This window comes from Streptomyces sp. NPDC050625 (assembly GCF_040654755.1).
In the GTDB taxonomy this organism is placed as follows: domain Bacteria; phylum Actinomycetota; class Actinomycetes; order Streptomycetales; family Streptomycetaceae; genus Streptomyces.
Genome location: NZ_JBFAIQ010000001.1, coordinates 650,667 through 707,343, shown reverse-complemented (window position 1 = coordinate 707,343; position 56,677 = coordinate 650,667). Strand labels below are relative to the sequence as shown.

At 70.6% G+C, this 56,677-nt stretch carries 50 protein-coding genes, 2 tRNA genes and 1 riboswitch (2 of these 53 only partly in view); of the genes, 21 read left to right on the top strand and 31 right to left on the bottom strand.

Going from position 1 to position 56,677, the window contains the following annotated elements; genetic code table 11:
- A protein-coding gene (locus AB0I54_RS03290) for a glucose 1-dehydrogenase (protein WP_363294140.1) crosses the window boundary here: on the top strand, nt 1-521 show its 3' portion. Its footprint begins 232 nt before the window's first position; 521 of the gene's 753 nt are visible here — the last part of the coding sequence; its start codon lies off the left edge, out of view; the stop codon is at nt 519-521.
- A gap of 32 nt (nt 522-553) precedes the next feature.
- Here AB0I54_RS03290 and AB0I54_RS03285 read toward each other — a convergent pair whose 3' ends face one another.
- Complete coding sequence (locus AB0I54_RS03285) at nt 554-1,624, bottom strand: SIS domain-containing protein (RefSeq protein ID WP_363294139.1); 1,071 nt, start codon at nt 1,622-1,624, stop codon at nt 554-556.
- Between the two features lie 172 nt (nt 1,625-1,796).
- Between AB0I54_RS03285 and nagB the strand changes: the two genes are divergently transcribed.
- Nucleotides 1,797-2,582 carry a glucosamine-6-phosphate deaminase gene (gene nagB, locus AB0I54_RS03280; RefSeq protein WP_363294138.1) on the top strand — a complete coding sequence of 262 codons (786 nt, stop codon included), beginning with the start codon at nt 1,797-1,799 and terminating at the stop codon, nt 2,580-2,582.
- An 83-nt stretch (nt 2,583-2,665) separates the two neighbouring features.
- Here nagB and AB0I54_RS03275 read toward each other — a convergent pair whose 3' ends face one another.
- The 4 genes from AB0I54_RS03275 to AB0I54_RS03260 all read right to left on the bottom strand — a co-directional run bounded on the left by AB0I54_RS03275 (nt 2,666) and on the right by AB0I54_RS03260 (nt 7,364).
- Complete coding sequence (locus AB0I54_RS03275; protein ID WP_363294137.1) at nt 2,666-4,171, bottom strand: glycoside hydrolase family 3 protein; 1,506 nt, start codon at nt 4,169-4,171, stop codon at nt 2,666-2,668.
- A gap of 9 nt (nt 4,172-4,180) precedes the next feature.
- Entirely contained in the window at nt 4,181-5,023 is an 843-nt protein-coding gene (locus AB0I54_RS03270; RefSeq protein ID WP_363294136.1) for a carbohydrate ABC transporter permease, read from the bottom strand.
- Nucleotides 5,020-6,006 (bottom strand): sugar ABC transporter permease, encoded by a 987-nt coding sequence (locus tag AB0I54_RS03265; RefSeq protein ID WP_363294135.1) that lies wholly within the window; start codon nt 6,004-6,006, stop codon nt 5,020-5,022. The genes AB0I54_RS03270 and AB0I54_RS03265 overlap by 4 nt, the downstream gene beginning before the upstream one ends.
- A 74-nt stretch (nt 6,007-6,080) precedes the next feature.
- Nucleotides 6,081-7,364 (bottom strand): extracellular solute-binding protein, encoded by a 1,284-nt coding sequence (locus AB0I54_RS03260; protein WP_363294134.1) that lies wholly within the window; start codon nt 7,362-7,364, stop codon nt 6,081-6,083.
- A gap of 408 nt (nt 7,365-7,772) precedes the next feature.
- On the opposite strand from AB0I54_RS03260, the gene AB0I54_RS03255 reads away from it, so the two are divergent.
- The 7 genes from AB0I54_RS03255 (at nt 7,773) to AB0I54_RS03225 (ending at nt 16,172) form a co-directional block, all read left to right on the top strand.
- Nucleotides 7,773-8,537 carry a GntR family transcriptional regulator gene (locus tag AB0I54_RS03255; protein WP_263212408.1) on the top strand — a complete coding sequence of 255 codons (765 nt, stop codon included), beginning with the start codon at nt 7,773-7,775 and terminating at the stop codon, nt 8,535-8,537.
- Nucleotides 8,538-8,759: 222 nt separating this feature from the next.
- Entirely contained in the window at nt 8,760-9,032 is a 273-nt protein-coding gene (locus tag AB0I54_RS03250; protein ID WP_363294133.1) for a DUF3311 domain-containing protein, read from the top strand.
- A complete protein-coding gene (gene mctP, locus AB0I54_RS03245; protein WP_363294132.1) occupies nt 9,029-10,657 on the top strand; it encodes a monocarboxylate uptake permease MctP in 1,629 nt (542 codons plus the stop codon). Before AB0I54_RS03250 ends, mctP begins: the two co-directional genes overlap by 4 nt.
- 102 nt (nt 10,658-10,759) lie before the next feature.
- Nucleotides 10,760-11,266 carry a GNAT family N-acetyltransferase gene (locus AB0I54_RS03240; protein ID WP_363294131.1) on the top strand — a complete coding sequence of 169 codons (507 nt, stop codon included), beginning with the start codon at nt 10,760-10,762 and terminating at the stop codon, nt 11,264-11,266.
- A 77-nt stretch (nt 11,267-11,343) separates the two neighbouring features.
- A riboswitch (cobalamin riboswitch) is annotated at nt 11,344-11,437 on the top strand.
- A 145-nt stretch (nt 11,438-11,582) separates the two neighbouring features.
- Entirely contained in the window at nt 11,583-13,946 is a 2,364-nt protein-coding gene (locus AB0I54_RS03235; RefSeq protein WP_363294130.1) for a ribonucleoside-diphosphate reductase subunit alpha, read from the top strand.
- Nucleotides 13,946-14,959 (top strand): ribonucleotide-diphosphate reductase subunit beta, encoded by a 1,014-nt coding sequence (locus AB0I54_RS03230; RefSeq protein WP_363294129.1) that lies wholly within the window; start codon nt 13,946-13,948, stop codon nt 14,957-14,959. Before AB0I54_RS03235 ends, AB0I54_RS03230 begins: the two co-directional genes overlap by 1 nt.
- Nucleotides 14,960-15,206: 247 nt before the next feature.
- On the top strand, nt 15,207-16,172 hold the full coding sequence (locus AB0I54_RS03225) for a helix-turn-helix domain-containing protein (protein WP_363294128.1): 966 nt from the start codon (nt 15,207-15,209) through the stop codon (nt 16,170-16,172).
- Between the two features lie 22 nt (nt 16,173-16,194).
- Here AB0I54_RS03225 and AB0I54_RS03220 read toward each other — a convergent pair whose 3' ends face one another.
- The 13 genes from AB0I54_RS03220 to AB0I54_RS03160 form a co-directional block, all read right to left on the bottom strand.
- A complete protein-coding gene (locus AB0I54_RS03220) occupies nt 16,195-17,565 on the bottom strand; it encodes a cytochrome P450 (RefSeq protein WP_363294127.1) in 1,371 nt (456 codons plus the stop codon).
- Nucleotides 17,562-18,617: an epi-isozizaene synthase gene (gene cyc1 / locus AB0I54_RS03215; protein ID WP_363294126.1), complete on the bottom strand. Its 1,056-nt coding sequence runs from the start codon at nt 18,615-18,617 to the stop codon at nt 17,562-17,564. The genes AB0I54_RS03220 and cyc1 overlap by 4 nt, the downstream gene beginning before the upstream one ends.
- Before the next feature lie 325 nt (nt 18,618-18,942).
- Entirely contained in the window at nt 18,943-19,593 is a 651-nt protein-coding gene (gene def / locus AB0I54_RS03210; RefSeq protein ID WP_363294125.1) for a peptide deformylase, read from the bottom strand.
- A 150-nt stretch (nt 19,594-19,743) separates the two neighbouring features.
- Complete coding sequence (locus AB0I54_RS03205) at nt 19,744-20,724, bottom strand: hypothetical protein (RefSeq protein WP_263216682.1); 981 nt, start codon at nt 20,722-20,724, stop codon at nt 19,744-19,746.
- 148 nt (nt 20,725-20,872) lie between these two features.
- The gene (locus AB0I54_RS03200) at nt 20,873-22,186 is read right to left on the bottom strand and encodes an HD domain-containing protein (RefSeq protein ID WP_363294124.1); all 1,314 of its coding nucleotides are present in this window, start codon (nt 22,184-22,186) and stop codon (nt 20,873-20,875) included.
- A complete protein-coding gene (locus AB0I54_RS03195) occupies nt 22,183-23,490 on the bottom strand; it encodes an HD-GYP domain-containing protein (RefSeq protein WP_363294123.1) in 1,308 nt (435 codons plus the stop codon). The genes AB0I54_RS03200 and AB0I54_RS03195 overlap by 4 nt, the downstream gene beginning before the upstream one ends.
- A gap of 138 nt (nt 23,491-23,628) precedes the next feature.
- A complete protein-coding gene (rsrA, locus tag AB0I54_RS03190) occupies nt 23,629-23,940 on the bottom strand; it encodes a mycothiol system anti-sigma-R factor (protein ID WP_363294122.1) in 312 nt (103 codons plus the stop codon).
- Entirely contained in the window at nt 23,937-24,620 is a 684-nt protein-coding gene (gene sigR / locus AB0I54_RS03185; protein WP_363294121.1) for an RNA polymerase sigma factor SigR, read from the bottom strand. The genes rsrA and sigR overlap by 4 nt, the downstream gene beginning before the upstream one ends.
- 246 nt (nt 24,621-24,866) lie before the next feature.
- Complete coding sequence (locus AB0I54_RS03180) at nt 24,867-25,493, bottom strand: alpha/beta family hydrolase (RefSeq protein ID WP_363294120.1); 627 nt, start codon at nt 25,491-25,493, stop codon at nt 24,867-24,869.
- Between the two features lies 1 nt (nt 25,494).
- Complete coding sequence (locus AB0I54_RS03175) at nt 25,495-26,310, bottom strand: SOS response-associated peptidase (protein ID WP_363294119.1); 816 nt, start codon at nt 26,308-26,310, stop codon at nt 25,495-25,497.
- 43 nt (nt 26,311-26,353) lie between these two features.
- The gene (locus tag AB0I54_RS03170) at nt 26,354-29,059 is read right to left on the bottom strand and encodes a multicopper oxidase domain-containing protein (protein WP_363294118.1); all 2,706 of its coding nucleotides are present in this window, start codon (nt 29,057-29,059) and stop codon (nt 26,354-26,356) included.
- A complete protein-coding gene (locus AB0I54_RS03165) occupies nt 29,056-30,270 on the bottom strand; it encodes a hypothetical protein (RefSeq protein WP_363294117.1) in 1,215 nt (404 codons plus the stop codon). Before AB0I54_RS03165 ends, AB0I54_RS03170 begins: the two co-directional genes overlap by 4 nt.
- Nucleotides 30,267-31,007 carry a helix-turn-helix domain-containing protein gene (locus tag AB0I54_RS03160; protein WP_363294116.1) on the bottom strand — a complete coding sequence of 247 codons (741 nt, stop codon included), beginning with the start codon at nt 31,005-31,007 and terminating at the stop codon, nt 30,267-30,269. The genes AB0I54_RS03165 and AB0I54_RS03160 overlap by 4 nt, the downstream gene beginning before the upstream one ends.
- 72 nt (nt 31,008-31,079) lie before the next feature.
- On the opposite strand from AB0I54_RS03160, the gene AB0I54_RS03155 reads away from it, so the two are divergent.
- The 5 genes from AB0I54_RS03155 (at nt 31,080) to AB0I54_RS03135 (ending at nt 35,800) form a co-directional block, all read left to right on the top strand.
- A complete protein-coding gene (locus tag AB0I54_RS03155; protein ID WP_363294114.1) occupies nt 31,080-31,904 on the top strand; it encodes a DUF2249 domain-containing protein in 825 nt (274 codons plus the stop codon).
- Between the two features lie 191 nt (nt 31,905-32,095).
- A complete protein-coding gene (locus AB0I54_RS03150; protein ID WP_363294112.1) occupies nt 32,096-32,818 on the top strand; it encodes a M50 family metallopeptidase in 723 nt (240 codons plus the stop codon).
- 232 nt (nt 32,819-33,050) lie between these two features.
- Entirely contained in the window at nt 33,051-34,376 is a 1,326-nt protein-coding gene (aroA, locus tag AB0I54_RS03145; RefSeq protein WP_363294111.1) for a 3-phosphoshikimate 1-carboxyvinyltransferase, read from the top strand.
- A 13-nt stretch (nt 34,377-34,389) separates the two neighbouring features.
- A complete protein-coding gene (gene rsgA / locus AB0I54_RS03140; RefSeq protein ID WP_363294110.1) occupies nt 34,390-35,400 on the top strand; it encodes a ribosome small subunit-dependent GTPase A in 1,011 nt (336 codons plus the stop codon).
- A 76-nt stretch (nt 35,401-35,476) separates the two neighbouring features.
- On the top strand, nt 35,477-35,800 hold the full coding sequence (locus AB0I54_RS03135; RefSeq protein ID WP_363294109.1) for a multidrug efflux SMR transporter: 324 nt from the start codon (nt 35,477-35,479) through the stop codon (nt 35,798-35,800).
- 68 nt (nt 35,801-35,868) lie between these two features.
- Here AB0I54_RS03135 and AB0I54_RS03130 read toward each other — a convergent pair whose 3' ends face one another.
- On the bottom strand, nt 35,869-36,477 hold the full coding sequence (locus AB0I54_RS03130; protein WP_363294108.1) for a TetR/AcrR family transcriptional regulator: 609 nt from the start codon (nt 36,475-36,477) through the stop codon (nt 35,869-35,871).
- A gap of 173 nt (nt 36,478-36,650) precedes the next feature.
- Between AB0I54_RS03130 and hisN the strand changes: the two genes are divergently transcribed.
- Together hisN and AB0I54_RS03120 are read left to right on the top strand one after the other, a co-directional pair.
- Nucleotides 36,651-37,451, top strand: coding sequence for a histidinol-phosphatase (gene hisN, locus AB0I54_RS03125; protein ID WP_363294107.1), 801 nt, complete (start codon nt 36,651-36,653; stop codon nt 37,449-37,451).
- 150 nt (nt 37,452-37,601) lie between these two features.
- On the top strand, nt 37,602-37,997 hold the full coding sequence (locus AB0I54_RS03120) for a CBS domain-containing protein (protein ID WP_363294106.1): 396 nt from the start codon (nt 37,602-37,604) through the stop codon (nt 37,995-37,997).
- Nucleotides 37,998-38,076: 79 nt separating this feature from the next.
- On the opposite strand, the gene AB0I54_RS03115 is transcribed toward AB0I54_RS03120, so the two are convergent.
- On the bottom strand, nt 38,077-39,546 hold the full coding sequence (locus AB0I54_RS03115) for a catalase (RefSeq protein ID WP_363294105.1): 1,470 nt from the start codon (nt 39,544-39,546) through the stop codon (nt 38,077-38,079).
- A 131-nt stretch (nt 39,547-39,677) separates the two neighbouring features.
- Between AB0I54_RS03115 and AB0I54_RS03110 the strand changes: the two genes are divergently transcribed.
- Nucleotides 39,678-40,094 (top strand): Fur family transcriptional regulator, encoded by a 417-nt coding sequence (locus AB0I54_RS03110; RefSeq protein WP_363294104.1) that lies wholly within the window; start codon nt 39,678-39,680, stop codon nt 40,092-40,094.
- Between the two features lie 80 nt (nt 40,095-40,174).
- Here AB0I54_RS03110 and AB0I54_RS03105 read toward each other — a convergent pair.
- The 4 genes from AB0I54_RS03105 to AB0I54_RS03090 form a co-directional block, all read right to left on the bottom strand.
- Nucleotides 40,175-40,248: transfer RNA gene (locus AB0I54_RS03105), tRNA-Met, on the bottom strand.
- A 663-nt stretch (nt 40,249-40,911) separates the two neighbouring features.
- Nucleotides 40,912-42,780: a tetratricopeptide repeat protein gene (locus tag AB0I54_RS03100; protein WP_363294103.1), complete on the bottom strand. Its 1,869-nt coding sequence runs from the start codon at nt 42,778-42,780 to the stop codon at nt 40,912-40,914.
- A gap of 205 nt (nt 42,781-42,985) precedes the next feature.
- Nucleotides 42,986-43,059 (bottom strand) — tRNA-Met (locus AB0I54_RS03095).
- A 43-nt stretch (nt 43,060-43,102) separates the two neighbouring features.
- Nucleotides 43,103-46,069 carry a UPF0182 family protein gene (locus AB0I54_RS03090; RefSeq protein ID WP_363294363.1) on the bottom strand — a complete coding sequence of 989 codons (2,967 nt, stop codon included), beginning with the start codon at nt 46,067-46,069 and terminating at the stop codon, nt 43,103-43,105.
- A gap of 164 nt (nt 46,070-46,233) precedes the next feature.
- Here AB0I54_RS03090 and AB0I54_RS03085 point away from each other — a divergent pair, with 164 nt between their 5' ends.
- A complete protein-coding gene (locus AB0I54_RS03085) occupies nt 46,234-46,776 on the top strand; it encodes a PPA1309 family protein (protein WP_363294102.1) in 543 nt (180 codons plus the stop codon).
- A gap of 88 nt (nt 46,777-46,864) precedes the next feature.
- On the opposite strand, the gene AB0I54_RS03080 is transcribed toward AB0I54_RS03085, so the two are convergent.
- From AB0I54_RS03080 to AB0I54_RS03070, 3 genes are all read right to left on the bottom strand, one after another.
- Nucleotides 46,865-47,962 carry a PDZ domain-containing protein gene (locus AB0I54_RS03080; RefSeq protein ID WP_363294101.1) on the bottom strand — a complete coding sequence of 366 codons (1,098 nt, stop codon included), beginning with the start codon at nt 47,960-47,962 and terminating at the stop codon, nt 46,865-46,867.
- A 340-nt stretch (nt 47,963-48,302) separates the two neighbouring features.
- Nucleotides 48,303-48,764: a molybdenum cofactor biosynthesis protein MoaE gene (locus AB0I54_RS03075; protein WP_363294100.1), complete on the bottom strand. Its 462-nt coding sequence runs from the start codon at nt 48,762-48,764 to the stop codon at nt 48,303-48,305.
- 115 nt (nt 48,765-48,879) lie between these two features.
- Nucleotides 48,880-49,992 carry an SDR family oxidoreductase gene (locus AB0I54_RS03070; protein ID WP_263212348.1) on the bottom strand — a complete coding sequence of 371 codons (1,113 nt, stop codon included), beginning with the start codon at nt 49,990-49,992 and terminating at the stop codon, nt 48,880-48,882.
- A gap of 192 nt (nt 49,993-50,184) precedes the next feature.
- Here AB0I54_RS03070 and AB0I54_RS03065 point away from each other — a divergent pair, with 192 nt between their 5' ends.
- Both AB0I54_RS03065 and AB0I54_RS03060 read left to right on the top strand, forming a co-directional pair.
- Complete coding sequence (locus AB0I54_RS03065) at nt 50,185-51,633, top strand: zinc-dependent metalloprotease (RefSeq protein ID WP_363294099.1); 1,449 nt, start codon at nt 50,185-50,187, stop codon at nt 51,631-51,633.
- Nucleotides 51,630-52,157, top strand: a complete 528-nt coding sequence (locus AB0I54_RS03060) for an NUDIX hydrolase (RefSeq protein WP_363294098.1) — start codon at nt 51,630-51,632, stop codon at nt 52,155-52,157. The genes AB0I54_RS03065 and AB0I54_RS03060 overlap by 4 nt, the downstream gene beginning before the upstream one ends.
- A 58-nt stretch (nt 52,158-52,215) precedes the next feature.
- Here the strand turns inward: AB0I54_RS03060 and AB0I54_RS03055 are convergent, their stop codons facing one another.
- The 4 genes from AB0I54_RS03055 to AB0I54_RS03040 all read right to left on the bottom strand — a co-directional run bounded on the left by AB0I54_RS03055 (nt 52,216) and on the right by AB0I54_RS03040 (nt 56,121).
- Nucleotides 52,216-52,971 (bottom strand): AIM24 family protein, encoded by a 756-nt coding sequence (locus tag AB0I54_RS03055; protein ID WP_263212342.1) that lies wholly within the window; start codon nt 52,969-52,971, stop codon nt 52,216-52,218.
- 17 nt (nt 52,972-52,988) lie between these two features.
- The gene (locus tag AB0I54_RS03050; protein ID WP_263212340.1) at nt 52,989-53,669 is read right to left on the bottom strand and encodes an AIM24 family protein; all 681 of its coding nucleotides are present in this window, start codon (nt 53,667-53,669) and stop codon (nt 52,989-52,991) included.
- Between the two features lie 11 nt (nt 53,670-53,680).
- Nucleotides 53,681-55,387 carry a TerD family protein gene (locus tag AB0I54_RS03045; RefSeq protein WP_363294097.1) on the bottom strand — a complete coding sequence of 569 codons (1,707 nt, stop codon included), beginning with the start codon at nt 55,385-55,387 and terminating at the stop codon, nt 53,681-53,683.
- Nucleotides 55,388-55,524: 137 nt separating this feature from the next.
- Nucleotides 55,525-56,121, bottom strand: a complete 597-nt coding sequence (locus AB0I54_RS03040; protein WP_363294096.1) for a M48 family metallopeptidase — start codon at nt 56,119-56,121, stop codon at nt 55,525-55,527.
- A 225-nt stretch (nt 56,122-56,346) separates the two neighbouring features.
- Between AB0I54_RS03040 and AB0I54_RS03035 the strand changes: the two genes are divergently transcribed.
- A protein-coding gene (locus tag AB0I54_RS03035; RefSeq protein ID WP_363294095.1) for a TOMM precursor leader peptide-binding protein crosses the window boundary here: on the top strand, nt 56,347-56,677 show its start. The gene runs 884 nt beyond the window's last position; the window shows 331 of its 1,215 coding nt (coding positions 1-331); its start codon is at nt 56,347-56,349; its stop codon lies off the right edge, out of view.

Here is a 56,677-nt window from a genome sequence, read left to right as displayed (position 1 = left end):
TCGACCGGCACGCGGACGGCCTGGACATCCTGGTGAACAACGCCGGAATCGGCGCCTCGCGACCGTTCGCCGACATCGACGAGCAGGAGTTCGACCGGCTGTTCGCAGTGAATGTGAAGGCGCCGCACTTCATCGTCCAGCTCGGCGCGAAGCGACTGCGGGACGGCGGACGGGTGGTGAACATATCGTCCGGCCTCGCCCGCTCCGCCGCGATGCCGCACCTCATGGCCTACTCGATGACCAAGGCGGCCCTCGACGTCTTCACCCGGGACCTCTCCAAGGAACTGGGCTCCCGGGGCATCACGGTCAACTCGGTCGCGCCCGGCATCATCGACACCGACATGAACGCCCGCTGGCTGCGCGCGAGCGACGAGGCGAGGGAGGGTGCCGCCGCGCGCTCGGCGCTGGGGCGGGTGGGTGCGCCCGCCGACATCGCCGACGCGGTGGCCTTCCTCGCCTCGGACGACGGCCGCTGGGTGACGGGGCACTGGCTGGACGCGACGGGGGGTTCCCTGACCTGAGGCGAACCGGCGTACTCACGCCCAGCTCTCCCTCAGTGCGTCTCGGTCACCTTCGCCAGGGCGCGGGGCGCGTCCGGGTCCTGGCCGCGGGCGATGGTGACCTCGTAGGCCAGCAACTGGAGCGGGATGATCTCCAGGATCGGCTGGACCTCCTCGGCGACCCCTTCCGTGGGTAGGACGAACCCGGCGGAGGCCTGTTCGACCTGTCCCTCGGGCCCGATGACGACCAGGTCGGCACCCCGGCCGCGCAACCGGTCCAGCACGGGCTGCAGCGCCTGCCCGCCCCTGCCGTCGGTGACGACCGCGATGACCGGGGAGACGTTGTCCACCATGGCGAGGGGACCGTGCAGGAGATCGGCTCCGGAGTAGGAGAGGGCGGGGATGTAGCTGGTCTCCATCAGCTTGAGGGCAGCCTCCTTGGCCGTGGGGTAGCCGTAGCCGCGCGAGGTGATGACCATCCGCTCGGCGAAGCGATAGCGGGCGGCGAGGGCGCGGACCTCGTCCTGCCGGGCGAGGAGCTGCTCGGCGAGGTCGGGCAGCACCTTGGCGGGGGCGCCGTCACCGCCGCGCAGGCCTTCGACGAAGAGATAGAGAGCGAGGAGGGAGGCCGTGTAGGTCTTGGTGGCCGGGAGGGCCTTCTCCGGTCCGGCCAGGATGTCGATGTGGTACTCGGAGACGCCGGCCAGTGGGGAGTCCGGGTTGTTGGTCACGGCGAGGGTGATGGCGCCGGCGGCACGGGCGGCCCGGGTGGAGGCGACCAGGTCCGGGGAGCCGCCGGACTGGCTGACGGTCACGACGAGGACATCGGTGAGGTCGGGGCGGGCCCCGTAGGCCGTGGTGGTCGACATGGAGGTGAGGCCGCAGGGCAGGCCCAGGCGGATTTCGAGGAGGTACTTGGCGTACAGGGCGGCGTTGTCGGAGGTGCCGCGGGCGGTCAGCAGGACGAAGCGGGGCCGGCGGGCGGCGATCTCCTGGGCCACCTGCCGGACGGCCGGGGCTCCCTCGTCCAGGATCCTGCGGAGCACGGCGGGCTGTTCGGCCATCTCGCGGGCCATGATCCGGCCCGGGCGGTCGACGAGGGGGTCCGGAGTCGTGACGGTCATGGTGAGTCCTCCCGGGGCGCGCGGGGCGCTGTGGGTCGCTGCCGGCTCGGTGTCGGAACGTCGACGGGTCCTATTTCACCCCTTGGGAAGGGGCGCCGCCCGTGCGGGGTCGATGTTAGATTGGTCTAAACCACATAGACCTTCCAGCCCTCTCCAGAACGGCAGGCCCAGCGTGGAAGTTGTCATCGTTCCGGACGCCGAGGCGGGTGGCGAGCTGATCGCCGAGGCCATGGCCCAGTTGCTGCGGCGCAAGCCCGAAGCGCTGCTCGGTGTGGCCACCGGCTCGACCCCGCTGCCCATCTACCAGGCGCTGACGGCCAAGGTGCGCTCCGGTGCGGTGGACACCTCGCGGGCCCGGATCGCACAGCTCGACGAGTACGTGGGGCTGCCCGCGGAGCACCCGGAGTCCTACCGCTCGGTGCTGCGGCGGGAGGTGCTGGAGCCGCTCGGGATAGGGATGGCCGCCTTCATGGGGCCGGACGGCACGGCGCAGGACGTGCGGGCGGCGTGCGAGGCGTACGAAAGGGTGCTCGCCGAGGCCGGCGGGGTGGACCTGCAGCTGCTCGGGATCGGGACCGACGGGCACATCGGGTTCAACGAGCCGTGCTCCTCGCTCGCCTCGCGCACTCGGATCAAGACGCTGACCGAGCAGACCCGGATCGACAACGCGCGCTTCTTCGACGGCGACATCGAGCAGGTGCCGCACCACGTCATCACCCAGGGCATAGGCACGATCCTGGAGGCGCGGCACCTGGTGCTGCTCGCCACCGGCGAGGGCAAGGCGGACGCGGTCGCCGCGACCGTGGAGGGACCGGTGGCCGCGGTCTGCCCGGCTTCCGCCCTTCAACTGCACCCGCACGCGACCGTGGTCGTCGACGAGGCGGCCGCGTCCAAGCTGAAGCTGGCCGACTACTTCCGGCACACCTACGTCAACAAGCCGGACTGGCAGGGGATCTGACCTTCTCGGCATGCCGGAAGGCGCCGGACTCCCCCGCGGGGTCCGGCGCCTTCCGGCAATGTGGGCAGGGTCCTGCGCCCGGGCTACACGCCGGCGATGACCTCCGCCGCCGCACGGCCGCAGACCCGGGCCGCGCCGTGCGTGGCGATGTGCAGGGCGCCGCGTGGCGGGGACTGGGGGACGCCCATCTCGACCACGATGGTGTCCGGGCGGGCCGCCAGGAGGGTGCCGAGGGCCGCGCCCATCCACGGGTGCCGGTGCTCGTCGCGGACGACGGCCACGATGCGGCGGTCGCCCGCCGCGACCAGCGCCGCCGCTGCCGCGTCCTGTCCCGCGAAGCTCCCCGTCTCCGTGCCGGGCAGCAGCCGGCCCAGCTCCGCGGCGACGCCCCAGGGGGTCTCGTCGCCGACGGCGATGTTCGCGACGGGGGTGAAGGCGGCTACGTAGGGGGCCGAGGCCGGGGGCGCGTACGGGTCGGCTCGGGTGACGGTGAGCGCGCGTCGGGCGGCGACGAGGCCGACGTCGGCCCGTGCGGTGGCGGCGGGCTCGTCGGTGGCGGCCGACGCCGTCCAGCGCGCGAGAGCGCGGACCCGCTGCGCCGCGTCCGCCAGCCGTTCCTCGGGGAGTTCGCCGGAGCGGACCGCCGTGACGAGGGCGTCCCGCAGGCGCCGTACCGTCTCGTCGTCGGCGAGGCCGCCGCCCACGCAGATGGCGTCGGCGCCCGCGGCGATGGCGAGGACGCTGCCGCGTTCGATGCCGTAGGTGGCGGCGATGGCCTGCATCTCCATGCCGTCGGTGACGATCAGGCCGTCGTAGCCGAGCTCGCCGCGCAGCAGTTCGGTGAGCACCCGGCGGGACAGGGTCGCCGGGTGGTCCGGGTCCAGGGCCGGGACCAGGATGTGGGCGCTCATCACGGCCCGGGTGCCGGCCTCGATCGCGGCGCGGAAGGGGGCCAGTTCGCGGGAGGCGAGCAGTGTGGCGTCCGCGTCGATGCGGGGCAGGGCGTGGTGGGAGTCGACGGCCGTGTCGCCGTGGCCGGGGAAGTGCTTGGTGCAGGCGGCGACCCCGGCGGACTGCAGGCCGGTGACATAGGCCGCCGTGTGCCGGGCGACCAGGTCGGTGTCGGCGCCGAAGGAGCGGACGCCGATGACCGGGTTGGCGGGGTTGGAGTTGACGTCCGCGGACGGGGCCCAGTTGAGGTTGACGCCGCAGGCCGCGAGGCGGCGGCCCAGTTCGAGGGCCACCTCCCGGGTCAGCTCGACGTCGTCGACCGCGCCGAGGGCGTGGTTGCCGGGGAAGGAGGAACCGGTCCGCACCTCCAGGCGGGTCACGTCCCCGCCCTCCTCGTCGATCGCGACCAGGACGTCGTCCCGTTCCGCCCGCAACTGGGCGGTCAGGTCGGACAGTTGCTCCGGCGAGGTGATGTTGCGGCCGAACAGGCCCACGGACGCCAGGCCTTCGCCGAGGCGGCGCAGCAGCCAGTCGGGGGCCGTGGTGCCGGGGAAGCCGGGCTGGAGGACGGTGAGGGCGTCGCGCGTCAGGCCGTCCTTGGAATTGGACGCAGTGGTACCGCTGGCGAATGTCGTCATCGAGTGGCGTTATCCCTTCACGGCGCCCGCGGTCAGGCCCGCGGCCATCTTGCGCTGGACGAGGAGGAAGAGGACGACGATCGGCACGGCCATCATGGTGGAACCGGCCATCATCGGGGCGTATTCGGTGCCGTGCTTGGTGGTGAAGTTGCCGAGCCACACGGTCGCGGTCTGGTGCTCCTGGCTGAGCAGCATCAGGGCGTACAGATACTCGTTCCAGGCCTGGATGAAGCCGTAGACCGAGGTGGCGACCATGCCGGGGGCGAGAAGGGGGAAGACGACGCGGATGAAGGCGCCGGTGCGGGAGCAGCCGTCCACCATCGCGGCCTCCTCCAGCTCCCTGGGGATGTTGACGATGAATCCGCGCAGCGTCCACACCGTGAAGGGGAGGATGAAGGTCAGATAGGTGATGATCAGGCCGGAGAGCTTGTCGTACTGGTCGAGGTCGTTCAGCAGCAGGAAGACCGGGATGATCATGGCGACCAGCGGCACCATCTGCACCGCCAGGATGCCCACGATCACGATCTTGCGGCCGCGGAAGGCGAACCGGGAGATGGCGAGCGCGGCCAGCATGCCGACGACGATGCCGATCGCCACCACGGTCAGGGACACGATCAGGCTGCGGCCGACCGGGCCCCAGAAGTCGGCGATGTCCAGTGCCCGGCGGAAGTTGCCGAGCGTGAGGCCCGTGGGCAGCAGGCTCGGGTCCGGGTCGATGGCGTCCTTCGCGGGCTTGAACGCCGTGTTGACCATCCAGTAGACGGGGAAGCCCGCGGTGACGAAGACGAGCAGACCGAGGAGGTTCCAGCCGAGCCTCGGCCGGCGGCGCGCCTGGGGAGCGAGGGCACTCATTCGACCTCTCCGATCTTCAGCATCTGACGCATGTAGACGGCGACCACCGCGAGCAGCAGCACCACGGTGATCAGGGCGATCGCCGAGCCCTGCGCGTAGTCGTTGACCACGAAGGCGCGGTCGTAGGAGTAGGTGGTGAGGAGCTGGAACTCGGCCTCCGGATGGTTGTTGCGCATCACGAAGACCTGCGGGAAGACACCCATGTCCCAGATGACCGACAGGGTCGTGAGCATCACGATGATCGGCTTGAGGATGGGCAGGGTGACATACCGGAAGACGCCCCAGGAGCCCGCGCCGTCCAGCCGGGCCGCCTCCTCCAGTTCCTTGGGGACCTGGGTGAGACCGGCGCTGAGCGTGATGACCACGAAGGGGACCGCTCCCCAGACCACCAGGAGCATGATCACGGCCAGCCCCTCGGGCCCGCTCGCGAACCAGTTGTGCCCGATCAGGTCGACGCCCGGCAGCTTGCTCAGCAGGGCGTTGAGGATGCCGTAGTCGGCGTCGAAGAGCCACTTGAAGACCGTGGTGGCGACGATGACGGGCATGCCCCAGCTGGCCACCAGCGCGATGTTGACGAGGGTCTTCACCCAGCCGGAGACCCGCTGGAGCAGCAGGGCGACCAGCATGCCGAGGACCATCGTGAAGACGACCGAGCCGACCGCGAACACCACCGTGCGCACGACGACCTGCCAGAACTCGCCGTCGCCGAGCACCTTGGAGAAGTTGGCGAACCCGACCGACTCGGCCGGCTTGAAGCCCCACAGCTGGGACTGCCCGAACTCCTGGAAGGACAGGGTGACCAGCCGGACCAGCGGATAGCCCATCACCAGGGCGAGGATCAGCAGACACGGCGCGAGCAGCAGCCAGGGGGTCGCCGCCCCGCTCGACGTCCGCTTTCCCCTTGGCCGTTGCGGGACGTCGGGTGGTGGCGCCTGCCGCGGCGGCGGCACCTTGGCGGGGGTGGTCGTGTCTGCGGCACTCATCGCGCGCTCCTCAGCGGTCCCTCGGGTCGTACGAGAAGCGGGGCCCTGCCGGCGGACAGGGCCCCGATCTCAGGTCACTTGGTGTTGATGACCTTGTCGATCGCGGCGTCCGCGTCCTTCGCGGCGGCCTCGACCGACTTCTTGCCGGTGCCGATGTTCTGCAGCATGGTCTGCAGGACCTGGGCCTTCTCGACCTGGCCCCAGCCGGGGGCCATCGGGACGAACCAGTTGGACTCGGCCGCGGTGGCCGGGACGAGGGTCGCCGGGTCGTTCTTCAGGGTGGCGAGGTCCGTCTTGTTGTTGGGCAGGTTGCCCTTGGCCATCAGGCCCTTCTGGCCTTCGGGACCGGTGAAGGCGTTGATCCACTCGGCGGCGACGCCCTGGGCCTTGGACTTCACCGGGACGGCGAGGTCGGAGCCGCCCAGGAAGACCGGCAGGTTCTTGCCGGACGGGCCGGGCATCACGAAGTTCTCGAGGTTGTCCTTGAGCTTGCCGGTCTTGTCGTTCTTCGGGTCGGCCGCGGTCGCGCCCTCCCAGGCCGCACCGAAGATCAGGTCCGACTTGCCCTGGCCGTAGACGATGTAGCGGTCGGACTCGTCCTTGGTCTTGTCGCCGTGCATGTACTTGTCGAGGACGGTCTTGAACTCCTTCAGGCCCTTGAGGGACTCGGGCGAGGAGAGGTTGGCCTTCCACTGGCCGCCGGACTCGACGGCGATGGAGCCGCCGGCGTCGTAGACGAAGGACATGGCCGCGTACCAGTCACGGGTGGGCTGGTACCAGGCGTTGAACTTGGCGCCCTGCTTCTTCTGGATCTTGTCCAGGTCGGAGGTCAGCTCCGTGTAGGTCTTCGGGGGCGCCTTGATGCCGGACGCGGCCGCGATGTCCTTGCGCCAGGTGCCGACCCGGCCGCCGGCGTAGTACGGCACGCCGTAGGTCTTGCCGTCGTACGTCACGGAGGCCTTGAGGCCGTCCAGCCAGGCGGAGGAGTTGTCGAACTGCGCGGCGTCGACGGGTGCGAAGGCGCCCTTGACCATGTAGCCGAGCATCTCGGTGTTGCCCATCTCGACCACGTCGGGGGCCTTGTCGGTGGCGAGGACGGCGTCCAGCTTGGTGTTCTTGTCCGGCCAGCCGTAGTACTCGTGCTTGATCTTGATACCGGGGTGCTTCTTCTGCACGGCGGCGTCGGCCGCCTTGACCAGGTTGGGCCAGTTGTTCTGGGCGTCCACGGTGAGCCAGACGGTCAGCTCCTTGGCGTCCGACCCCTGTGCCTTGCCGTCGTCCTTCTTGTCACTGCCACACGCCGCGATGGAGACGACCATGCCCGCGATACCGATCGCGGCTATCAGCTTGCGCTTCACGCCACCCTCCTCAGGGATGCCACAAACCCCCCTGCCTCCCCGCGGTGACCGTCGACGCGTCGTACCGCCCATGGGGCCGGGACCTGGACCAATGGTGTAGACCAGTACCCGGAGCTTGGCCCAGACCAATAGGCCTGTCAAGGGTGTTCAAGCGGGCTCCGGACGTCCGTGATGGGACCGAGATATGCAGGGACCTTTCATTCCTCAAGCGACAGATCGGACGGACCAGTTCCGGTGGACCACTGAGACCGGGACCCCTGATGGACTAGACCAACGGGGGGCGCAAAGGTATACAGGGAGATCACGGAGCGTGCGGGTGGACCCCTGTCACACGAAGCCGTGCCACGATGTGAGCCGGGACCGATGGAACGTCGGTCGCTTCGGCATACGGAGCCGGGAAGGCAGAGCATGAGCACCGACGTCAGCAGTGCGGAGAACGAGGCTGGGGCGACCGTCCGTACCGCGCGCGTGCCCAAGTACTACCGCTTGAAGAAGCACCTGCTCGACATGACGGAGACGCTGCCGCCGGGCACGCCGGTCCCGCCGGAGCGCACGCTCGCGGCCGAGTTCGACACCTCGCGCACCACCGTCCGCCAGGCCCTCCAGGAGCTGGTCGTCGAGGGCCGGCTGGAGCGCATCCAGGGCAAGGGCACCTTCGTCGCCAAGCCGAAGGTCTCCCAGGCGCTGCAACTCACCTCCTACACGGAGGACATGCGAGCCCAGGGCCTGGAGCCGACCTCCCAGCTGCTGGACATCGGCTACATCACCGCCGACGACCGGCTCGCCGAACTGCTCGACATCACGGCCGGCGGGCGGGTGCTCCGCATCGAGCGGCTGCGCATGGCCAACGCCGAGCCGATGGCCATCGAGACGACCCACCTCTCGGCCAAGCGCTTCCCGGCGCTGCGCAGGTCGCTCGTCAAGTACACGTCCCTCTACACCGCGCTCGCCGAGGTGTACGACGTCCACCTCGCGGAGGCCGAGGAGACCATCGAGACCTCCCTGGCCACCCCGCGCGAGGCGGGCCTGCTCGGCACCGACGTGGGCCTGCCGATGCTGATGCTCTCCCGCCACTCCCTGGACCGGGAGGGCAAGCCGGTGGAATGGGTGCGGTCGGTCTACCGCGGCGACCGTTACAAGTTCGTGGCCCGCCTCAAGCGTCCCGCCGAGTGACGCCCGGCCCGGCTCAAACGGCTGGTGCGTAACGGGAGTTGACCGACTGGTCCGCGTGCGACCGTCTTGTGTGGGGGTTGCGCCGCCGCTGTGGCGACTTCTGCACAGAATCAACATGCCGATATGAGGATGCGGTCTTCCTCTTGTGTGACGGCGTCGCCTAGATTGCCTGCGCATTACACGTGTGATCAGTGGTGATCTGCGAGGGGACGGAGTCGCAAGATGTCGGATGCCTCGGATGTGACCGGAGCGGCGGTGGTGACGCCCTTGCGCGTCGTCATCGCCCTCTGTCTGATCGCGCCCTTCGTGGCGATGCTGTGGGTCGGCTCCTACGCCAAGGCGGACCCCGAGTTCATCGGGATCCCGTTCTTCTACTGGTACCAGATGCTGTGGGTGGTCATCTCCACCGCGCTGACGATGACCGCGTACAAGCTGTGGCAGCGTGACCAGCGCACCCGCGCGGCCGCCCGGCGGAGCGGGGGTGCGTCGAAGTGAAGGACGGCGTGAACGGCGTCGCGCTCGGCGTCTTCGTCTTCTTCTTCCTGGCCGTCACGGTCATGGGCTTCCTGGCCGCCCGCTGGCGCAGGGCCGACAACGAGCACAGCCTCGACGAATGGGGCCTGGGCGGACGGTCGTTCGGCACCTGGGTCACCTGGTTCCTGCTCGGCGGCGACCTGTACACGGCGTACACCTTCGTCGCCGTACCGGCGGCGATCTACGCGGCGGGCGCGGCCGGCTTCTTCGCCGTGCCGTACACGATCCTCGTCTACCCGCTGATCTTCATGTTCCTCCCGCGCCTGTGGTCGGTGTCCCACCGGCACGGCTATGTGACGACCTCGGACTTCGTGCGCGGCCGCTTCGGCTCGAAGGGCCTGTCACTGGCGGTGGCGGTCACCGGAATCCTGGCGACCATGCCGTACATCGCGCTCCAACTGGTCGGCATCCAGGCCGTCCTCGACGTGATGGGCGTCGGCGGCGGCGAGAGCACCCACTGGTTCGTGAAGGACCTGCCGCTGCTGATCGCCTTCGGCGTGCTGGCCGCGTACACCTACTCCTCGGGCCTGCGCGCGCCCGCCCTGATCGCGTTCGTGAAGGACGCGCTGATCTACATCGTCATCGCGGTGGCGATCATCTACATCCCCATCAAGCTGGGTGGCTTCGACGACATCTTCACCAAGGCGAGCGAGGCGTTCAGCCAGGTCAACCCGGCGACCGGCAAGCCGCGCGGCGCCCTGACCCCGCCGGAGGCCGGCCAGTGGACGTACGCCACGCTGGCCCTGGGCTCCGCGCTCGCGCTCTTCATGTATCCGCACTCGATCACCGCGACGCTCTCCTCGAAGAGCCGTGACGTGATCCGCCGCAACACCACGATCCTGCCGCTGTACTCCCTCATGCTCGGCCTGCTGGCCCTGCTGGGCTTCATGGCGATCGCGGCGGGCATCAAGGTGCAGAACGGCCAGCTGGCCATCCCGCAGCTGTTCGAGAACATGTTCCCGGACTGGTTCGCGGGCGTGGCCTTCGCGGCGATCGGCATCGGCGCCCTCGTCCCCGCGGCCATCATGTCCATCGCGGCCGCGAACCTGTTCACCCGCAACATCTACAAGGACTTCATCAAGCCGGACGCCACGCCCGCGCAGGAGACCAAGGTCTCCAAACTGGTCTCCCTCCTGGTGAAGGTGGGCGCCCTGGTCTTCGTGCTGACGATGGACAAGACGGTCGCCATCAACTTCCAGCTGCTCGGCGGCATCTGGATCCTGCAGACCTTCCCGGCCCTGGTCGGCGGCCTGTTCACCCGCTGGTTCCACCGCTGGGCGCTGCTCGCGGGCTGGGCGGTCGGCATGGTGTACGGCACCGTCGCCGCGTACGGCGTCGCCTCGCCGACGCAGAAGCACTTCGGCGGCTCGGCCAAGGAGATCCCGGGCATCGGGGAGATCGGCTACATCGGCCTCACCGCCTCTGTGCTCAACGTGGCCGTCACGGTGGTGCTGACCTTCGCCCTGAAGGCACTGAAGGCCCCCGAGGGCGTCGACGAGACCAGCCCGGCGGACTACACGGCGGACGCCGGCGACCCGGGCGTCCAGGTGGAGCTGCCGCCGGCGACCGCGGACGCCGACCACTGACGACGCCGGCCGCCGAGGACGCCGGTCACTGAGCGGACAAGAACGGGCCGCCGGAGAAAATCCGGCGGCCCGTTGTCGTACCCGTCCTGCACACTCGGTCCCATGGACATCGAGATCAGGCGGACGGCTCCGGACGAGTACGGCACCCTGGGCGAGATCACCGCCCAGGCCTATCTCCAGGACGGCCTCCTCGACTTCGGGGAGAGCGACGGTTACGTCGGCGAGCTCAGAGACGTGGCCAAGCGCGCGGCCGCCGCGGAGGTGCTGGTCGCCGTGGCGGACGGCGAAGTGCTCGGCGGCGTCACCTTCGTGCCGGCAGGCGGGCCCATGGCCGACATCGCCCGCGCCGGAGAGGCCGAGATACGGATGCTCGCGGTCGGCCACGCGGCACGCAGCCGCGGTGTCGGGGAGGCCCTGGTGCGCGCCTGTGTCGACCGCGCACGGGCCACACCGGGCTGCGTGCGGATCGTGCTGTCCACCCAGCGCTCCATGCTGGCCGCCCATCGCATCTACGAACGCATGGGCTTCGTGCGCACACCCGAGCGGGACTGGAATCCCCTCCCCCACCTCGACGACATCACTCTCCTCACCTACGAGTTGACACTCTGAGACCGCCACGACACAACATCTGGGGGTGACACGACAGCCCGGCACTAGATGTATGCTCATGCTCGCTGTCGCCGCAGGGGAATCCGGTGCGAATCCGGAACTGTCCCGCAACGGTGTACTTGCGCGTATCCGCCCCCCGGGGTGATGCGCGCTCGCGTCAGTCCGAGGACCTGCCGACAGTGCGCCCGGCCGTCCGGTCCGGGTGCCCCGACGTCCGGGCCTCGTGGAGTGGGCCGGTGGACGAGACGCCGCGTGCGCTCGTGTGCCGCCCCCTGCCCTGCGCAAGGCCCCCGTGCCGAGCCTGGGAGAGCCCCACGTGACCATCGCGCCAGCCGAACCGGCTTCAGCGACACGCCTGGAGACCGACGGTCCCGGTGCCGCGCTGCTGCGGACCCTGACCGAGCTGACCGCCGACCTGCCCGACGCCGACCCCGGCCGGGTCGCCGCCGCCGCGCTGCGCGGCCGCTCCGCCCGGGCGGACGAGTCGGAGCTGCGCGAGCTTGCCACGGAGGCGGCCGCCGGCCTCATCTCCGAGGACCCGGCCTACTCCCGGCTGGCCGCCAGGCTGCTGACCCTCTCCATCCGCGACGAGGCCGCCTCGCAGGGCGTGACGTCCTTCACCGGGTCCGTCGCCGTGGGGCACCGCGAGGGGCTGATCGCCGACCACACCGCCGCGTTCGTACGACTCCACGCCGAGCGGCTCGACGCGCTGGTCGACCCGGCCGCCGACGACCGCTTCGGCTACTTCGGCCTGCGCACCCTGCACAGCCGTTACCTGCTGCGCCACCCCATCACCCGCAAGGTCGTCGAGACGCCCCAGCACTTCATGCTGCGGGTCGCCGCGGGTCTCGCCGAGGACGACTCCGCCCGCTCCGTAGACGAAGTCGCCGCGCTCTACGGGCTCATGAGCCGCCTCGACTATCTGCCCTCCTCCCCCACGCTCTTCAACTCCGGCACGCGGCACCCGCAGATGTCGTCCTGCTACCTCCTCGACTCCCCGCTGGACGAGCTGGACTCCATCTACGACCGCTACCACCAGGTGGCCCGGCTCTCGAAGCACGCCGGTGGCATCGGGCTGTCGTACTCCCGCATCCGCAGCCGTGGTTCGCTGATCCGCGGCACCAACGGGCACTCCAACGGCATCGTCCCGTTCCTCAAGACCCTCGACGCCTCCGTCGCCGCCGTGAACCAGGGCGGCCGGCGCAAGGGCGCGGCCGCGGTCTATCTGGAGACCTGGCACTCCGACATCGAGGAGTTCCTGGAGCTGCGCGACAACACCGGCGAGGACGCCCGCCGTACGCACAACCTCAACCTCGCGCACTGGATCCCGGACGAGTTCATGCGCCGGGTCGACGCCGACGAGCGGTGGTCGCTGTTCTCCCCCTCGGACGTGCCGGAGCTGGTCGACCTGTGGGGCGCGGAGTTCGACGCCGTGTACCGCAAGGCGGAGGCGGACGGGCTCGCGAAGAAGACCATCCCCGCCCGTGACCTCTACGGCCGCATGATGCGCACCCTGGCGCAGACCGGCAACGGCTGGATGACCTTCAAGGACGCCGCCAACCGCACCGCCAACCAGACGGCCGAGCCGGGCCATGTCGTCCACTCCTCCAACCTCTGCACGGAGATCCTGGAGGTCACCGACGACGGGGAGACGGCGGTCTGCAACCTGGGGTCGGTCAACCTCGGCGCGTTCGTCGTCGACGGCGACATCGACTGGGAGCGGCTGGACGAGACGGTCCGCACGGCCGTCACCTTCCTCGACCGTGTCGTCGACATCAACTTCTACCCGACCGAGCAGGCCGGCCGGTCCAACGCCAAGTGGCGTCCCGTCGGCCTCGGTGCGATGGGCCTGCAGGACGTCTTCTTCAAGCTGCGGCTGCCGTTCGACTCGCCCGGGGCACGCGCCCTGTCGACCCGGATCGCCGAGCGCATCATGCTCGCCGCGTACGAGGCCTCCGCCGACCTCGCCGAGCGCAGTGGCCCGCTCCCCGCCTGGGAGAAGACCCGCACGGCCAGGGGCGTCCTGCACCCCGACCACTACGGCGCCGAGCTCTCCTGGCCGGAGCGCTGGGCCGCCCTGCGCGAGCGGATCGCCGCCGTCGGCATGCGCAACTCGCTGCTCCTCGCGATCGCGCCGACCGCCACGATCGCCTCGATCGCGGGCGTGTACGAGTGCATCGAGCCGCAGGTCTCCAACCTCTTCAAGCGCGAGACCCTGTCGGGCGAGTTCCTCCAGGTCAACTCGTACCTGGTGAAGGACCTCAAGGAGCTGGGCGTCTGGGACGCCCGCACCCGTGAGGCGCTGCGCGACTCGGGCGGCTCGGTGCAGGACTTCGCGTGGATCCCGGCCGACGTACGGACGCTGTACCGCACGGCGTGGGAGATCCCGCAGCGCGGACTGATCGACATGGCCGCGGACCGGACCCCGTTCCTCGACCAGTCGCAGTCCCTGAACCTCTTCATGGAGACGCCGACCATCGGCAAGCTCTCCTCGATGTACGCGTACGCCTGGAAGCAGGGTCTGAAGACGACGTACTACCTGCGCTCGCGCCCGGCGACCCGCATCGCCCGCGCCGCCCAGGCGCAGCCGCAGGCGTCCATCCCCGTCCAGCAGGTCGCCGACCCCGAGGCGGTCGCCTGCTCCCTTGAGAACCCCGAGTCCTGCGAGGCCTGCCAGTGATGTCCAGCCGTAACACCAACCTGCTCGACCCGGGCTTCGAGCTGACTCTCCGCCCGATGCGCTACCCCGACTTCTACGAGCGCTACCGGGACGCGATCAAGAACACCTGGACCGTGGAGGAGGTCGACCTCCACTCGGACGTCGCCGACCTCGCGAAGCTGACGCCGGGTGAGCAGCATCTGATCGGGCGTCTGGTCGCGTTCTTCGCGACGGGCGACTCGATCGTGGCCAACAACCTGGTGCTGACCCTGTACAAGCACATCAACTCGCCCGAGGCGCGGCTCTATCTGAGCCGGCAGCTCTTCGAGGAGGCCGTGCACGTCCAGTTCTATCTGACGCTCCTGGACACCTATCTCCCCGACCCGGAGGACCGCGCCGCGGCCTTCGCTGCCGTGGAGAAGATCCCCTCCATCCGCGAGAAGGCCGCGTTCTGCTTCAAGTGGATGGACTCGGTGGAGAAGCTGGAGCGCCTGGAGACGAAGGCCGACCGCCGGCGCTTCCTGCTCAACCTCATCTGCTTCGCCGCGTGCATCGAGGGCCTGTTCTTCTACGGCGCCTTCGCCTACGTCTACTGGTTCCGCAGCCGGGGTCTGCTGCACGGTCTGGCCACCGGCACCAACTGGGTGTTCCGCGACGAGACGATGCACATGTCCTTCGCCTTCGAGGTGGTGGACACCGTCCGCAAGGAGGAGCCGGACCTCTTCGACGAGGAGCTTCAGCAGCAGGTCACCGACATGCTGAGGGAGGCCGTCGCGGCCGAGCTGCAGTTCGCGCGCGACCTGTGCGGTGACGGCCTCCCGGGCATGAACACCGAGTCGATGCGGCAGTACCTGGAGTGCGTCGCCGACCAGCGGCTGAGCCGCCTCGGCTTCGCTCCGGTGTACGGCTCCGAGAACCCCTTCTCCTTCATGGAGCTCCAGGGGGTTCAGGAGCTGACCAACTTCTTCGAGCGGCGTCCCTCGGCGTACCAGGTGGCGGTGGAGGGCACCGTCGACCTGGACGAGGACTTCTGATCCCGTCCTGCCTCCCCGGTCTCCCGGGCCTCCCTGAGCTGTCGGTCGATGCGCCGGTCGCGCACGATGCCGATCAGTGAGGGGAGGACCAGGAGGACCAGGATCCCGAGGGCGACGGTCATTCCGATCAGGGCTTCTGTCTGCGCTGTAGTCATGTCACCACTGTCGCGCCGAATACTCCTTACAAACAGTGGCAGGACTGCCGCACACCCTCGAATTGCTGCCACTTCCGAGGCACACTGGACGCATGCTGAGGAACGTGGCCGCCGTCCTGCTCGACGGTGTGCATCCCTTTGAACTCGGAGTCGTCTGCGAGGTGTTCGGCCTCGACCGCAGCGACGAGGGGCTGCCGGTGTACGACTTCGCCGTGGTCTCGGCGGAGGGTCCGGCACTGAGCACCCATGTCGGCGGGCTCACCGTCTCCACGCCGTACGGCCTCGACCGGCTGGAGGAGGCCGATCTGATCGCCGTACCGGCCTCCGACGCGAACGTCGGGCGTGACTATCCGCCCGAGCTGCTCGCCGCCCTGCGCCGGGCCGTGGACCGGGGCGCCCGGGTGCTCAGCGTCTGCTCCGGCGTCTTCGTGCTGGGCGCCGCCGGACTGCTCGACGGACGGCGCTGCGCCGCGCACTGGCGGCACGCGGACGTGCTCGCCCGGCGCTTCCCGCGCACCCGCGTCGAACCGGACGTCCTGTACGTCGACGAGGACCCGGTGATCACCTCCGCCGGCACCGCGGCCGGGATCGACGCCTGTCTGCACATCGTGCGCAAGGAACAGGGGCCCGAGGTCGCCAACAAGATCGCCCGGCGGATGGTGGTACCGCCGCACCGGGACGGCGGACAGGCGCAGTACATCGAACGTCCGCTGCCCCGGAACTCGTGCGACACGGTCGGCGAGGTACTGGTGTGGATGGAGCAGCACCTCGACGAGGAGGTGACCGTCGAGCAGCTGGCCGCCCGCGCCCTCATGGCACCGCGCACCTTCGCGCGCCGCTTCCAGCAGGAGACGGGCACCACGCCCTACCGCTGGATCCTGCGCCAACGCGTGCTGCTGGCACAGGAGTTGCTGGAGGGCACGGACGAGACGGTGGACACCGTCGCCGCGCGCACCGGGTTCGGCACGGCGGCCGCGCTGCGCCATCAGTTCGTACGGGCCCTGGGGACCACCCCCAACGCCTACCGGCGCGCGTTCCGGGGCCCGCAGGCCGCCTGAGCGCGCACCGGCAACAGGGGCATCACCACGGCACTGGCTTCAGCAGCAGCCGGTGCGGACGGAGCGTGATGCCCACGCGGGTCGCGTCGTTCGACCCGTCGACCTGCTCGAAGCGGTACTTCGCCGACAGTGCCGCCGTGATCAGGGTGAGCTGGGCCATGGAGAAGTGGTCGCTTGGGCACTTGCGATTGCCCACGCTGAACGGGCTCATGGCGTATTTCGGTACGTCCTTGGCGCGTTCCGGCGACCAGCGGTCGGGGTCGAAGTCGAGGTTGTGCGCGTAGGACCGGCCGTCGCGCTGGATGGCGTACGGGCTGTAGACGATGTCCGCCCCGGCCGGAATGCGATAGCCGCCGAGCGCGGTGTCGGTCACCGCGCGTCGCGTCAATATCCATACGGCGGGACGCAAACGCATCGCCTCGACGACGACATTGTTCGTGTGCGTGAGCTTCCGTACGTCTCCGAATCCGACGGGCCGGCCGCCGGTCACGGATTCGACCTCGGTACGTACCTTCTCGGCGTGTTCCGGATGTTCGGCGAGCACCTGGAGCAGCCACATGATCGTGGAGGCGACGGTTTCGCTTCCGGGGGTGAGTATCGCGACGACCTGGTCGTGGATCTCCTGTTCCCCGATGGGCGCGCCATTCTCGTCCTTCGCCGCCAGCAATGCCGTCAGCAAATCGTCCGGCTTATGACCGGACGCCCGGCGCTCGGCGACGATCTCGTCGACGAGCAGATGCAAATCGGCCAGGGCCCGGTTGAATTTCCGGTTGGGCGGCAGCGGCAGCCGGTAGAGCGGTCCGAGCGGGACGACCATCCGGCGGTACATACCGCGGAAGACGGTCGCGAGCGCGACGCACAGCCGCTCGGCGCGCTCGTCCATGTACTCGCCGCGCAGCAGACAGCGGGCCGCGATCCGCACGGCGACCCGGAAGGACTCGGAGGTGCAGTCGACCGTCTCGCCGGGCCGCCAGCGCTCGGTCAGCCCGTGCGCCTCCTCCTCCATGATCGGCCCGTACGCGGGTATGGCGTCGAGCCTGAACGCGGGCTGGATGGTGCGTCGCTGGCGCCGGTGCCGGGGGCCGTTCGCGGTGGCCACGCCCTCCTTGCCGAGCAGGCCTTCGAGGGACTCCCACAGCGGCCCGTCGATCTTGTAGTCGGGGCTCAGCGCCATTGCGCCGGTGAGCGCGGGGGTGGTGACGGCGTACACCGTCTTCGGGCCGAGCCTCAGCCGTACGACGTCACCGTGCTCGCGCAGCCCGGCCATGAAGGCCAGCGGGTCGCGGACCAGTTGCCAGCCGTGGCCGAGGACCGGGACGCCACCCCCCGCGAGGGGCGGCTCACTCAACTCGGGCACCTCGGGTGCCGCGGGCTTCACCGACTCGACGGTCATTTCTCACCTGCCGCTTCGTTGTTGACGTACGGGGGCGTGGACCTGTCGTCCCAGCTGTCGACCATGTACCGGCCGGACTCGTGGTGGAACCAGTAGACGGAACTGAACCAGTTCCGCATATTGCAGAGGCAGGACCGTACGGCGGCACCCAGTTCCTTTCCGGGCACGGTTCCGTCGTCGAGCCGGTCGGCGAACCGCAGACCGACCATTTCGGCTTCGAGAAACTCCTCCACGCATTTCTCGATGCGCCGCCGAAGTTTGACGACCGCCTCTTCCAGAGTCAGGCCCTCATGGGTGATGAGACTGATTCCGAGATTGTGGACCTCCTCGCCCGCTATTTCCTTCGGGAGCGAGCAGAGGTCGTTGTACCAGGCGGCGAATTCCTGGCTCAGCAGCGCCGGACGACGGTATGCCGGGTGTTTCCGCACGGCGTCCGGGAGTTCGCATCCGGCGCTCGGCTCCAGCAGGTCCGTCCATATCCAGTGTGCGAAGGTCAGGCGCCGCAGGGCGAGATACTCCTCCACCCCGGGGACGTATCCCCTGACGCGATTGCGGAACTCCCGGTCGTACGCCTCGATCACCGCGTGGAAGTGCCGGGCGAACCGGGCGTTCCAGGTCCGGGGAAGGAAGGAGTACAACCGCCGCACGCTGTCCGCGAATCCCGCCACCACCGGGTCCGGATGGGACTCGTGGGGCCCGGGTGAGTCGAGGGCCGCGTGTAAGCGGAACCTGAGCCGCCGCCACTCGTCGGTGCGGCCGTGGACGATGTCGCGGTCGTGGCGGTCGTCCCAGACGAAGAACCACGCGCTGTAGTCGGCTATGGCCTGCAGGACGTCGTCGGGGGCGCCTATGTAGTAGCCCGCCATGAGGTCGGTGTAGCACAGGCCATCGGCATATTCCTGCACCTTGTCCGCCGGCATGAGCCGCTTTTCCAGGAGCCAGAGGCGGGTCTTCTCCTGTAGTCGCGGCCAATACGGGTGCAGTTGCCGGGGAAACGCCGACTCGATCAACGGCAGAGCCAGCGTCGGCGGGACCGGGACCGCCGCCGGCATCCATGTGGTGCTGTGTGGGAAAGCATGCACGAACAAACCCCTCTCAGCCGCCAGAAGCACACACCCCTCTCACCGTGCCGGGCGTGCGCCGTTGCGTATCCCCGCACTTCCCATTCAGCACCACAACTGACCGCTCTGGGAACGGATTTGCTTCACTCACTACCCCACCGTGCCGAGAATCCCCCCTTGTGTGACTGAATGCGAATTGCTAGATGCGCACAAAAGATCGAATATGCGACGCATAGACGGTGTGAAGCCGGACATAAACGAACGACGCCTGATCAGGAACGTTCCTGATCAGGCGTCACGGAGGTGTGCGCGGGCCTCAGTCGTTGGCGACCACGGGATAGCGCGGCTCGTTCTCGGCCATCTGCCGCAGCGCGTCCTTGCGCTCGCGCTTCGACAGACGGTCGATGTACAGGTAGCCGTAGAGGTGGTCGGTCTCGTGCTGCAAACAGCGTGCGAAGTAGCCGGTGCCGCGGACCTTGATCGGGTTGCCCTTCTCGTCCTGCCCGGTCACCTCGGCGTAGTCCGGGCGGGCGAGCGGCGCGTAGGCGGTCGGCACGGACAGGCAGCCCTCGTTGCTGTCGTCCAGGCGGCGCTTGTCGGCGGGCAGGTCGACCAGCTTCGGGTTGCACACCACGCCGACGTGCCGGGCGCCCTCGTCGTCCTGGCAGTCGTAGACGAAGACCTTCAGGTCGACGCCGATCTGGTTGGCGGCCAGGCCCACGCCCTCGGCGGTGCGCTGGCTGGTGAACATGTCCGCGACCAGCTGGTCGAGCTCCTCGCCGAACTCGGTGACGTCCTTGCACTCCTTGTGCAGCACCGGGTTCCCGACGACCGTGATCGGCCGCGAGGTGCCACGCTCACGCCAGGCGTTCTCACGCTCCTCCGCGTCCTCGGTGTCGATGACGAAGCCCTCGTCGTCCACGGGGAGCACGCCCGCGTGCTGCTGATCGGTGTCCTGCTGCGCCATGACCGACGATGCCTTCCTCAAAAACAGGGGGGTGAACTTGCTGATACAGGGTACGGGGGGCGCCCCGAAAGGGGCGCGGGACAGTATCGATATGCGGCTCCGCCGCGTGGGCGCGACCAGCCACAACGAACCCGCAGCCGACAACGGTCCCTAGCAAACCTCTTCCAGATCCCGCCAGTCCCGAGAATCAGGACTGTCCGCAACCCACCCGTCCAGCAACCCCCTCACCAGCGAAGCCGGCGCAGCCACCCCGCACTCGCGCTCGGGCACCCACAGCTGCCCGTCGGTGCGGTGGCCGAGCGGCCCCGGGTGGCCGGGTTCGCTGTGGTCGTGCGGGTCGAGATGGGTGCCGTCGCCCTCGTCGGACGGCATGCGCGACTCCGAGCACATACGGCACAGCAGCCGCACGGACGACGACCAGTCCTCCGCGGCGAAGCCGGCGTCGGCGGCCAGCTGCTCCAGCGCGTCCCGGTCGGCCTCGGTCGCGGCCTCCAGCAGGACCACCCAGGTGGGGACGGGCGACGGGGCCCACAGCTCGATCTCGTCGAAGACCGGGAACGCATGCCCGGTGGCCGTGGTCCGCTCCCCGTGGGGCACCCCGTCGTGCAGTACGACCTCGCCCCAGCGTCGCCCGGACGAGGGAAGCGGAATGGACAGCACCTCGACCCGCGCCGGATCGAGCCTGCGTCCCCACACGACCTCGGCCTCGCCCTCGGGCGACAGCCGTACGGCCGCGCTGCCCAGCTCCATGCCGAGCGGCTCCCCGGAGACGGCGGCTCCGCCCGGCACCCGCAGCCCGTAGGCCTGCCAGGCCCGCCGGGCCAGCGGCCAGTCCTGCAGGGCGGTGGCGGCGATGCCGACGTTCCACCAGTCGGGTGCCCCGGTCTCCCGGTCGAGCAGCGCCACGGCCCTGAGGCCGGCGGCCCGGGCCTGCTCCCAGTCGTGCCGGAACTTGTGCAGCAGGGCGAGGTTGAACCAGGACTCCGACAGCCAGGGCTCCAGGTCGGCGGCGCGCGTCAGCAGCTCGCCCGCGTCCTCGTACCGGCCGTCGCCGATCAGCGTGAACGCGCGATCTGTGGCCTGCCGCCAGGAGGCGGAGGGCCGGTGCCGTCCCTTGCCGAAGATCCTCACGATTCCCGCCTGCCAGTTCCAGTTCCGCACAGTGGGCTGGCTTGTGCCCCCGGACACCCTCTCCCTCGCATCCAACCACGTACGGCAGGAAGGGCGCTCATTACCCATGGGTTACCCAGGAAGAGGCAGGGCCAGACAGTGCCGCCGGTCACCCACCACCACCCTGTCCGAGGCTTCCCCGGAGCTCAACGCCTGGGGAGACCCCCATCGCGCCACACCCTTGATTCCAGAGCACCCGGGCGAGCGACTCCACGACCTCGGGCGCATAGTCCCCCGCGGTGCCCAGCCGCAGCTCCTCCAGGGCCTTGAGCGGCCCGCCGGGACCCGCCTCCCGGGCCATCTCCTCATAGGCGTTCACGGCGCGTACGATCCGCGCGGCCACCGGCTGCTCCCGGTAGGGGTCGGCCTGCCGCTCCACGACCACGGCGACCGCCGCGTCCACCCCGGTCTGCCGTACGACGGCCCCGCCGAGGAGCGCTATGCGCCGCTGCTCCTCCGCGGGCAGCCCGGCGGTGGCCCCGGCCGGCACCGGGTCGACCAGGCTGAGCTGGCCGATGTCGTGCATCAGGGCCGCGTACTCCAGCACCGTCAGCTCGGTCCCGGACAACCCCAGGTCCCGGCCCACGGCGCCGCTGAGCGCGGCGACGCGACGGGCGTGCCCGGCAGGGGTGTACCCGGCGACCTCGGTGGCCCGGGCGAGTGAGGCGATGGTCTGCCGGTAGGTGGCCCGTACCGCCGCGTACCGGCGCAGGGAGAGCTGGGTGAGCAGCAGCGGCAGACAGAACACGGGCAGCGCCCACAGTCCCGCGACGGCGACCGCCAGCGCCATCACCGCGCCCGTGGCGCACACGGCGGACCCGATGCCGAGCAGCCCCCGCAGCTCGTCCCTGAGCAGCGGGCCGAACGGCCACCGGGTGCGGGAGTGCGCCTGCGCGGCCGCCAGGACCGCGTCGCACAGGGCGGTGAGCACGAGGAGGGCGAGCACCAGCAGGGCGTAGGCCGGTCCGCCCCAGGAGCCGAACACGCCCTGGCTGTAGAGGGGTTGGAAGCAGACGGCGGCGAAGCCGACGGTCAGGACGCGGCGGGCCAGCTGGTCGAGGGTGGGGCTGCGGCCCTGCCAGATGTGCGGCACGCTGCCGAGCAGGGAGGCTGCCAGGACGACGGTGACGACCTGCGCGGCACCGTGCTGGGCGGGGCGGCCGGCGACCTCGCCGAGCAGGGCGTAGGACAGCGCTCCGGCGGCCCCGACGGGCGCGGCCTCCCGCACGCGCGCGCCGGTCGCTTCGGTCCCCTCCGACCGGCCGGAGCCGAGAGCCTGGGGGAGGGAGAGCTCGCCGACGGCTATGAGGAGGCCGAAGCAGAGGGCGACTCCCCGGTCGCCGATGCCGGTCCACAGGGTGACGGCCAGGGAGACGAGGGCGAGGACGACTGCGGAGCCGGATATCAGGCGGAGCGGCGTCATCGCCCGGCTCCTGGCCGGCTCGGGACGGGTTCGGGCGGGGACGCCGCCTGCCGCGTCTCGTCGGCGGTGACGGCGGGGTGCCAGCCGTGCCGGGCCAGCGCGCGTGCCAGCGCGGCGACCATCCTGGGGTCGAACTGGGCCCCGGCGCACCGATCCAGCTCCTCCAGTGCCGTCGCGACGGGCCGGGCCCTGCGGTAGGACCGCGTGGACGTCATGGCGTCGAAGGCGTCGGCGACGGCGACCACCCGCGCGCACTCCGGGATCTGCCCGCCGGCCAGCCCGTACGGATAGCCGCTTCCGTCCAGCCGCTCGTGGTGGTGCAGGATCGCCGCGCGCGCCTCGCCGAGGAAGGAGATGCCCCGCACCACCTCGTGCCCGTATTCGGGATGCAGTTCGATGACCCGGCGCTCCTCGGGGGTGAGCGGCCCGTCCTTGCGGAGCAGCCGGGTCGGGACGCCCAGCTTCCCCACGTCGTGCAGGATCCCGGCGAAGCGCAGCACCTCGACGCGCTCGCCGTCCATGCCCAGTTCACGGGCGATCATCACGGAGGCATGTCCGACCCGCTCGCTGTGACCGCGGGTGTACCCGTCCTTGATGTCGACGGCCTGCACCAGCGCGCGGATGGTGGCCTGGTGGGCGGCCCGCTCCCGGTGGTACTGCGCGAACACCCACCAGGACACGCACATCGGCAGCAGCACGAGCAGCGCGGCGACGGGGCCGTACGGGCTGCGCCAGAGCACCGCCATCATCAGCCCGGCCAGCCCGTGCGCCGCGATCGGCGCGAGCGAGCGCGACAGCAGCCCCCGCCAGGCCCGCCGGGCCGGCACCCGCTCGACGAGGGCGAGGATCCCGCCGTCGAGCACGGCCAGCACCAGGCAGAAGACCAGCACGGCCGCCCCGGCGGGCACGAGCACATAGGGGAAGTGGGACGCCACGACCGCGTCGCGCCCGCCCAGCGCCCAGTGCACCCGGGACGCGCCCCACACCGCAAGCACCGGCTGGGCGCCCCGCCAGACGCGCCGGAGCGACGTGGACGGCTGTCCGCCGTGGGAGAGCAGGGCGGCCGGCAGGGGTACGAGCGCGGCGGCGGGCGGGGGAAGCAGAAAGGCCCCGGCGAGCAGGACGGGGTAGAAGGTGCCAGCGAACCGGCGCCGCGCGACGCGCTCGCAGGCCGCGTACAGCGCGGCGAGCAGCGCGATCACCCACCAGGGTGAGTGGGTTCCGGGCAGCGACAGCAGACAGGACAGAGCGAGAAGGGCGACACAGGCCACGTACACGCGTGCCCGTGCCGGAACCACCTCCATGACACCCCTCCCCCGACCGTGTGTGCCCAGGCTTCGGAGCCTAGGACGGGGGCCAGGGGGTCCGCGGGCCGATGACCCGCGGATTAGCACATTCGGGTGATGTCCCCAAGATCAGGACACGGATGTCCGGGCGCGGGGTCAGGACTCCTGGGGCGTGACCGGCGAGGCGGTCACGTCGTGCTCCGGCACGGTCTGGCCGGAACGGATCAGGTCGAGCCGCCCCAGGACCTTGGCGCGCAGGTCCGTCGGTACGTCGTCATGCCCGCAGCACCGCTTGACCAGCTTCTTCACGGCCTCTTCCAGGCCGTACTTCTCCAGGCACGGGGAGCACTCCTGGAAGTGCTGCTTGAACTTGTCGCGATCGACGTCCGGCATCTCACTGTCGAGGAACTCGTAGAGATGATCGAGGACCTCACTGCAGTCCGTCTCGTGCGGCTCTCCGCAGCTCATGAGCCCGAGCCTTTCGCTTCGTTCGACTCTCCGGCGCCCGCCGGGACCAGACCGCGCTCACGCGCGTAGTCCTCCAGCATGCCGCGCAGTTGACGGCGGCCCCGGTGCAGCCGGGACATCACCGTACCGATGGGTGTCCCCATGATGTCCGCGATCTCCTTGTACGCAAAGCCCTCTACGTCCGCGAGATAGACGGCGATGCGGAATTCCTCGGGGATCGCCTGCAGTGCTTCCTTGACGTCCGAGTCGGGCAGGTGGTCGAGCGCCTGCGACTCGGCGGAGCGCAGACCGGTCGACATGTGCGACTCGGCACGGGCGAGCTGCCAGTCCTCGATCTCCTCGGCCGCGCTGCGCTGGGGCTCGCGCTGCTTCTTGCGGTACGAGTTGATGAAGGTGTTGGTGAGGATCCGGTACAGCCACGCCTTGAGGTTGGTGCCCTCGCGGAACTGGTGGAAGGACGCGTACGCCTTGGCGTACGTCTCCTGCACCAGGTCCTCGGCATCGGCGGGGTTGCGCGTCATGCGCAGCGCGGCCGAGTACATCTGGTCGAGGAATTCGAGCGCGTCCCGCTCGAAGCGCGCGCTGCGCTCCGCGGTCGACTCCGCGCCCATGCCCTGGCCCTCGGGCAGCTCCGCCTGGCCGTTGTCGGTCCCTGCGTCGGTCCCAGTGACCGGACCCACCTCCTCAAGATCCCGGGCGGGACCGAAACCGGTCCCACTCGTTTCGGAGGATAGAACACGACCCGTGCCTGCCGCCGCTCGAATAGGAGTGGTCTTGGCCGCGTGCAGCACCGTCCAGTCCAGCTCAGGGCGGCTCGGGCAAATGGTCGAACCCATGCGGCGGCTTCCTCTCCAACGACGACGGTGCCGGCGGTCCAGCACTTCTGTCCGGCACAACAGCTGTCCCGGCCCCGGCATTCCCGTGCGTTACCCGAGTGACGCCGCCCACTGGACGACACCGTCCGTGATGATCTCCAGGGCCCGCTCCTGGGTGATCTCCGCGCGCTTGGGGACCGCGAAGCCGTGATCGCCGTACGGCACCCCGACCAGCTCGTACGCACCCGCGGGGAACTCGTCCGGCTTGCCGAAGGGGTCGTTTCCGCCCTGTACGACGAGCGTGGGCACCCCGGCGCCGAGCAGTTCGCCGGCGCGGGACTTCTCGGGCCTGCCCGGCGGGTGCAGCGGGAAGCTCAGCGCGAGCACGGCGTGCGCGCCCAGCTCCGTGGCGGTGCGGCAGGCGACCCGGGCGCCCGCGCTGCGGCCGCCGGAGATCACCGGCAGCTCCATCCCGGCCAGCGCGGGCCAGATGCCGCGCCAGCCGGTGTCCAGGGTCTTCGGCGCGGGCGCGAGCTTCTTGCCCGCGACCCGCCAGGGCTGCTCTACCAGGGCCACGGTCACACCGTGCTCCGGCAGCACCCGGGCGAGCGCCTGCAGGTCACGCGCCTCGATGCCGCCGCCCGCCCCATGACTCGCGGCCAGCACCAGCCGCGCCTTCCTGGCCCGGTGCCAGGTGATGCGGGCGGTACCGGCGTCGGTCTCGACAATCTCGATCACGCTAGAAGAGTGTGCCCTCTTCCGGCCCCTCCAGCTCCTTCAGCAGCTCCGGGCCGTTGTTGCGGACGTTGCTCACGGCCGTGGAGACGGGGTACGCGCGCATCAGGCCCGCCGGGGGCGGCTCCAGCAGGGAGCGCAGGTCCTCCGGGTCCGTGCGGGAGGGGTCCAGCCAGGCGTCCCAGCGGTCCTGCGTGAGCATCAGCGGCATCCGGGGGTGGATCTCGGCGAGCGAGAACGGTCCCTCGGCCGGGGCGACGGCCAGGGGGGTCGTCTCCGCCTCCGTGGTGATCACGGAACAGGTGACCCACCAGGCCTGCGGGTGGTCGTCGGGGAGGGTCTTGTCGCGCCAGAACTCGTACAGCCCGGCCATCGCGAAGACCGAGCCGTCTGCGGGCAGCACGAAGTACGGCTGCTTGCGCGGGCGCTTCTTCTTCCCCTCGGCCTCCAGGTCCCGCTCCTCCTTGCCGGTGACCCACTCGTAGTAGCCGTCGGCGGGGACGATGCAGCGCCGGGCCGCGAAGGCGCGGCGGTACGCGGGCTTCTCGTGCACGGTCTCCGCACGCGCGTTGATCATCCGGGCGCCGCCCTCGGGGGTCTTGGCCCAGGACGGCACCAGTCCCCACTTCAGCCGGCGCAGCTGGCGCACCGGCCGCGGGTCTTCGGCGTCCTTCACGGGGCGGTCGAGGACGGCGTAAACCTCCTTGGTCGGAGCCACGTTGTAGTCCGGCTCCAGGGTCTCCTCGGGCTCCCACTTCTCGACCTCGAAGATTCCCGCGAGATCCTCGGGCCGACGACTGGACGCATACCGTCCGCACATGTCACACACCCCTCCGACAACCGTTTGGTGCCATTGTCGCCGCTCACCGGACCTTGAAGACGCCGTGCGCACCCCGTTCCGCGTCGCTCATGACGTGCGTGACGAACGGATAGTCACCGGCCTCCGGGAAGGACAGCTCGACGAATCCACCCGAGGCGGGGGCCAGGCCGAGGACCTGCGCGCCCCCGCTCTGCGACCCTCCCCGTCCCAAGTCGTACGCACCCTCACGGAACACCGTGTCGAACTGGCCGCCCACGACATGGAACGCGCTGGACTCGTTCGGCCCGGCCGCCAGCACCCAGATCCGTACGCGCTCACCGGGCCTGGCGGTCAGTGGGTCGTGATCGTACTGGTTGGCATAGCCGTTGAAGGCGACCATGTCGTAGTCCTTGGCGTTCACCTTGGCGGCGTCGGCCGTGCCGCCCTGCCTGCCGAGGTAGAACTCCGACTGGACCAGCACGTATTCACGGTCCACCGTGGGCAGGCCGGGCGGGTCGATGATCACCGCGCCGAACATGCCGTTGGCGATGTGCAGGGACATCGGCATGGTCGAGCAGTGGTACATCCAGATGCCGCTGCGGGTGGCCGTGAACCGGTACGTCAGGGACTCGCCGGGCTTGATGGTGCGCATCGACCCGTTCGGCGCGAGCGATCCGGCGTGGAAGTCGACCGAGTGGCCGATCGTTCCGTCGTTGACGAGGGTGATCTCGAAGGTGTCGCCGACGCGTCCGCGCAGCACGGGCCCGGGGGCCGTGCCGTCGAAGGTCCACAGCTTCTGCCGTACGCCGGGGGCGACTTCCCTCGTCACCTCCTTCACGGTGATCGTCCTCTTGTGCACCTGGTGGCCGGCTCCGCCGGTGGCGGGCGGGAGCTGGGCGTCGCGGGCGGTGAAGCCGGCGGCCGGTTCGGCCATCGGGTCGAACGCCTCCGCGGCGGTGTCCTTGGTGGCCGCGGACGTGCCTGCGCCGCTGTGGTCGTGGGTGGTCCCGCCGCTGTCTGCGGTGGAGTCCGCACCGGCCCCGGTGACGTTCACGGCGAAGACCATCCCCATCTGCCGGTGGCCGACCATGGAGCACCAGCCCTCAAGGTCGCGGCCGACGACTCCCGCGTCCAGCGTGCCCTTCTGTCCCGGACTGAGCCGGTCGGTGCGGGCGCCGGTCTCCAGCACCAGGTCGTGGGTGTCGGTACCGGTGTTGTGCAGGTTGATCACCAGGCGGTTTCCGGCGGGCACGTCGACGGAGGCCGGCGAGAAGCGCATGTGGTGGATCGTCACCGCGACCGTGGTGGTACGGCCGGTCGGCGTCACCGCGCCCCCGTCGGAGCCCGTGGCGGCGGACCGCTCCAGGATCGGCAGCGACCGCACATCGGCTGCCCCGCCGCCCGCGACGGCCAGCATCACGACCGCGAGCCCGAGGGCAACGCCACCGAGCACCCGGTGCGGTCGCGCCGGGACCTCGGCCGGAGCCGGAGGCGGATCTCCCTGCGCCGCCCTGCGGCGGTTGCGCATCCCCTGTACGACCGTCAGCACGAGCAGCACCAGGAAGAACAGCAGCATCACCAGCAGCAGCACCGAGCACGCCACCCGCACCATCGACGGCACCGGCAGCACGCACAGCAGCAGCGCGGCGTTGGTGACGGCCAGCCGGGCCGGCCAGGCCCGTTCGAGGCTCAGCGTGGCGGCGCGTACGGCGGCGGGGCCGCCGCCCAGGACCACGGGGACGAGGAAACTCAGCGCGCCGAGCAGTACTTGGGCGATCCAGCCTGCGGCGAGCGGCGCGGTCAGCAGCGACACGCGCTCCCCCACCGTGATCCAGGAGGTCGTGGAGACGAGGATGCCGGACAGGACGGTCAGCGAGCCGGCCAGCCATCCGCAGCCCGCGGCCACCGACCACGCGGCGAAGGAACGCGGTGCCTTCGCCCGGGCCTCACGCAGCCAGGGCCGGCCCGCGACGACCAGCCCGGCGGCGTAGCCGACCACGCCGGGGGCGGCGAGCGGCGGCGGGCCGAGCAGGGTGCCGGCGACGGCGGCGCCGAGTCCGGCGAGCAGGACGGGAAGGGCGGCGCGGCCCGCTCGTTCCGCGCCGTCCACCACCCGTGTGCGCAGCATCGTCGGCCACAGGGTGATGAGCGTTCCGGCGACGGTGAGGCCGACCCAGCCGAGCAGGTTGATCGTCTCGTGGGCGACGCGCAGCCGTTCGGGCAGATCACCGGCGAGGTCACCGCGCGCCATGACGACGCCGAGCGCGGCACCCACGGGCAGCAGGGCGGAGGCGGCCACGTAGTAGCGCACGGTCATGGAGAACCGGCCGGGCAGCGCCCGCCGCATCAGTCGTACCAGCCATACGGCGTGCGCCGTGACCGCGGCCGCGGCCAGGCATGCACCGGCCAGGACGACGTACCACCGGTCGAAGAGCATGCCGCCGATCACACCGACCGCACCGGCGTTCAGGCAGACCAGGCGCAGTGCGGCGGGTGCACCCCGGTTCGCCTCGGGCAGCCGCAGGACGGAGGCGGCGAAGTGGCCCGACCAGATGACGATCGCGTTGGTGACCGCCCCGAGCAGCAGCACATGGACGAGCAGCCAGAAGGCGTGCGGCAGGAAGTGGTGGCCGGACCCGACCGCGGCGAAGAGGGCGAGCCAGACGACCACGATCGCGTTCACGCCGAGGAGCCAGCGGGTGCGCGGGGAGCGGCCCGGGGGCTTCGGGGCGGATCCGCTCGCCGTGGAGGGAGACAGGTTCGTGGTCACCGGGGGGTCCTCGGGTCGGAGGGTGCTGACGCGGAGGAATCGTCGGGTGCTGACGCGGAGGAAGTGGCGGAGGCCTTCGCCGTCGCCGTCGCCGACGCGCGCCGCGTGGCGATGACGGAGGCGGTGGCCGCCGATACGACGAACAGCAGCACGGCGACGATGTTGAGCACCCCGCCGAGCTGCCACGCGCCTCGGACGTCCCGCAGGTCACCGACCAGCACGCGCAGCGCCAGCGACAGATGCAGCAGCCAGGCCGCCACCGCGAGCGCCGGGTGGTAGGGCAGGGGACGGCGCAGGACGGCGGGCAGGATCACCGGGGCGTGCGCCATGATCATCGACATCACGAAGCCCAGGAACACGCAGTGCACCACCGCGTCGTACCGCGTCCCCTCGGTGATCGGCCCGTTGAGCAGCCACAGGATGCCGGCCAGGCCCAGCCAGGCGTATCCGGCGAGCAGGCACGCCGCGGTGAAGCGGGGCAGGCCGGTGGAGCGCAGCAGCCGGCGGGCGACGTCGTGCACGACGAGCCAGGCGACCAGGGAGAGCAGCGCGGCGCCGAGCAGCACGGTGCCGATCGCGGGCCACAGCAGGGTGGCGACCACGCCCACGGTGACCGCGCCGACGCTGCACAGGAACGTCTGCTCGGCCGAGGGCGCCAGGACGGCCACCCGGGCGAGTTCCAGCCGCTCCCCCGCGATGGTCAGCACGAGGAAGGCCACCAGCCAGGGCAGCATGCCCGGTACGTCGATCCCGCCCAGCCACAGCAGCGCCGCACCCAGTGCCGGCACGGCGCCCGCGGCCTGGGCGAGCAGGGCGGCGCTCGGCTGCCGGCGCCAGAAGCGCACGTACAGGGCGGTCAGCGCCGCGCATCCGGCGACGAGCAGCAGCCGGGGTACGACCAGGTCGACCGGACTGAGCAGCAGCAGGCCCCCGGCGCCGAGGCAGCCGGGGGCCAGATAGGCCCAGGGGCGGCCCAGGGCGACGGCACGCTCCAGAGCGACCAGCGTGCCGGCGAAGCCGAGCACCATCAGCACGCCGTGCACCTGCGGGAGCCGGTCGGTGGTGACCGGGGCCGGCAGGCCGAGCAGGCCGAGGGCGGCGTCGAGACCGGCGAGGAGGCAGAGACCGGCGGCGAGCAGCAGGGGTGCGCGGCGGGCGCCCGCGCGCCGGGCGGCGCTGCTGCCGGGCGCGGAGCCGGACGGCGGGGTCACCGGTTCGCCCCGGGTGTGCCGGTCGCGGTCGGGTGCCCGGCACCGTCCTCGTCGTCGGCCCGCCCGGTCAGGCCCAAGTGCAGTCGGCACGCGTCCGGTTCGGCGAACGGCAGCAGTTCGACCCCCTGCGGTGCCCCGCCCAGCGCGGCGAGCCCGGCCCGGACCAGTCCCTCGTGAACACCGCAGATGACACCGGGGTGTTCACGTGCCGTCTCCACGAACGGACAGCGCCGCAGCCGGACTTGGCGTGCGTCCGCGTCCGCCTCCGGGTCGAAGCCGATCTCCTCCAGGAGGTCCAGCAGCCGGGTCCGCGCCTCCTTGGGATCCGCCGTCGGCGTCTGCCGGGCGGTGAGGAGGCGCCCCCACTGCTCACCGGCGGCTAGGGCGTCCTGGCGCGGGTCGGCGCTGGAGCGGGCGATCTGCGCGGCGAGGACGGCGGCGAGCCCGGCGTATTCGCGTGCGGGCGACTCCTGCGGCGGGCGGGCCCGGTAGCGGAAGGCGGGGCGGCCGCGTCCGGAGGGGTTGGACGCCTCGCGGGTGGCGAGGCCGGCGTCCACCAGGGCGTCCAGGTGCTCGCGGACGGTGTTGACGTGCAGCGCGCACACCTTGGCGAGCGCGCTCGCGGTGGCGGGGGCGGCCTGGCCGCGCAGGTACTGCAGCACACCGCGGCGCTGCCGGGACAGCGGTACGCGGTTCGTTCCGCTGCCGGGAAGCGGTCCGTTATTTTCCACGGTCATGTCCGTACTATATTGCAGTATCGGCCCGGACCGAACGGGGACGGGCTGCCGGCCGTTGGAAGGACGACCCTCATGAGCACCCTGACCATCGCATCGGACCCCCAGGACGCGGCGGCCGCCGAGGCCGTCGAGGCGCATCACACGCAGCTGGCGGGTGACCTGGCCGGACGGGTCGCGATGCTGATCGCGGCCGCGGAGCGCGACCCGGCGGCGGCCGACCGGGTCCGGGCGGAACTGGTCGCCTTCTGCGACCGCGACCTGATCCCGCATGCGGTCGCCGAGGAGGAGACCCTCTACCCCGTGGCCCACGACCTGCCCGCCGCGCGCCTCCTGATCGATGGCATGCTCGCCGAGCACCGCAGGCTCACCGCACTCGTCGAGGCGCTGCGCAAGGCCGGTTCGGCCGTGCAGGCGGCGACCGACGGCCGGGCGCTCCAGGTGCTGTTCGAGGAGCACCTGGAGAAGGAGAACACCCTGATCCTGCCGCTGCTGGCCGGTTCCCCGGACATCTCCCTGGCCGGACTCCTGGCGGGCATGCACGACATCCTCGGCCACGGTCACGAGCACGGCCACGAGCACGGCCACGGTCACGAGCACGGTGAGGCCGGCGAGGCGGCCGCGTCCGGCGGTGGCTGCGGTGGCACCTGTGGCTGCGGCGGTTCGGACGAGACGGACGTGCCCGAGCTGGACGTGCGTGACGTCCCCCACTCGCTGCGGCATGCCACGGTGTTCGGCGCGATCGCCGCGGTGCCCTCCGGGCAGGCGATGATCCTGGTCGCGCCGCACGACCCGCTGCCCCTGCTGGGCCAGATCGAGGACCGTCACCCGGGCGCGTTCGCGGTGGAGTACCTCCAGCGCGGCCCGGACGCGTGGCGTCTGCTGCTCTCGCACCGCTGAGCACCACGGGCGGGTCGTCCGACCGGCAGGCACGGGTAACGCAAGAGCCCCGGACCACTCCGGGGCTCTAACGCTGTGACCTGCACGTTTACCGCCGGGAACGATCGTCGCCGGGTCGGCGTCTCAGATACCGTCCAGGCAGACGTGCCACACTGCGACACTCCGTACGACCAGAGGGAGCAACAGCACACATGGACAGCACCGCCGCCACCGCGCTGCCCGACCTCTGGGACCGTCTCGTCGGCACCCAACCCGACCCCAACCTGTGGGTGGTGATCGCCACCCTGGTCGCCGCGCTCGCCGCGGTCGTCCCGCACACCGCGTGGCGCCTCTCGCGCAACGCGATCACCATCGCGCACGAGGGCGGCCACGGCCTGGTGGCGCTGCTCACCGGCCGGCAGCTGACGGGCATACGCCTGCACTCCGACACCAGCGGCCTGACCGTGAGCCGGGGCAAGCCGACCGGCCCGGGCATGATCCTCACCGCGGCGGCCGGCTACACCGCTCCCCCGCTGCTGGGCCTGGGCGGCGCCGCGCTGCTGGCCGCCGGACACATCACGCTGCTGCTGTGGGCGGCGACGGCCCTGCTCGTAGCCATGCTCGTCATGATCCGGAACGCCTACGGGGCGCTGACGGTGATCGTCACGGGTGCCGCCTTCCTGCTGGTGTCCTGGCTGGCCGGCCCCCAGGTGCAGGCGGCGTTCGCGTATGCGGTGGTGTGGTTCCTGCTGTTCGGCGGTGTGCGCCCGGCCTTCGAACTCCAGGCCAAGCGTTCACGCGGTGGGGCGGGCGACTCGGACGCGGACCAGCTGTCCCGCCTGACGCACGTCCCCGCGGGCCTGTGGCTGTTCCTGTTCCACGCGGTGTCACTGTCCTCGCTGATCGGCGGGGGCAGCTGGCTGCTGGAGGGATGACAGCCGACTGCCGAGGGACGACAGCCGACTGCCGACTGCCGGACCACGACAACCGACTGCCGGACCACGACAACCGACCGCCAGAGAGACGACAGCCGACCGCCGGAGGGACGAGAAGGCGCCCCGAACCGCACCGGGGCACGGGCCCGGGCCGTTCACGGCCCCGCCGCGCGGGCGCCACCAGCCGCAACGGCGCCGCACCCGAACCACGGCCTCCTTATAAAGTGGCCCTATGGCCCCGAACCCCGCGCACACCGCCCTCTGGCCCGCCCCGCACGCGAGCGGAGCCGTCGACGCGACGGTCCACGTGCCCGGGTCCAAGTCCGTCACCAACCGCGCCCTGGTGCTCGCCGCCCTCGCCTCCGAGCCCGGCTGGCTGCGCCGCCCCCTGCGGTCCCGCGATACGCTGCTGATGGCCGGTGCCCTGCGCGCCATGGGCGTCGGCATCGAGGAAGGCGTGGGCCCCGATGGCTCCGGCGAGGCCTGGCGCGTGCTGCCCACGGGACTGCACGGTCCGGCCACTGTCGACGTCGGCAACGCCGGCACGGTCATGCGCTTCCTGCCGCCGGTCGCCGCGCTGGCCGACGGCCCCGTCCGCTTCGACGGCGACCCGCGGTCGTACGAGCGCCCCCTGAACGGTGTGATCGACGCGCTGCGCGCGCTCGGCGCCCGGATCGACGACGACGGCCGGGGCGCGCTGCCGCTGACCGTGCACGGCGGCGGTGCGCTGGACGGCGGCCCGGTGTCGATCGACGCCTCGTCCTCGTCGCAGTTCGTGTCCGCGCTGCTGCTGTCCGGCCCGCGCTTCAACCAGGGCGTCGAGGTCCGCCACATCGGTGCCTCGCTGCCCTCCATGCCGCACATCCGGATGACGGTGGACATGCTGCGCGCGGTCGGCGCCCAGGTGGACACCCCGGAGTCGGGCGGCGAGCCGAACGTGTGGCGGGTCACCCCGGGTGCCCTGCTCGGCCGCGACCTGACCATCGAGCCGGACCTGTCCAACGCCCAGCCGTTCCTGGCGGCGGCCCTGCTCACCGGCGGCAAGGTCCTCGTCCCGGACTGGCCGTCCCGGACGACCCAGCCGGGTGACCGGCTGCGCGAGATCTTCACCGAAATGGGCGGTTCCTGCGAACTCACCGAGTACGGGCTGGAGTTCACCGGTTCGGGTGCCACCCACGGCATCGATGTCGACCTGAGCGACGTGGGCGAGCTGACCCCCGGCATCGCGGCGGTCGCGGCCCTCGCGGACTCCCCCTCCACCCTGCGGGGCGTGGCCCATCTGCGCCTGCACGAGACGGACCGGCTGGCCGCGCTCACCAAGGAGATCAACGAGCTCGGCGGCGATGTCACCGAGACGGCCGACGGCCTGCACATCCGCCCGCGCCGGCTGCACGGCGGCGTCTTCCACACCTACGAGGACCACCGCATGGCGACCGCCGGCGCGATCATCGGCCTGGCCGTCGAGGACGTACAGATCGAGAACGTGGCGACCACGGCGAAGACGCTGCCGGACTTCCCCGAGATGTGGGCCGGGATGCTCGGGAGCGACAGGGCGTAGGGGACACACCGCCATGCGCCGCTACGGCAAGCACACCGACGAGGACGACATCCGCAGCCGCCCGAACCGCAAGGGCAACCGGCCTCGAACGAACATCCGCCCGAAACACGAGGACGCGGCCGAGGGCATGGTCCTCACCGTGGACCGGGGCCGTCTGACCTGCCTCGTCGACGACACGCCGATCGTGGCGATGAAGGCCCGTGAACTGGGCCGCAAGGCGGCGGTGGTCGGCGACCGGGTGGCCCTCGTCGGCGATCTGTCCGGGAAGAAGGACACCCTCGCCCGTATCGTCCGCATCGAGCAGCGCACCTCGCTGCTGCGCCGGACCGCCGACGACGACGACCCGTACGAGCGCGTGGTCGTCGCCAACGCCGACCAACTGGCCATCGTCACGGCCCTGGCCGACCCGGAGCCGCGCCCCCGTCTGATCGACCGCTGTCTGGTGGCGGCCTACGACGGCGGTCTCGAACCCCTGCTGGTGATGACCAAGTCGGACCTGGCCCCGCCCGACAAGCTGCTGGAGCTCTACGGCGACCTGAACATCCCCTACGTCGTCACCAGCCGCGAGGAGCTGGAGAACGGCGACGCGGCCGACCGCGTCCGCGAGCATCTCGACGGCAAGATCACGGCGTTCGTGGGCCACTCGGGCGTGGGCAAGACGACCCTGGTCAACGCCCTCGTCCCGGAGGACCGCCGCCGTACGACGGGCCGGGTGAACGCGGTGACGGGCCGCGGCCGCCACACCACGACCTCGGCGCTCGCGCTGCCGCTCACCGGCGCGGACGGCTGGGTCGTCGACACCCCGGGCGTACGGTCCTTCGGCCTCGCGCACATCGACCCGTCCCGGGTCATCCACGCCTTCCCGGACCTGGAGCCGGGCACCGAGGGCTGCCCGCGCGCGTGCAGTCACGACGAGCCGGACTGCGCGCTGGACGAGTGGGTGGCCGAGGGTCACGCGGACCCTGCGCGGCTGTATTCGCTGCGCCGGCTGCTGGCGACGCGGGAGCGCAAGGACGGCGACTGACCACCGCGTTGTTTGCCTTTACGCGAGTCCGGCAAGTGCATAATCGCACCGAGCCGGACGTACGGGAGGACAGCACATGGCGTGGCTGCTGGTCATCGTGGCCGGAATGCTGGAGACCGGTTTCGCCGTCTCCCTCAAGCTCTCCCACGGCTTCACCCGCCTGTGGCCCACGGTCGCGTTCTGCGTCTTCGCCCTCGGCAGCTTCGGCCTGCTGACCCTCTCCCTGAGGAAGCTGGACGTGGGCCCGGCCTACGCGGTGTGGACGGGCATCGGCGCGGCGGGCACCGCGATCTACGGCATGGTCTTCCTCGGCGACCTGGTCTCGACACTGAAGATCGTCTCGATCAGCCTCGTCATCATCGGCGTGATCGGCCTGCAGTTGTCGGGGTCGGCCCGCTAGCCGGCGCGCGCCACCCGAGCCGGAACCCCCTTGCCCGCGGGGCGGGTTCGGGGGACGGCGGAAAAGGGTCACGCCAACTGCCGGTGGAGGGCGCCCCGCACCAGCTCGGCGATCCCGCCCTCCCCCGGCGGCGCGGCCACGAAGGACAGGGCGAGGCGTACGACGAGTTCACAGGACCGGACGAGTTCGCCGCCGTCGCCCCGCGCACCACCGGGCCCGGCGAGCACCGCCACCGCCCGGTCCCGCACGATCTGCACGAAGTCCCCCGGCGACGGCAGCGGGCCGTCCGCCCGGCGCTGTGCCGGTACGGCCGAGGAGGAGGGTACGGCGGAGAGGGTCGGCGCGGGCAGGCGCTCGCTCCAGCAACCGGTGAGCATGGCGCGTACGAGGGCGTTCTCACGGGCGGCGGAGGCGGTCCACTCGGCTGTGGCGGTCAGCCGGTCCCGGGGTTCGGAGCAACTGGCGAGGGCGCGCTCCACCCCCGCGAGATATCCGTCGGCCTCCCTGCGCACCAGCGCCCTGGCCAGCCCTTCCTTGCTCCCGAACTCGTTGTACAGCGTCTGCCGGGACACCCCGGCCGCCGCGGCCACGTCCACCATCCGCACGGTGGACCACGGCCGACGCGCAAGCGCCGTGTACGCGGCGTCCAGTAGGGATTCCCGCGCTGCAGGCATCATCGCCTCCCTGGGGCGAGCGGCTCTGCGCCCAGATTTGACGCGCATGGATGCACTGTCAAGGGTTCGCGAGGGCACCGGGGGGCGCCCTTCGGCCACTGCACGCGGGCGATCGGGGCGTCTTGCCGAACGGCCCCGTGTAGCCGTGCGCGACCACGGCGGATACCGTTCGTCCCATGCCGGACTACCTCGACGACCTCCGCCTCGCCCATGTCCTCGCGGACGCGGCCGACGCCGCCACCATGGACCGCTTCAAGGCGCTCGACCTCAAGGTCGAGACCAAGCCGGACATGACCCCGGTGAGCGAGGCGGACAAGGCCGCGGAGGAGCTCATCCGCGGGCAGCTCCAGCGCGCCCGCCCCCGGGACGCGGTCCTGGGCGAGGAGTACGGCATCGAGGGCACGGGCCCCCGCCGCTGGGTGATCGACCCGATCGACGGCACCAAGAACTACGTCCGCGGCGTCCCCGTCTGGGCCACGCTGATCTCCCTGACGGAGGCGGGCGAGGGCGGCTACCAGCCCGTCGTCGGCCTCGTCTCCGCCCCCGCCCTCGGCCGCCGCTGGTGGGCCGCGAAGGGCCACGGCGCCTTCACCGGCCGCAGCCTGTCCTCGGCGACCCGCATCCATGTCTCGCGCGTCTCCAAGCTCTCCGACGCCTCGTTCGCGTACTCCTCGCTGAGCGGCTGGGAGGAGCGGGGCCGGCTGAACGGCTTCCTCGATCTGACCCGCGAGGTCTGGCGCACGCGCGCGTACGGCGACTTCTGGCCCTACATGATGGTCGCCGAGGGCTCGGTGGACATCTGCGCCGAACCCGAGCTGTCCCTGTGGGACATGGCCGCCAACGCGATCGTCGTCACGGAGGCCGGCGGCACCTTCACCGGCCTCGATGCCCGCCCCGGCCCGCACAGCGGCAACGCGGCCGCGTCGAACGGTCTGCTCCACGACGAGTTGCTGGGGTATCTCAACCAGCGCTACTGAGCAGCACGAGGTGATCACGCACGCCCTCAACTGGCTGCGCGCGCCCTCTTGTTGACCTCCGCTTTACCTGCCACCCTGAAGACACCCCCACTTGTGAACTTGTGAATCCCTGAACTATGTCAGTGGATTCGTAGGAGGTGGCTCCAGACCATGCTCGTTCGCGACGCCATGAGCACGGTGGTCCTGACCATCGGCCCGGCACATACCCTCCGACAAGCCGCCGCCCTGATGTCCGCCCGCCGTGTGGGCGCCGCCATCGTGCTCGACCCCGACGAGGGCGGCATCGGCATCCTCACCGAACGCGACATCCTCAACTCCGTCGGCCTGGGCCAGGACCCGGACGCGGAACGCACGCACGCCCACACCACCAACAACGTCGTGTTCGCCACGCCCAGCTGGACGCTGGAGGAGGCGGCCCGGGCCATGGCGCACGGCGGCTTCCGGCACCTCATCGTCCTCGACCACGGCGAGCCCGCCGGAATCGTCTCGGTCCGCGACATCATCCGCTGCTGGGCACCCGCACGGGAGCCCGCACCAGCACTCTGAACACGCGAAACGGGCCGGCCCCCGGCCTCCCGGGGATCCGGCCCGCCCGCCACGGCAAGCGAAGCGGCAGTGCTGTGCGTCAGCCGCGCAGGGCCTGGACCGCGGCTTCCAGCCGCTTGCCGAAGTCACCGTCCGCCTGGCGGAAGTTGCCGATCGCGCGCTCGGCGATGTCGTCGCGCGAGACCTTGGCGATGAAGCCCGCCAGGTTCTCGATGAGCCGGTCCTTCTCGTCCTCGGACATCAGCCGGTAGAGGTCGCCCGCCTGGACGAAGTCGTCGTCCTCGGCGTGCACGGGGGCGGCGTGGTTGCCGGTCCCGCCGGTCACCGCGGTGGACTGCCACAGCGGACGGTCCGTCTGGAAGGGCCCGCCGAAGCTGTTGGGCTCGTAGTTCTTCGCACCGCCGTGGCGGCCGTCGTACAGGAAGCCGTCACGGGAGTGGGTGCGCGCCTCGGTGGCGTGCGGGCGGTTCACCGGCAGGTGGTCGGCGTTGATGCCGACGCGGTAGCGGTGGGCGTCGCCGTAGGCGAACAGACGGCCCTGGAGCATCTTGTCGGGCGAGGGACCGATGCCGGGCACGAAGTGCGCGGGCGAGAAGATGCTCTGCTCGACCTCGGCGAAGATGTTCTCCGGGTTGCGGTTGAGCTCCAGCTTGCCGATCTCGATCGGCGGGTAGTCCGCGTGCGGCCACACCTTGGTGAGGTCGAACGGGTTGAAGCGGTACGTCGCCGCGTCCGCCGCCGGCATGATCTGCACCTGCACGGTCCAGGTCGGGAAGTCACCGCGCTCGATGGCCTGACGCAGATCGCGCTGATGGCTGTCCGGATCCTCACCGGCGATCCGGTTGGCCTCGGCCTGGGTGAGGTTCTTGATCCCCTGGTCGGTCTTGAAGTGGTACTTGACCCAGAAGGCCTCGCCGGCCTCGTTGTTCCACTGGAAGGTGTGCGAGCCGTAGCCGTTCATGTGACGGTACGACGCCGGGATGCCGCGGTCACCGAACAGCCAGGTCACCTGGTGCGTGGACTCGGGGGACAGCCCCCAGAAGTCCCACACGTTGTCGGCCTCCTGCGAGCCCGTGTACGGGTCGCGCTTCTGGGTGTGGATGAAGTCCGGGAACTTGATGGCGTCCTTGATGAAGAACACCGGGGTGTTGTTGCCGACGAGGTCGTAGTTGCCCTCTTCGGTGTAGAACTTCAGCGCCCAGCCACGCGGATCGCGCACCGCGTCCGCGGCACCCAGATTGCCGGCCACGGTCGAGAAGCGCAGGAAGACCTCGGTCTGCTTGCCCACCTCGGAGAGGAACGCGGCGCGCGTGTACGGCGTGACATCGGCGGTCACCGTGAAGGTGCCGTACGCACCCGCGCCCCGGGCGTGCACCACCCGCTCCGGGATGCGCTCACGGTTGAAATGGGCCAGCTTCTCCAGGAGCAGCTGGTCCTGGACGAGGACGGGGCCGCCGACGCCCGCGGTCTCGCTGTTCTGGTTGTCAGCGACCGGAGCACCGGCCTCCGTCGTAAGCGGTCCCTGCGTCACGTGAGCCTCCTGCGCCATTACCAATGTCTCTTGTCTGCATCTTGGCTAAAGCCAGCCTCGATCCTACAATAGACAATATCTAAATCAAGCAAGCCTCCAAACTCACACCTGTTCGGGACTTGGGTCCCCTTGCTGTTAGGCTGGTCCTCATGAGCGACCTTCTGGAACGGCTGCGCGGACGCGGATGGCGGATGACCGCGCAGCGGCGCGTCGTGGCCGAGGTTCTGGACGGCGAGCACGTCCACCTGACGGCCGACGAGGTGCACGCGCGCGCCGTCGCGAAGCTGCCGGAGATCTCCCGGGCGACCGTCTACAACACGCTGGGTGAGCTGGTGACCCTCGGCGAGGTGCTGGAAGTCTCCACGGACAAGCGCGCCAAGCGGTACGACCCGAACGCACACCGGCCGCACCACCACCTGGTCTGCGCCCGATGCGGCGCGATCCGCGACGTCCACCCGACGGGCAACCCGCTGGCCGACCTCCCCGACTCGGAACGCTTCGGCTTCACGGTCTCGGACGTAGAGGTGACATACCGCGGCACCTGCCCGAACTGCGCATCGTCCTGAGGCCCACGCGCCTTCTCCACCGGACGCCACGACAACGCCGAAGGGCCCGGATCCTAGGATCCGGGCCCTTCGGCCTTCAGTAGCGGGGACAGGATTTGAACCTGCGACCTCTGGGTTATGAGCCCAGCGAGCTACCGAGCTGCTCCACCCCGCGTCGGTGAACGCAACATTACGTCAAGGACGCGGAGGGAAGCAAATTGCTTGTCCGGGCCCGCGGGACAGGAGCCCCGCACCCCTGGGACCTGGGACGAAGCCCCAGACGAACGGCAACCTGTCAGCCGACGGAGCCGGGCAGGGGCGCAGGGGGCGCAGCCTCCGGCCAGGGTCCGGGGCGAAGCCCCAGGAGACGGTGACCTCTCGGCCGACCAAGCCGGGCGGCGGGCGGGTGCACCCCAGCGAAACGGTGCCCTCACAGCCAACAGAGCCGGACACGCAGGGGTGCAGGGGGCGCAGCCCCCGCCCGCAGTCCGGGCCGAAGCCCCAGGGCACAGCAACCTCATGGCCAACCGAGCCAGACACGCAGGAGCGCAGGGGGCGCAGCCCCCACCCACAGTCCGGGCCGAAGCCCCAGGGCACGACAACCTCATGGCCAACCGAGCCAGACACGCAGGAGCGCAGGGGGCGCAGCCCCCACCCACAGTCCGGGCCGAAGCCCCAGGGCACAGCAACCTCATGGCCAACCGAGCCAGACACGCAGGGGCGCAGGGGGCGCAGCCCCCGCCGGGGTCTGGGGCGGAGCCCCAGGAGGCGGCAACCTCTTGGCCAACCGAGTCGGGTGGGCGGGTGGGCAGAGAAGCTGCCGAAGCTCAGCGCAGCGTCACGCCGACAGTTCCTCCCGCAACGCATCCCGCAACCGCGCCGCCCGCTCGGTGACCTCCGCCGGCCCCAGCGTCACCGCCCGGTCGGCCCACCGCTGCCCCTCCGCCAGCTCCCCCCGACGCGCGTAGACGAGGGCAAGCCGAAGTGCCGCGCGCCCATGCCCCGCGTCAGCGGCCCGCGTCCACCACACCGCCGCCTCCGGCTCACTCCCCTCCCGAGCCAGCAGAAGCCCCAGATTGAACGCCCCGTTCCGCGAGCCGGCCTCGGCGGCCTCCCGGTACCACCGCGCCGCCTCCACGACGTCACCGCGCGCCGCGGCCAGCATCCCGACCCGCACCTGTGCCCGCCGATGCCCCTGAGAAGCCGCCCGCTCGTACCACTCCTCGCACTCGGTCTTCTCGTGCACCGACTCGCCGAGCTCATGCGCGGACGCCGCCGGCCGCCGCGCGTCCAGCACGGTGGCCAGCCGGTACGCCGCCTCCGCGCTCCCGCCGCCCGCCGCGCACCGCAGATGCCGCTCGGCCTCCTGCTCGTTCCCGTCCCGCAGGCGCGCCATCCCGACCTGCAGCGCCGCCTCCGTGTGCCCGGCGGCAGCCGCCCGCTCGTACCACCGCAGGGCGACCACGGCGTCGTCCTCGGTGCCCCGCCCGGCATACAGGATCCCCAGGTTGAACGCGGCGTCCACGCTCCCCGCCTCGGCCGCCTTGGAGAACCACGGCTCGGCCCCGGTCGTGTCGCCCACCTGCAACAGCAGGATCGCCAGCGCGTTCGCCGCCTCCCGGTGCCCGGCGTATGCGGCCCGCCGGTACCACTGCTCGGCCTGCGCGGTCCGCCCCTGCTCGGCGCAGAGCAGCCCCAGGTTGTACGCCCCGTTGTCGTCCCCGGCGTCCATGGCCGCCCGGTACCAACGCTCGGCGGTCTGCGTCTCCCCGCGCTCGGCGTGCAGCGCGCCCAGCGCGTTCGCCGCGTTGCCGTCACCGTCCTGCGCGGCCCGCAGCCACCACACGGCGGCACTCTCGGTGTCCCCGGCGTCACGCAGCAGGAACCCGAGCGCACAGGCGGCCCGCGCCTCCCCGTCCTTGGCGGAGGTCAGATACCAGCGCCCGGCCTCCTTGAGCTCGCCCCGCTTCTCCAGGATCGCCCCGAGCTGCAGCGCGGCCCGCCGGTGTCCACGCGCGGCGGCCTGCCGGTACCACTGCTCGGCCTCCTCCAGGAAGACGGACGCGACACCGTTGTCAGCCCCGCCGTCCCCCTCCGCCCCGGCCTTGCGATCAAGCGCGCGAGCCAGCCGGTACGCCGCCTCACGATGCCCCCGCTCGGCCGCGGCCCGCATCCACTGCTCGGCGCCGGCCACCCCCCGGTGCTCCAGCAGGTCGGCGAGCGCGTACGCACCCAGCGCGTGCCCCTGCTCGGCGGACTGCCGCAGCCAGTACTCGGCGGCGGGCTCGTCCCCGCGCTCACGGTGGTGACGGCCCAGCGCATGCGCCGCGGCCGCGGAACCGGCGACGGCCGCGATCCGCCACCATCCGGCGGCCTCCTCGGCATAGCCGCGCTGATGCAGCAGGACACCGAGGTTGTTGGCGGCGGCACGGTCGCCGGCGGCGGTGGCGGCACGCAGATGGGGCTCGGCTCCGTCGAGATCGCCACGGCGCAGCAGCATGGCACCGAGGACGCTCATCGCCTCGACGTCACCGGCCTGAACGGCAAGCCGCTGACGCACCTCCTCGGCAGCCTCGCCGGCCTCGTCCCGGCCGGAAGGCTGCACCAAGTCGGAAGGCTCCACCACGTCAGAAGGCTGCGCATGGTCATGATTCTGCGCAAAACGCCCGGTCTCCAACAGAGTTGCCTTGTCCCCCATAACGTCCATCGTCGCACCACCTGCAACCTCGGTACACCCGGTATACCGCAGCCCGGGAGGTCACTTCAGCGTTTTGTCGACATGCCCACAGAGAGACAAGTCAAACACACACGGGCCAAGTCCCCATGGCGGCACGGCGACACCGCCGACCGGCACATGCGTTCGCACACCACGAAGGCCCGGATCCTGAAAGGATCCGGGCCTTCGACTTCAGTAGCGGGGACAGGATTTGAACCTGCGACCTCTGGGTTATGAGCCCAGCGAGCTACCGAGCTGCTCCACCCCGCGCCGTTGTGCGGCAACCGTATCACGGCACGGGGCGAAGAATTGATCAGCCGCTGCTCTGACTGCCGCTCGGACTCGGACTGCCGCTCGGACTGGGACTGCTACTCGGACTCGGACTGCTGCCCGACTTCCCGTCGTTGTTGCCGCCGCCGGACTTGCCGGCCTTCGACTGGGCGTCCTCGGCCCGCTTCAGCGCGTCCTGCAGATCCTTCTGCGCCTTGCCGTACGCCTCCCAGTCGCCCTTCTTCAGGGCTTCCTGCCCCGCGTCGAAGGCCTTCTGGGCGTCGCTCAGCGCCTGTTGGACCGTCGGGTTGCCGGACGTCGGCGGATTGCCGGTGTCCGTGTCCGGTGGCGTACTGGTCGAACCCGTCACTCCGAAGACCTTGTCGAGAGCCTGGTCGAGCGTGTCCTCGAAGGCATAGCTGGTGCCGTAGCTCACCAGTACCTTCCGCAGCAGCGGGTACTTGAGACCGCCGCCGCGCACATAGACGGGCTCCACGTAGAGCAGCCCGCCGTCGAGCGGCACCGCCAGCAGGTTGCCGTACTCCACGCTCGAATGCCCGCGGCTCAGCAGGCTGATGGCCGAGGCGATGTCCTGTTCGGAGTTGAACTGGCTCTGAACCTGTTTGGGCCCGTTGACCGTTGTGCTCGTCGGCAGCTTCAGGATTCTGATCTTGCCGTAGTCGGGCGTGCCGGCCTCGGCGTCGATCGACATGAAGGCGCTGAGGTTGTCACGCCCGTTCGGGGTGAACGTCGTGGACAGCGAGAACGCCTGCGACGTCTGGCCGGGCATCTGCATGCTCAGGTAGTACGGCGGCACCGCGTTGCCCGACTTGTTGGTCGGGTCGTCCGGCACCTGCCACACCTCGCTGCCGGTCAGGAAGGTCTGCGCGTCCGTCACGTGGTAGCGGGTGAGCAGTTCACGCTGGACCTTGAACAGGTCCTGCGGGTAGCGCAGATGGGCCATCAGCGAGTCGGAGATGGCCGTCTTCGGCTTCACCGTGCCGGGGAAGGCCTTCATCCAGGTCTTCAGCACCGGGTCCTTGGTGTCCCACTGGTAGAGCTTGACCTCGCCGGTGTACGCGTCGACGGTCGCCTTCACCGAGTTGCGGATGTAGTTGACCTGGTTCTGCTGGGCCACCACCGCACGGGAGTTGTTGGTGGCGGTCAGCGAGTCGGCCGTCGTATCGCCCAGGGTCGTACGGGAGGCGTACGGGTAGCCGTTCGTCGTCGTGTACGCGTCCACGATCCACTGGATGTGACCGTCCACGACCGCCGGGTAGGCGTCGCCGTCGATGGTCAGCCAGGGGGCGACCGCCTCGACGCGCTCCTTGGGCGTGCGGTTGTACAGGATCCGCGAGCCCTCGCCGATCGCGCCGGAGTAGAGGATCTGCGGCTCGTTGAACGCCACCGCGTACGCGGCCCGGTTGATCGGGTTGGAGAGGTTGACCCCGCTCTTCGCCTTGTAGCTGGTGGTCTTCTCACCGTTGTCGTCGGAGTAGTCGATCTCCTTCTGGGGACCGCCGACGATCGAGTACGTGTTGGTCTTCTCGCCGTAGTAGATCCGCTGCTGGTACTCCGGCAGGTCGCCCTGGGACGGCAGGTCGTACTCGGTGAAGACCGGGCGGCCCTCGGAGTCGGCCTCGGTGCCCTTGGCGGCGACCACGCCGTAGCCATGGGTGTAGCGGAAGTGGTCGTTGATCCAGTTGTTCTTCGGGATGCCGTCGAGGTTCAGCTCACGCAGACCGATGACGGTGTCCTGGTCCTTGCCGTCCTTGGTGGGGTACCGGTCGACGTCGAGGTTGGTCGGGAACCCGTAGTAGTTCCGCATCTGCTGGAGCTGCTGGAACGTCGGCGAGACGACGTTCGGGTCCATGATCCGGATGCTCGCAGCGCCGTCGACGTCGTCACGCAGCTTCGTCTTGTCCGCGGTGTTGCTCTTGCCCTGGTACTCGCTGACCTGGGCGTCGTCGATGCCGTACGCCTCGCGGGTCGCCTTGAGGTTCTTCTGGACGTACGGGGCTTCCTTGGCCTGCTCGTTGGGCTGGACCTGGAACTTCTGGACGATGGCCGGGTACAGGCCGCCGATGAGGATCGCCGAGAGCACCATCAGGCCGAAGCCGATCACGGGCAGTTGCCAGGTGCGTCGCCACAGGGTGGCGAAGAACAGCAGTGCGCAGATGACGGCGATGCAGAACAGGATCGTCTTGGCCGGGAGATAGGCGTTCGCGTCGACGTACCGCAGGCCCGTCCAGTTGCCGGTCGCCTTGAAGTCGCTGGACTTGACGGCGAGTCCGTACCGGTCGAGCCAGTAGGCGACCGCCTTCAGGGCGACGAAGATGCCGAGCAGCACCGACAGATGCCCGGTGGCCGCTGCCGTGGCGCGCGCGCCCGGGCTGGTGACGCGCAGCCCGCCGTACAGGTAGTGGGTCAGCGCGGCGGCGATCAGGGACAGGATCGCGGTGGCGAAGCCGAAGCCCAGCAGGAAGCGGTACCAGGGAAGATCGAAGGCGTAGAAGGAGACGTCGAGGTGGAACTGCGGGTCCTTCTGGTGGAAGGGCACGCCGTTGACCCACATCAGCCAGGTCCGCCACTGACCCGCCGCGGACGCGCCCGCGATCAGACCCACCAGCGCGGTGATGCCGAGCAGCAGCCATGTCTTGTACGGCGCGATGCCCATCCGGTAGCGGTCGAGGCTCTGCTGCTCCATGGACATGGCGCTCAGCGGAGGCCGCAGCCGGTGCGCGAGCCAGATGTTGAAGCCGACCGCGGCCGCCATCAGCAGGCCGAAGACGAAGAAGAGCCCGATCTTGGTCCACAGCGTGGTGGTGAACACGGACGAGTAGTGCACCGAGCGGTACCACAGCCAGTCCGTCCAGAAGCCCGCGAACATGGTGAACGCCATGCCGAGGACGGCAAGGACGCCCAGTGTCATGAGCAGGCTGCGGGCGCGCCGGGACGGGCGGCCCACTCTGATCCGCGGCCCCGTCGGGCCCCCGCCGCGGTCCGGCATCTGGAAAGCCAAGGTGCGCACCTCGAAGTTCGCTGTTGATCCGTCAGGCCCCCGTGTTCGTGGACCGTCCGTGGCCCCCCGTGATCGCGGGCCCACACCTATGCAACTTACTCACCGTTTACTCGGTTCCCGATTCCGGCCGGGAACGAGGCAGGATTGTGACCATGTCCAACACTCCCATGGCAGCGAGCCCGCTCACCCGGGCCGTACTCGAGATCGACGAGTACGCCTCCGGCCTCGGCTGGGACCAGCCCGCTCGCCTCTTCGCCCTCGTAGACACCGCACGGCTGCGGGCCCAGGAACCTGCCCTCGCGGCCCAGCTGGGCCTGCAGGACGAGTCCGGTGCCACCGGTCTCACCCCGATCGAGCAGGACGAGGTTCCAACGGACAAGGCGCTCGACGAGTTCCTCGGCACCATCGCCTGGCCCGACGCGGTGGCCGGCTGCGCGCTCACGGTCGAGCGCCTGATGCTGCCGCCGTCCGCCGAGGCCCAGGTCCCGCAGGGCATGAGCGGGGCGAAGCTGGCGAAGTGGGTGGCGGACCACCCCGAGCGTCAGGAGGTCCGGATGACGGTCGCCGTCCTGCGTGACGGCACCCGCGAGTCCGCGGTGCGGCTGCGCGAGAAGGACACCCCGACGGAGGTGCTCACCGGCCCCGACCTGGTGCCCGGTCTGGCGGAGGCTCTGAAGGCGACGTTCGAGGACTGAGGTCCCGGGGTACGGCACTGGGGGCGCCCCTCGTGACGAGGAGCGCCCCCAGCCGCGCGCGGGTGTCGGCGATCGCGGGTGCCGGCGGTCAGCCCTTGGTGGTGCACTTCGGCATGGCGGCGGTGTCGCCGCTGCGGATGTCCTTGAGGGCGCCGAGGGCGTCGTCGATGGTTTTCACCTTGACGAGGGTGAGACCGCTCGGGGTGTCCTTCGCGGCGGCGGCGCAGTTGTCGGCGGGCGTGAGGAAGTACTGGGCGCCCTTGTTGCGTGCGCCGACGGTCTTCATCTCGATGCCGCCGATCGGCCCGACGGTGCCCTCGTCGTCGATGGTGCCGGTGCCGGCGACGAACTTGCCGCCGGTGAGGCTGCCCGGAGTGAGCTTGTCGTAGATGCCGAGCGCGAACATCAGTCCGGCGCTGGGCCCGCCGACGTCGGCGAGCTTGATGTCGATGGTGAACGGGAAGGTGTGGTCCGTCCCCGCGGAGATCCCGACGATGGCGCGCTTGGCACCGCTGTCGCTGGACGTCGCGGTGGTGATCGTGACGTCCTGGGTCCGGGGCGCCGTCTTGTTCGCCTTCTCGGCGGCGGCCTGCTCCTTGGCCGGGACCACGGTGAAGACGACGTCCTGACCGGGCTTGTGCCTGGTCACCAGCTTCGCGACGTCGGAAGGCTGCTTGACCGCCGTGCCGTCGACGGCCTTGATCACGTCACCGGCGTGCAGCCTGCCCTCGGCCGGGGAGTTCTTGATCACCGTCGAGACGATCACCCTGGACTTGACGGGGACGCCGATCTCCTTCAGGGCCGCGACCTTGGCGCTCTCCTGGGACTGGCTGAACTCCTCGGCGTTCTCCTGGGTGGACTGCTCCTCCGTCTTGCCGTCCGGGTAGAGCGTGTCGTGCGGCACCACCTTGGTGTCGTGCGCCAGCCAGCCGTAGACGGCCTCGACGAGGTTCATCTTGTAGTCGGCGCTGGTGACCCGCACGGTGGTCATGTTGAGGTGCCCGGACGTGGCGTAGGTCTTGTGCCCGGAGACCTGCAGCACCGGCTCGCCGTCATGGTCCCCGAGGGTGTTCACGGTCGGCCCCGGGGACATCTCCGAGTACGGCACGGGGATGAGCACTCCCGCGCACAGGAGCGCGATCAGCATCAGGGTGGAGGCGAGCATCGTCGCGGTGCGGCGTGGCATGTCTCGACAGTACGGGACGCGTCTGTCAGCACACCGTCAGGGCACCCCCGCCACATGCCTCAGGTACTGGAGTGGGACCTCTCCATGGCCTCGCGGAAGCGGGCGTACCCGTCGAGCTCCGGGCCGTCGCTGCGGGCCTTCCGGGTCCGGTTGGCCCAACTTCCCCACAGACCGGCGCCTATCGCAGCGACAAACGGAATAAGCAACCAGGCGAGCGCCGCCATGCCGACCTCCCGACCCCATGAGCGTCCGCGACTGACTGATCAGCAGATTAACCATCCGCACTGACAACGCTCACGCCGGGGGTGTGGTTACGCAACCGGAGGACGGCGGGGTGAATTCAGCAGGCCCCGACCCATTCCTCGGTCCCGTCGGAGAACTTCTGGTGCTTCCAGATGGGCACTTCGTGCTTGAGGTCGTCGATCAGCTTCCGGCAGGCCTCGAAGGCCTCGCCCCGGTGCGGACACGCGACCGCGACGACGACGGCGAGATCCCCGATCCCGAGGTCCCCCACACGGTGGACGGCGGCCAGCGCCCGCACCGGGAACTCCGCGACCACCTTCTCGGCGATCCTCCGCATCTCGGCCTCGGCACTGGGGTGGCACGAGTACCCGAGTTCGTCGACGTCGGCCCCGCCGTCGTGATTGCGCACGGTCCCCACGAAGAGCGCGATGCCGCCCGCCGCCTCGTCCCCGACGGCCCGGAAAACCTCGTCCACCGAGAGCGCGGTGTCGCGGATGGCGATCAGCTTGATGGGCTCCTGAGCCGTCTGCTCGCCGGGGTGATCGTTCGTGAGTGCCATGCCTCCATCGTGCCCCATGCTTCGGACGACACGGAATGCGGCTTTCCTCAGTCACGCGCGCGGGGCGAATCGGAGTGTCCTACAAGGGCGCCCGAAGGGGGCGGAGCGCCTTGGCTCACAGGCGCCGCCGAGCCTTCCGGGCCCGCCGGACCACGGCGGCAGCGCCCAGCAGGGCCACCGTCGCCCCCGCCGCACCCGCGGCCGTGGCGTCCTTGCGGCCGAGCCGCCGTCCCGCGACCGTGTGCCGCCCGGACACCTCCTCCAGCAGCTCCGCGAGCACCTCCTCATTGGTCCACCGCGGCCGCCACCCGGCGTCGTGCAGCCGGCTCCCGCTCACCACCCAGGGGTACATCGTGTACGCCAGGTCCCCGGCCGGCGACGGAGTGAGCCCGATCCGGTGCAGCCGTGCCGCCGCGCCCAGCGCGACGGCCGACGGCAGCTCCATCCGCCGGATCCCGCTGAGCTCCTCGACCTCCTCCTGCTCCAGCCATCCGTCGCAGCCGACGGCCAGCTCACCGTCGACCTTCTCCACGACCGCGTACTCCAGAGCACTGCACAGGTCCTCGACGTGGCAGAACTGCCAGGCGGGCCGCGATCCGGCCACGACGAGCAGCCGAGGCGACTCGAAGTACCGGGTCAGCGCGGTGTCGGTGCCCCCGACCAGCACGGCGGGCCGCACCACGGTGACATTGAGCCCCGGATGCGCCCGCGGAGCGCGCCGCGCGAGCCGCTCGATCTCCAGCAGGTCCCCCACACCGGTGGCCTCGGCCGTCGCCCGCAGCTCCGCGTCCTCCGACAGCGGCAGCTCGTTGTCCGGCAGCGCCCCGTAGACCATCGACGACGTGCACAGCACCACACGGTGCACTCCGGCCGCCGCCGCGGCGGTCAGCACGGTCTGCGTCCCCCGTACGTTGTAGGCCGTCCGGGCGGCAGCGTCACTCCCCAGGTCGAGGTCGAGCGCCAGGTGCACCACCACGTCCGCGCCCCGCAGCTTGTCCGCGATGGCCGGATCCCGCACATCGAGAATGTGCCACTGCGCCGCCGCGCACTCGCCGCGCCGCTCGTCGATGGCGATGACCTGCTTGATCGCGTCGGACGCGGCGAGCCGCTCGGTGAGCAGCGCGCCGACCCCGGTCGCGGCACCGGTGACCGCGACAACGGGCCCGCGCACCGCGGGAGGGGTGGAATGGTTTCGCGCTCCGCGAACCTGCGGATCTGGGGAACTCACCGGGCGTCTCCAGCGGTTGTCTTCAGTACGGGCGCGAGTGACGCGTACGTACCAGGTGGCATCCATCCTGCCGCAGGCCGAGAGTCGGCGAAGCACCGAGGCCCGAACCGGCCCGGGTGTCTACGCTGGGTGGTGTTGTCGGGCAGCCGCGCCGCCGGAGAGAACCGGCGGCCTTACCAGCCGAGGAACCCCGTGAGTGACACCCCATTCGGATTCGGCCTTCCGCCGGAGGAGCCGGACGACGGCGACGAGGGCAAGAAGAAGGACCAGCAGAGCGGTGGTGGGCAGGGACCGGCCAACCCGTTCGGTTTCGGGCCGCCCGGAGCCGGGGGCTTTGGCGGCCCTGGTGCGGACAATCCGCTCGCTGCCATGTTCGGTTCACTGAACCCCACCGACCTGGGCGCCGCGTTCCAGCAGCTGGGCCAGATGCTCTCCTACGAGGGCGGCCCGGTGAACTGGGACATGGCCAAGCAGATCGCCCGCCAGACGGTCTCCCAGGGCACGCAGGACGGCGTCAAGGACACGAGCATCGGCCCGGCCGAGCGCACGGCGGTCGAGGAGGCCGTCCGCCTGGCCGACCTGTGGCTGGACGACGCGACGTCCCTGCCGTCCGGTGCCGGCTCCGCGGTGGCGTGGTCGCGCGCGGAGTGGGTCGAGGCGACCCTGCCCGCGTGGAAGGAGCTCGTCGACCCGGTCGCGGAGCGCGTCGGCGCGGCGATGGGCGACGTCCTGCCGGAGGAGATGCAGGCCATGGCCGGCCCGCTGATCGGCATGATGCGCTCGATGGGCGGTGCCATGTTCGGCACGCAGATCGGGCAGGCCGTGGGCGTGCTCGCGGGCGAGGTCGTCGGCTCGACCGACATCGGGCTGCCGCTCGGCCCGGCGGGCAAGGCCGCCCTGCTGCCGGTGAACATCGAGGCGTTCGGCAAGGACCTGGGCGTGCCGAAGGACGAGGTGCGGCTCTACCTCGCCCTGCGCGAGGCCGCCCACCAGCGCCTGTTCGCCCATGTGCCGTGGCTGCGCTCCCATCTGTTCGGCGCGGTCGACGGGTACGCGCGCGGGATCAAGGTCGACACGGCCAAGCTGGAGGACGTCGTCGGCCAGTTCGACCCGCAGAACCCGGAGCAGCTGCAGGACGCGCTTCAGCAGGGCATGTTCCAGCCGGAGGACACGCCCGAGCAGAAGGCCGCTCTGGCCCGTCTGGAGACGGCTCTGGCGCTCGTCGAGGGCTGGGTGGACGCGGTGGTCCACGCGGCCGCGAAGCCGCGTCTGTCGTCCGCCGACGCCCTGCGCGAGACGCTGCGCCGCCGCCGTGCCACGGGCGGCCCGGCGGAGCAGACGTTCGCCACGCTGATCGGTCTGGAGCTGCGCCCGCGCCGGCTGCGCGACGCCTCCCGCCTGTGGGCCTCGCTCACCGACGCCCGCGGGATCGACGGCCGGGACGCCCTGTGGGCCCACCCGGACATGCTGCCGACGGCCACCGACCTGGACGACCCGGACGGCTTCGTGCACCGCGAGCAGCTCGACTTCTCCGAGCTGGACAAGCTCCTCGGTGAGGCGGCGGGCGGCTCCGGCGAGAAGCCGAACCTGAAGAAGGAACCCGAGGACGACAAGGACGACAAGGGCGACGACACCGAGTGAGCCTGCACGACGACGCGGTCCTCGTGCTGAAGGGCTTCGAGGGCCAGGAAGAGCTGTGCCGGTCCTACCGCGACCATTTGGCGGAACACCCGGACGGCATGTGGAAGGCCTGCCACGCGGGCCACATCACGGCGAGCGCCCTGGTGATCGACCCGGAGCACGGCCGTGTACTGCTCACGCTGCACAGGAAGCTGCGGATGTGGCTGCAGATGGGCGGCCACTGCGAGCCGGGTGACGCCACGGTGGAGGCGGCGGCGCTGCGTGAGGCGACCGAGGAGTCCGGCATCCGGGGTCTGACGCTGCTCGCGGGCGGCCCGGTCCGCCTGGACCGGCATCCGATCCCGCCGCCGTGCCATTGGCACTTCGACGTCCAGTACGCGGTCCTCGCCCCGCGCGACGCCGAGCACGCCGTCAGCGACGAGTCGCTGGACGTGCGCTGGTTCGCCTACGACGAGGTGGCGGAGGTCGCCGACGACTCGGTCGTACGGCTGCTGGAGGCGACGCGCGCCAGGCTCGGAGCCTGAGCCATGGGTAAGGGGCGGCCGCCCTGGCGGTCGCCCCTTACGTCGGCTTGCCGGACGCTCAGCTCCAGACGTTCCCCTGGTTCTGCGCTCGCGCCCCGTGCTGCCCCATGCCGAACTGCGCGGCGACGCCCTGGCCGATCACCGCGTTCTGCGGCGGCAGCAGCTCGCTGGGCTGCACCAGCGCGAAGCCGCTGCCCATGAAGCTCAGCTCCCAGCCCTCGCCGGTGTTGCCGCGCCGCCGCCACACACCGGAGGAGTGCGTCTGGGCCTGCATCTGCACACGCAGCCCGGTGGACCAGGCGACGATCGCGTCGGCGTCGCAGTTGACGTACTTGTCGGGCGTGACCTGCATCATCAGCGGCGCACCGGAGGTCATCAGGGCGACCTTGCCGCGACCGGTGATGTTGAGCTGGTACTTCCCGGAGCCGGAGATGCCGTACAGGCTGTCGACGGCGATGACCTCGTGGTGCAGCGAGGAGTCCATGGCCAGGACATAGCTGCTGTCGACGGTCAGCCCGTCCTGTTCCACGTCCACCACGTGGATGTGCTGGGCGAGGTTGGCGAGGTAGACCGTGCCCTGCCCGTGGCAGCGCATCAGGTTGAGACCCTCGCCGGTGTAGGCACGCGCGCGTGCCTGGTTGTTGCTCTGGTACTCGGCGTCGAACTCGACGAGGCCCTGGTAGGCGACCATGGTGCCCTTGCGGGCGAGGATGTCGTCGTGGCCCTCCAGGACGACGCGCAGCATCTGCTTGCTCTGCAGGCTGTAGCGCTCCTGGGCCTGTGAGTCGTTGAAGGCGAAAAGCGGGCTCTGCATGGTGTCTCTGGTCCCCCTCAGCCCCGGATCCGGAGGCGGTCGGTGCTGTCCTCGCTGGGCTGGACGACGACGATCCCCTGGCCGGAGAAGGCCATCTGGAAGGCCTCGCCGCTGCCCCGGCCGATCAGCGACTGCGCCTTGAAGCTGCGCTTGCCCTTGACCTTGAGGTTCGGGGACCAGGCGACGAGCGCGTCCGGGTCGACGTACGTCTCGTCCTCACCGCCGCCGCAGTCGACGACGATCGGCTTGCCGCGCGAGGTCAGGGCCACCCAGCCCTGCCCGGAGATCTTCGTGTTCCACAGCCCCTGTCCGGCGAACTTCGCCAGCCCCTTGACGCGCTCCACGCCCCAGGTGAGGTGCGCGTCGAAGGCGAGCAGGTTGGTGGCGTTGACGGAGATGCCGTCGCCGTTGAGGTTGATCACGACGACGTTCGCCCCGTAGTCGGCGAGGTAGAGCAGGCCGTCGCCGGAGCACTTCATCAGGGGGGCGCCCTCGCCGGTGATCCAGTCGCGGGCGATCTGGCGCACGGCCGGCGGGTTGGGCTCGTACTGGACGAAGCCCTCGTAGGCGACCATCGACCCCACGCGCGCGAGGAGGTCGTTCCCGGTCTGCATGGCGACCTTCAGCATGTGGTTGCCGTGGTTCTCCATGCGGGCGGTGACGGGTGCGGGGGCGTAGCCCGCAAGTGGCTGGTTCATGACGGGCTCCCTCAGACCTCGTACGGCTGGACGACGATGAAGTTGCCGGGCGCTCCCCGGAACTGGAGGTTGACGCTCTCGCCGGTGTCGCCCGGATAGGCGTTGCGGCGCATCCGGACCTGGCTGGAGACGATCACCTGGGCGGCGGCGGACCACGCGACGACCGCGTTGCAGTCGGCGAACGTGGTGGGCGTCACCGGCAGGACGACGGGCGTGCCGTGCGTCTTGACGACGATCGTGCCGGTCCCCTGGAACTGCATCGTGAACAGCGCGCCCCCGGGAATGCCGTGTCCCTCGACGCGGCGGACCTCGTACTGGAGGCTCTCGTCGAAGGCGAGGACGTTCTCCGCGGAGACACAGATCGCGTCGCCCTGGAGCTCGACGGGGTGCAGGTGGGTGGAGTTCTCGGCGAGGAACACCTGGCCGTGGCCGGTACAGCGCATCAGCTGCATCTCCTGGCCGGTCGCGTTGCCCACGATCCGGCCGGCGAAACCGGCGCCCTTGTAGCTGAAGTCGACCTTGCCCTGGTAGAGCACCATGCTGCCCTGACGGGCGAGGACGGGCTGGCCGCCGATGCCGAGGTCGACCCGGATCAGCTTCTTGTTCTGCTGCGTCCAGCGCTGCCCGGTGGGCGTCTCCTTGAACTGCTGGAGCGCGGCGGCCACACCGGCGCCGCCCTGGGGAGCACCCTGCGGCACTCCGTAGGAGGCGGGCTGCTGGCCGGGGACCTGCCCGAACGGCGGCTGCTGGCCGTAGCCCGGGGGCGGGGTCGGCTGGCCGTAACCGGGGGGCGGTTGCGGGGCCTGCGGCGCCGGGGGCTGGCCGTAGCCGGGGGGCATGGGTGCGTTCGGGGCGGGCGGCTGTCCGTACGGCTGCTGGGGCTGGCCGTAGGGGGCGGGCGCCGGGGCCGGCGGGGGCACCGTGCCGCCGGCGGGCGGGGCCAGGGGCGCGATGACGGTCGGCGCGGCGTGCACGTTGGGCATGGGCGGCGTGGTTCCCGGCGGGGGTGTGAATCCCTGCGGAACGGGCGCGGGGGCCGGCGCCGGAGCGGGAGCAGGGGCCGGAGCGGGCGCGGGGGCCGGAGCGGCCGGGGCACCGAACGCGGGCGGGGCCGCGGCCTGAGCGGGCGGGGCGAAGCCCGGGGCGGCACCGGTCTGCGGCTGCTGCTGCGGGGCCGCGGGCGCCTCCTCTTCGACGACCTCGCCGCCGAAGTTCTTCAGCAGCGCCTCCAGGCCGCCGTCGAAGCCCTGGCCGACGGCGGCGAACCGCCACACGTCCTTCAGGTAGAAGTCGCCCAGCATCACGGCCCGCTCGGTGGAGAACTCCGAGCCGTTGAAGGAGTAGCGGGCCACCTCCTCACCGCCGGCGACGATGCGGACGTATCCGGGGTTGATCTGCGACATCTGCCCGGCGCCGTCGATCGTCGCCGTGAACGACAGCTTCTGGATCTGCGGCGGGATCCTGTCCAGCGTGATCCGGAACGACTCCGTGTCGCCCGCCTGGGCGCCCAGCAGCTGGATGGACTCCTCGGGGGACTTCGGCTGGTTGAAGAAGACGAAGTACCGGTCGTCCGAGAGGCGTTCGTCGGCGTCGAGGCCGAAGCAGCTGATGTCGAAGGTCAGTCCGGGGGCGGAAATCTGCACGCCTACGTACAGATCCAGGCCCGCGGTGAGGTCACTGATCCTGGCCTTGTGGCCGCGTTGGAATTCCCTGGCCATGCGTAACGACCGTCCCCCATCCCGAATGTAAGTGCGTCGCGCCAGGCTAACGGCAAAACCGGACACCGGACGATGTCGGTACAGACCCGGTACACAACCGCGCTCAGCGGCGCGGGACGCTTCGCCCGCCGGGCAGTTCACTCACCGCGCACATCGGGCAAATGAGGCAAACGCCCTGCCGCGGCCACGCCTTCGAGATAGCCGCGGGCCCGCTCGGTGCGCGGGTAGGCCTCCAACAGCCGCCAGAAACGAGGCCCGTGCCCGGGCACCAGCAGATGCGCGAGTTCATGGCACAGCACATAGTCGACCACGTACTCCGGCATGCCCTGCAACCGGTGCGAGAGGCGGATACTGCCCTCGGCCGGGGTGCACGACCCCCAGCGCGTGTTCTGATTTGTGACCCAGCGCACAGAGGCGGGCCGGGCCCGGCCGTCGAAGTACTGGTCCGACAGCCGCTCGGCACGCTCGGCCAGTTCGGCGTCGCCCAGCACCCGCCTGCTCTCCTGGGCGGCGAGTTTGTCGAGCATGACGGTCACCCAGCGTTGCTCCTCCGCCTCGGACATGCGGGCGGGGATCAGCACGACGGTGCGATCGCCCTCGCGGTACGCGGAGACCGTCCGGCGTCGCCGGGCGCTCCTGCGAACCTCGATCGCGCTCGCCCCCGAGCCGCTCGGCGGCAGGCTCGTCGTGCTGCGCTGTGGCTTTCCGGCGCGGTGCAGGGGGTCGGCGGGCACGCCCCGACGTTACCCGCTGCACTGGCGTGAAGTCCCGGGTCCGGGACGGTTCAATGCCGATCCCCCACATGCGTTTGATTTGTACGACGAAAACCCATCGCCTGTGGACAACTTTCGGCGCCCGCCCGCGTCACCGGGCATGCTGGCACTTGTCGGCGGAACGCGACCGGTTCCCCGGCGAACAGGGACGTTCCGGGATTTTTCTGATGCAACGGGGGATCTGTGATGCATCCGATGGTGAAACCCGCGCTCAGGCGCGGCTGGCGCGACCTCAATACCGTGCAGTTCGGGATGACTCCGGCGCACGCGATGACGCTCGGTCCGATGGACACGGCGACGGGCAGCTTCCTGGACCTGCTCAACGGCACGCGCGGGCTTCCGCTCCTGCGCGAAGAGGGACACCGCATGGACCTGCCGGACGGCCATGTCGACGCGCTGGTGGAGCGGCTGTCGCGCTCGGGCCTGCTCGACGACGCCCGGGGCGGCGGGCCTGCGGCCGATGCCCTGCGGGAGAAGAAGGACGTTCTGGACCGGCTGCGCCCCGATCTGGCGTCGC

What these genes read in the sequence shown, in the direction of transcription:
- hisN (WP_363294107.1), top strand. Translation starts at nt 36,651, where the DNA reads ATGCCGGACTACCTCGACGACCTCCGCCTCGCCCATGTCCTCGCGGAC.
- AB0I54_RS03200 (WP_363294124.1), bottom strand. Translation starts at nt 22,186, where the DNA reads ATGACGCCGCTCCGCCTGATATCCGGCTCCGCAGTCGTCCTCGCCCTC.
- AB0I54_RS03275 (WP_363294137.1), bottom strand. Translation starts at nt 4,171, where the DNA reads ATGACGACATTCGCCAGCGGTACCACTGCGTCCAATTCCAAGGACGGC.
- AB0I54_RS03195 (WP_363294123.1), bottom strand. Translation starts at nt 23,490, where the DNA reads ATGGAGGTGGTTCCGGCACGGGCACGCGTGTACGTGGCCTGTGTCGCC.
- cyc1 (WP_363294126.1), bottom strand. Translation starts at nt 18,617, where the DNA reads ATGCCGGCGGCGGTCCCGGTCCCGCCGACGCTGGCTCTGCCGTTGATC.
- AB0I54_RS03225 (WP_363294128.1), top strand. Translation starts at nt 15,207, where the DNA reads ATGCTGAGGAACGTGGCCGCCGTCCTGCTCGACGGTGTGCATCCCTTT.
- AB0I54_RS03155 (WP_363294114.1), top strand. Translation starts at nt 31,080, where the DNA reads ATGAGCACCCTGACCATCGCATCGGACCCCCAGGACGCGGCGGCCGCC.
- AB0I54_RS03045 (WP_363294097.1), bottom strand. Translation starts at nt 55,387, where the DNA reads ATGGCCAGGGAATTCCAACGCGGCCACAAGGCCAGGATCAGTGACCTC.
- def (WP_363294125.1), bottom strand. Translation starts at nt 19,593, where the DNA reads ATGGCGCAGCAGGACACCGATCAGCAGCACGCGGGCGTGCTCCCCGTG.
- AB0I54_RS03160 (WP_363294116.1), bottom strand. Translation starts at nt 31,007, where the DNA reads ATGACCGTGGAAAATAACGGACCGCTTCCCGGCAGCGGAACGAACCGC.
- AB0I54_RS03250 (WP_363294133.1), top strand. Translation starts at nt 8,760, where the DNA reads ATGTCGGATGCCTCGGATGTGACCGGAGCGGCGGTGGTGACGCCCTTG.
- AB0I54_RS03230 (WP_363294129.1), top strand. Translation starts at nt 13,946, where the DNA reads ATGTCCAGCCGTAACACCAACCTGCTCGACCCGGGCTTCGAGCTGACT.
- AB0I54_RS03120 (WP_363294106.1), top strand. Translation starts at nt 37,602, where the DNA reads ATGCTCGTTCGCGACGCCATGAGCACGGTGGTCCTGACCATCGGCCCG.
- AB0I54_RS03050 (WP_263212340.1), bottom strand. Translation starts at nt 53,669, where the DNA reads ATGAACCAGCCACTTGCGGGCTACGCCCCCGCACCCGTCACCGCCCGC.
- AB0I54_RS03220 (WP_363294127.1), bottom strand. Translation starts at nt 17,565, where the DNA reads ATGACCGTCGAGTCGGTGAAGCCCGCGGCACCCGAGGTGCCCGAGTTG.
- AB0I54_RS03150 (WP_363294112.1), top strand. Translation starts at nt 32,096, where the DNA reads ATGGACAGCACCGCCGCCACCGCGCTGCCCGACCTCTGGGACCGTCTC.
- AB0I54_RS03255 (WP_263212408.1), top strand. Translation starts at nt 7,773, where the DNA reads ATGAGCACCGACGTCAGCAGTGCGGAGAACGAGGCTGGGGCGACCGTC.
- AB0I54_RS03115 (WP_363294105.1), bottom strand. Translation starts at nt 39,546, where the DNA reads ATGGCGCAGGAGGCTCACGTGACGCAGGGACCGCTTACGACGGAGGCC.
- AB0I54_RS03085 (WP_363294102.1), top strand. Translation starts at nt 46,234, where the DNA reads ATGTCCAACACTCCCATGGCAGCGAGCCCGCTCACCCGGGCCGTACTC.
- AB0I54_RS03240 (WP_363294131.1), top strand. Translation starts at nt 10,760, where the DNA reads ATGGACATCGAGATCAGGCGGACGGCTCCGGACGAGTACGGCACCCTG.
- rsgA (WP_363294110.1), top strand. Translation starts at nt 34,390, where the DNA reads ATGCGCCGCTACGGCAAGCACACCGACGAGGACGACATCCGCAGCCGC.
- AB0I54_RS03135 (WP_363294109.1), top strand. Translation starts at nt 35,477, where the DNA reads ATGGCGTGGCTGCTGGTCATCGTGGCCGGAATGCTGGAGACCGGTTTC.
- AB0I54_RS03270 (WP_363294136.1), bottom strand. Translation starts at nt 5,023, where the DNA reads ATGAGTGCCCTCGCTCCCCAGGCGCGCCGCCGGCCGAGGCTCGGCTGG.
- AB0I54_RS03055 (WP_263212342.1), bottom strand. Translation starts at nt 52,971, where the DNA reads ATGCAGAGCCCGCTTTTCGCCTTCAACGACTCACAGGCCCAGGAGCGC.
- aroA (WP_363294111.1), top strand. Translation starts at nt 33,051, where the DNA reads ATGGCCCCGAACCCCGCGCACACCGCCCTCTGGCCCGCCCCGCACGCG.
- AB0I54_RS03175 (WP_363294119.1), bottom strand. Translation starts at nt 26,310, where the DNA reads ATGTGCGGACGGTATGCGTCCAGTCGTCGGCCCGAGGATCTCGCGGGA.
- AB0I54_RS03130 (WP_363294108.1), bottom strand. Translation starts at nt 36,477, where the DNA reads ATGATGCCTGCAGCGCGGGAATCCCTACTGGACGCCGCGTACACGGCG.
- AB0I54_RS03090 (WP_363294363.1), bottom strand. Translation starts at nt 46,069, where the DNA reads ATGCCGGACCGCGGCGGGGGCCCGACGGGGCCGCGGATCAGAGTGGGC.
- AB0I54_RS03075 (WP_363294100.1), bottom strand. Translation starts at nt 48,764, where the DNA reads ATGGCACTCACGAACGATCACCCCGGCGAGCAGACGGCTCAGGAGCCC.
- AB0I54_RS03265 (WP_363294135.1), bottom strand. Translation starts at nt 6,006, where the DNA reads ATGAGTGCCGCAGACACGACCACCCCCGCCAAGGTGCCGCCGCCGCGG.
- AB0I54_RS03080 (WP_363294101.1), bottom strand. Translation starts at nt 47,962, where the DNA reads ATGCCACGCCGCACCGCGACGATGCTCGCCTCCACCCTGATGCTGATC.
- AB0I54_RS03285 (WP_363294139.1), bottom strand. Translation starts at nt 1,624, where the DNA reads ATGACCGTCACGACTCCGGACCCCCTCGTCGACCGCCCGGGCCGGATC.
- rsrA (WP_363294122.1), bottom strand. Translation starts at nt 23,940, where the DNA reads ATGAGCTGCGGAGAGCCGCACGAGACGGACTGCAGTGAGGTCCTCGAT.
- AB0I54_RS03100 (WP_363294103.1), bottom strand. Translation starts at nt 42,780, where the DNA reads ATGGACGTTATGGGGGACAAGGCAACTCTGTTGGAGACCGGGCGTTTT.
- AB0I54_RS03110 (WP_363294104.1), top strand. Translation starts at nt 39,678, where the DNA reads ATGAGCGACCTTCTGGAACGGCTGCGCGGACGCGGATGGCGGATGACC.